53 protein-coding genes (1 of these 53 cut by a window edge) are annotated in these 57,671 nt (G+C 63.1%); 34 read left to right on the top strand and 19 right to left on the bottom strand.

The annotated features are described in order from the left end of the window. The first annotated feature begins 5 nt into the window (after positions 1–5). The 8 genes from DV706_RS16190 (at position 6) to DV706_RS16155 (ending at position 6,293) form a co-directional block, all read left to right on the top strand. Positions 6–341: a 2Fe-2S iron-sulfur cluster-binding protein gene (locus DV706_RS16190; protein ID WP_006067863.1), complete on the top strand. Its 336-nt coding sequence runs from the start codon at positions 6–8 to the stop codon at positions 339–341. A 301-nt stretch (positions 342–642) separates the two neighbouring features. Beyond that, entirely contained in the window at positions 643–1,533 is an 891-nt protein-coding gene (locus DV706_RS16185; RefSeq protein ID WP_006067864.1) for a ferritin family protein, read from the top strand. Between the two features lies 1 nt (position 1,534). After that, a complete protein-coding gene (locus DV706_RS16180; RefSeq protein WP_006067865.1) occupies positions 1,535–2,506 on the top strand; it encodes a quinone oxidoreductase family protein in 972 nt (323 codons plus the stop codon). A 64-nt stretch (positions 2,507–2,570) separates the two neighbouring features. Beyond that, complete coding sequence (locus DV706_RS16175) at positions 2,571–2,816, top strand: acyl carrier protein (RefSeq protein WP_006067866.1); 246 nt, start codon at positions 2,571–2,573, stop codon at positions 2,814–2,816. Continuing rightward, the gene (locus tag DV706_RS16170; protein WP_006067867.1) at positions 2,817–4,031 is read left to right on the top strand and encodes a beta-ketoacyl-[acyl-carrier-protein] synthase family protein; all 1,215 of its coding nucleotides are present in this window, start codon (positions 2,817–2,819) and stop codon (positions 4,029–4,031) included. A gap of 2 nt (positions 4,032–4,033) precedes the next feature. Then, positions 4,034–4,609 (top strand): holo-ACP synthase, encoded by a 576-nt coding sequence (locus tag DV706_RS16165; RefSeq protein WP_006067868.1) that lies wholly within the window; start codon positions 4,034–4,036, stop codon positions 4,607–4,609. After that, positions 4,606–5,550, top strand: coding sequence for an ACP S-malonyltransferase (locus DV706_RS16160; RefSeq protein ID WP_006067869.1), 945 nt, complete (start codon positions 4,606–4,608; stop codon positions 5,548–5,550). The genes DV706_RS16165 and DV706_RS16160 overlap by 4 nt, the downstream gene beginning before the upstream one ends. After that, positions 5,550–6,293: an SDR family NAD(P)-dependent oxidoreductase gene (locus DV706_RS16155; protein ID WP_006067870.1), complete on the top strand. Its 744-nt coding sequence runs from the start codon at positions 5,550–5,552 to the stop codon at positions 6,291–6,293. The genes DV706_RS16160 and DV706_RS16155 overlap by 1 nt, the downstream gene beginning before the upstream one ends. Before the next feature lie 246 nt (positions 6,294–6,539). Here the strand turns inward: DV706_RS16155 and ftsZ are convergent, their stop codons facing one another. Both ftsZ and DV706_RS16145 read right to left on the bottom strand, forming a co-directional pair. Continuing rightward, positions 6,540–7,709: a cell division protein FtsZ gene (ftsZ, locus tag DV706_RS16150; RefSeq protein WP_136350758.1), complete on the bottom strand. Its 1,170-nt coding sequence runs from the start codon at positions 7,707–7,709 to the stop codon at positions 6,540–6,542. Between the two features lie 156 nt (positions 7,710–7,865). Next, a complete protein-coding gene (locus DV706_RS16145) occupies positions 7,866–9,311 on the bottom strand; it encodes a D-aminoacyl-tRNA deacylase (protein ID WP_136350759.1) in 1,446 nt (481 codons plus the stop codon). A 167-nt stretch (positions 9,312–9,478) separates the two neighbouring features. Between DV706_RS16145 and DV706_RS16140 the strand changes: the two genes are divergently transcribed. Next, positions 9,479–11,578 (top strand): bacterio-opsin activator domain-containing protein, encoded by a 2,100-nt coding sequence (locus tag DV706_RS16140; protein WP_006067873.1) that lies wholly within the window; start codon positions 9,479–9,481, stop codon positions 11,576–11,578. Between the two features lie 168 nt (positions 11,579–11,746). Continuing rightward, positions 11,747–13,030 (top strand): DUF7344 domain-containing protein, encoded by a 1,284-nt coding sequence (locus tag DV706_RS16135; protein ID WP_006067874.1) that lies wholly within the window; start codon positions 11,747–11,749, stop codon positions 13,028–13,030. Between the two features lie 40 nt (positions 13,031–13,070). Here DV706_RS16135 and DV706_RS16130 read toward each other — a convergent pair whose 3' ends face one another. Further along, the gene (locus DV706_RS16130) at positions 13,071–14,003 is read right to left on the bottom strand and encodes a calcium/sodium antiporter (RefSeq protein ID WP_006067875.1); all 933 of its coding nucleotides are present in this window, start codon (positions 14,001–14,003) and stop codon (positions 13,071–13,073) included. Positions 14,004–14,069: 66 nt separating this feature from the next. Next, positions 14,070–14,486: a universal stress protein gene (locus DV706_RS16125; RefSeq protein ID WP_006067876.1), complete on the bottom strand. Its 417-nt coding sequence runs from the start codon at positions 14,484–14,486 to the stop codon at positions 14,070–14,072. Between the two features lie 132 nt (positions 14,487–14,618). Between DV706_RS16125 and DV706_RS16120 the strand changes: the two genes are divergently transcribed. The 5 genes from DV706_RS16120 to DV706_RS16100 all read left to right on the top strand — a co-directional run bounded on the left by DV706_RS16120 (position 14,619) and on the right by DV706_RS16100 (position 19,651). Further along, entirely contained in the window at positions 14,619–15,428 is an 810-nt protein-coding gene (locus tag DV706_RS16120; protein ID WP_006067877.1) for a shikimate dehydrogenase, read from the top strand. An 85-nt stretch (positions 15,429–15,513) separates the two neighbouring features. Continuing rightward, positions 15,514–16,242: a helix-hairpin-helix domain-containing protein gene (locus DV706_RS16115; protein WP_006067878.1), complete on the top strand. Its 729-nt coding sequence runs from the start codon at positions 15,514–15,516 to the stop codon at positions 16,240–16,242. Between the two features lie 115 nt (positions 16,243–16,357). Further along, entirely contained in the window at positions 16,358–18,001 is a 1,644-nt protein-coding gene (locus DV706_RS16110) for an anthranilate synthase component I family protein (RefSeq protein ID WP_136350760.1), read from the top strand. A 127-nt stretch (positions 18,002–18,128) separates the two neighbouring features. Beyond that, positions 18,129–18,770: an anthranilate synthase component II gene (locus tag DV706_RS16105; protein ID WP_006067880.1), complete on the top strand. Its 642-nt coding sequence runs from the start codon at positions 18,129–18,131 to the stop codon at positions 18,768–18,770. Further along, the gene (locus DV706_RS16100) at positions 18,767–19,651 is read left to right on the top strand and encodes an aminotransferase class IV (RefSeq protein ID WP_006067881.1); all 885 of its coding nucleotides are present in this window, start codon (positions 18,767–18,769) and stop codon (positions 19,649–19,651) included. The genes DV706_RS16105 and DV706_RS16100 overlap by 4 nt, the downstream gene beginning before the upstream one ends. Before the next feature lie 42 nt (positions 19,652–19,693). Here the strand turns inward: DV706_RS16100 and DV706_RS16095 are convergent, their stop codons facing one another. Both DV706_RS16095 and DV706_RS16090 read right to left on the bottom strand, forming a co-directional pair. Further along, a complete protein-coding gene (locus DV706_RS16095) occupies positions 19,694–19,984 on the bottom strand; it encodes a hypothetical protein (RefSeq protein ID WP_006067882.1) in 291 nt (96 codons plus the stop codon). Between the two features lie 162 nt (positions 19,985–20,146). Then, the gene (locus DV706_RS16090) at positions 20,147–21,265 is read right to left on the bottom strand and encodes a saccharopine dehydrogenase family protein (RefSeq protein ID WP_006067883.1); all 1,119 of its coding nucleotides are present in this window, start codon (positions 21,263–21,265) and stop codon (positions 20,147–20,149) included. Between the two features lie 91 nt (positions 21,266–21,356). Here DV706_RS16090 and DV706_RS16085 point away from each other — a divergent pair, with 91 nt between their 5' ends. Next, the gene (locus DV706_RS16085; RefSeq protein ID WP_049890000.1) at positions 21,357–21,785 is read left to right on the top strand and encodes a Rieske (2Fe-2S) protein; all 429 of its coding nucleotides are present in this window, start codon (positions 21,357–21,359) and stop codon (positions 21,783–21,785) included. Between the two features lie 37 nt (positions 21,786–21,822). Here DV706_RS16085 and DV706_RS16080 read toward each other — a convergent pair whose 3' ends face one another. Next, positions 21,823–22,185, bottom strand: coding sequence for a DUF7344 domain-containing protein (locus DV706_RS16080; RefSeq protein ID WP_006067885.1), 363 nt, complete (start codon positions 22,183–22,185; stop codon positions 21,823–21,825). A 198-nt stretch (positions 22,186–22,383) separates the two neighbouring features. Then, positions 22,384–22,680 (bottom strand): transcriptional regulator, encoded by a 297-nt coding sequence (locus DV706_RS16075; protein WP_006067886.1) that lies wholly within the window; start codon positions 22,678–22,680, stop codon positions 22,384–22,386. 144 nt (positions 22,681–22,824) lie between these two features. Here DV706_RS16075 and DV706_RS16070 point away from each other — a divergent pair, with 144 nt between their 5' ends. Next, positions 22,825–23,793, top strand: coding sequence for a sugar phosphate nucleotidyltransferase (locus DV706_RS16070; protein ID WP_006067887.1), 969 nt, complete (start codon positions 22,825–22,827; stop codon positions 23,791–23,793). 5 nt (positions 23,794–23,798) lie between these two features. Here the strand turns inward: DV706_RS16070 and DV706_RS16065 are convergent, their stop codons facing one another. The 6 genes from DV706_RS16065 to DV706_RS16040 all read right to left on the bottom strand — a co-directional run bounded on the left by DV706_RS16065 (position 23,799) and on the right by DV706_RS16040 (position 30,001). Further along, positions 23,799–24,128 (bottom strand): DUF892 family protein, encoded by a 330-nt coding sequence (locus DV706_RS16065; protein WP_006067888.1) that lies wholly within the window; start codon positions 24,126–24,128, stop codon positions 23,799–23,801. A 38-nt stretch (positions 24,129–24,166) separates the two neighbouring features. Next, complete coding sequence (locus DV706_RS16060) at positions 24,167–24,892, bottom strand: diphthine--ammonia ligase (RefSeq protein WP_006067889.1); 726 nt, start codon at positions 24,890–24,892, stop codon at positions 24,167–24,169. A 52-nt stretch (positions 24,893–24,944) separates the two neighbouring features. After that, positions 24,945–26,195 carry a DUF373 family protein gene (locus DV706_RS16055; protein ID WP_006067890.1) on the bottom strand — a complete coding sequence of 417 codons (1,251 nt, stop codon included), beginning with the start codon at positions 26,193–26,195 and terminating at the stop codon, positions 24,945–24,947. 72 nt (positions 26,196–26,267) lie between these two features. After that, positions 26,268–27,263: a signal peptide peptidase SppA gene (gene sppA, locus DV706_RS16050; RefSeq protein WP_006067891.1), complete on the bottom strand. Its 996-nt coding sequence runs from the start codon at positions 27,261–27,263 to the stop codon at positions 26,268–26,270. 140 nt (positions 27,264–27,403) lie between these two features. After that, the gene (locus DV706_RS16045) at positions 27,404–28,285 is read right to left on the bottom strand and encodes a coiled-coil protein (RefSeq protein WP_006067892.1); all 882 of its coding nucleotides are present in this window, start codon (positions 28,283–28,285) and stop codon (positions 27,404–27,406) included. A gap of 633 nt (positions 28,286–28,918) precedes the next feature. Continuing rightward, positions 28,919–30,001, bottom strand: a complete 1,083-nt coding sequence (locus tag DV706_RS16040; RefSeq protein WP_006067893.1) for a tubulin/FtsZ family protein — start codon at positions 29,999–30,001, stop codon at positions 28,919–28,921. A 128-nt stretch (positions 30,002–30,129) separates the two neighbouring features. Between DV706_RS16040 and DV706_RS16035 the strand changes: the two genes are divergently transcribed. The 3 genes from DV706_RS16035 (at position 30,130) to DV706_RS16025 (ending at position 32,774) form a co-directional block, all read left to right on the top strand. Beyond that, a complete protein-coding gene (locus DV706_RS16035; protein ID WP_136350761.1) occupies positions 30,130–30,555 on the top strand; it encodes a DUF5791 family protein in 426 nt (141 codons plus the stop codon). A 72-nt stretch (positions 30,556–30,627) separates the two neighbouring features. Next, the gene (locus DV706_RS16030) at positions 30,628–31,530 is read left to right on the top strand and encodes an SDR family oxidoreductase (RefSeq protein ID WP_006067895.1); all 903 of its coding nucleotides are present in this window, start codon (positions 30,628–30,630) and stop codon (positions 31,528–31,530) included. A gap of 98 nt (positions 31,531–31,628) precedes the next feature. Then, entirely contained in the window at positions 31,629–32,774 is a 1,146-nt protein-coding gene (locus DV706_RS16025; protein WP_394295358.1) for a DHH family phosphoesterase, read from the top strand. A gap of 19 nt (positions 32,775–32,793) precedes the next feature. Here DV706_RS16025 and glmM read toward each other — a convergent pair whose 3' ends face one another. Further along, entirely contained in the window at positions 32,794–34,116 is a 1,323-nt protein-coding gene (gene glmM / locus DV706_RS16020) for a phosphoglucosamine mutase (RefSeq protein WP_006067897.1), read from the bottom strand. A 269-nt stretch (positions 34,117–34,385) separates the two neighbouring features. Between glmM and DV706_RS16015 the strand changes: the two genes are divergently transcribed. The 4 genes from DV706_RS16015 (at position 34,386) to DV706_RS16000 (ending at position 39,777) form a co-directional block, all read left to right on the top strand. Then, positions 34,386–34,694 carry a transcription factor S gene (locus tag DV706_RS16015; protein WP_006067898.1) on the top strand — a complete coding sequence of 103 codons (309 nt, stop codon included), beginning with the start codon at positions 34,386–34,388 and terminating at the stop codon, positions 34,692–34,694. A 121-nt stretch (positions 34,695–34,815) separates the two neighbouring features. Then, positions 34,816–35,124 carry a DUF7518 family protein gene (locus tag DV706_RS16010; protein ID WP_006067899.1) on the top strand — a complete coding sequence of 103 codons (309 nt, stop codon included), beginning with the start codon at positions 34,816–34,818 and terminating at the stop codon, positions 35,122–35,124. A gap of 80 nt (positions 35,125–35,204) precedes the next feature. Beyond that, a complete protein-coding gene (smc, locus tag DV706_RS16005) occupies positions 35,205–38,789 on the top strand; it encodes a chromosome segregation protein SMC (protein WP_006067900.1) in 3,585 nt (1,194 codons plus the stop codon). Next, the gene (locus DV706_RS16000; RefSeq protein WP_049890001.1) at positions 38,761–39,777 is read left to right on the top strand and encodes a segregation and condensation protein A; all 1,017 of its coding nucleotides are present in this window, start codon (positions 38,761–38,763) and stop codon (positions 39,775–39,777) included. The genes smc and DV706_RS16000 overlap by 29 nt, the downstream gene beginning before the upstream one ends. Positions 39,778–39,833: 56 nt before the next feature. Here the strand turns inward: DV706_RS16000 and DV706_RS15995 are convergent, their stop codons facing one another. Beyond that, positions 39,834–40,448, bottom strand: coding sequence for a DUF7344 domain-containing protein (locus DV706_RS15995; RefSeq protein WP_049890002.1), 615 nt, complete (start codon positions 40,446–40,448; stop codon positions 39,834–39,836). Between the two features lie 315 nt (positions 40,449–40,763). Between DV706_RS15995 and DV706_RS15990 the strand changes: the two genes are divergently transcribed. From DV706_RS15990 to DV706_RS15980, 3 genes are all read left to right on the top strand, one after another. After that, on the top strand, positions 40,764–42,227 hold the full coding sequence (locus DV706_RS15990) for an MATE family efflux transporter (RefSeq protein ID WP_006067903.1): 1,464 nt from the start codon (positions 40,764–40,766) through the stop codon (positions 42,225–42,227). Between the two features lie 338 nt (positions 42,228–42,565). Next, positions 42,566–43,729 carry a glutamate-cysteine ligase family protein gene (locus DV706_RS15985; RefSeq protein ID WP_006067904.1) on the top strand — a complete coding sequence of 388 codons (1,164 nt, stop codon included), beginning with the start codon at positions 42,566–42,568 and terminating at the stop codon, positions 43,727–43,729. A 74-nt stretch (positions 43,730–43,803) separates the two neighbouring features. Next, complete coding sequence (locus tag DV706_RS15980; protein ID WP_006067905.1) at positions 43,804–44,508, top strand: type 1 glutamine amidotransferase; 705 nt, start codon at positions 43,804–43,806, stop codon at positions 44,506–44,508. A gap of 84 nt (positions 44,509–44,592) precedes the next feature. Here DV706_RS15980 and DV706_RS15975 read toward each other — a convergent pair whose 3' ends face one another. Further along, complete coding sequence (locus tag DV706_RS15975; RefSeq protein ID WP_006067906.1) at positions 44,593–45,294, bottom strand: phosphoribosyltransferase; 702 nt, start codon at positions 45,292–45,294, stop codon at positions 44,593–44,595. A gap of 233 nt (positions 45,295–45,527) precedes the next feature. Here DV706_RS15975 and thiC point away from each other — a divergent pair, with 233 nt between their 5' ends. From thiC to DV706_RS15960, 3 genes are all read left to right on the top strand, one after another. Further along, complete coding sequence (thiC, locus tag DV706_RS15970) at positions 45,528–46,973, top strand: phosphomethylpyrimidine synthase ThiC (RefSeq protein ID WP_006067907.1); 1,446 nt, start codon at positions 45,528–45,530, stop codon at positions 46,971–46,973. Positions 46,974–47,184: 211 nt separating this feature from the next. Beyond that, on the top strand, positions 47,185–48,537 hold the full coding sequence (locus DV706_RS15965; RefSeq protein WP_006067908.1) for an alpha/beta hydrolase: 1,353 nt from the start codon (positions 47,185–47,187) through the stop codon (positions 48,535–48,537). Positions 48,538–48,603: 66 nt separating this feature from the next. Beyond that, a complete protein-coding gene (locus DV706_RS15960) occupies positions 48,604–49,503 on the top strand; it encodes a PhzF family phenazine biosynthesis protein (protein WP_006067909.1) in 900 nt (299 codons plus the stop codon). A 280-nt stretch (positions 49,504–49,783) separates the two neighbouring features. On the opposite strand, the gene DV706_RS15955 is transcribed toward DV706_RS15960, so the two are convergent. After that, positions 49,784–50,500, bottom strand: a complete 717-nt coding sequence (locus DV706_RS15955; RefSeq protein WP_006067910.1) for a helix-turn-helix domain-containing protein — start codon at positions 50,498–50,500, stop codon at positions 49,784–49,786. A 247-nt stretch (positions 50,501–50,747) separates the two neighbouring features. Here DV706_RS15955 and DV706_RS15950 point away from each other — a divergent pair, with 247 nt between their 5' ends. From DV706_RS15950 to DV706_RS15935, 4 genes are all read left to right on the top strand, one after another. Continuing rightward, complete coding sequence (locus DV706_RS15950) at positions 50,748–51,605, top strand: SDR family NAD(P)-dependent oxidoreductase (RefSeq protein ID WP_006067911.1); 858 nt, start codon at positions 50,748–50,750, stop codon at positions 51,603–51,605. A gap of 2 nt (positions 51,606–51,607) precedes the next feature. Then, positions 51,608–53,635, top strand: a complete 2,028-nt coding sequence (locus DV706_RS15945; RefSeq protein WP_006067912.1) for an AMP-binding protein — start codon at positions 51,608–51,610, stop codon at positions 53,633–53,635. Between the two features lie 106 nt (positions 53,636–53,741). Continuing rightward, positions 53,742–54,713 (top strand): deoxyhypusine synthase, encoded by a 972-nt coding sequence (locus DV706_RS15940; protein WP_006067913.1) that lies wholly within the window; start codon positions 53,742–53,744, stop codon positions 54,711–54,713. Between the two features lie 203 nt (positions 54,714–54,916). Continuing rightward, entirely contained in the window at positions 54,917–55,405 is a 489-nt protein-coding gene (locus DV706_RS15935; protein WP_006067914.1) for a cupin domain-containing protein, read from the top strand. Between the two features lie 58 nt (positions 55,406–55,463). On the opposite strand, the gene DV706_RS15930 is transcribed toward DV706_RS15935, so the two are convergent. After that, a protein-coding gene (locus DV706_RS15930) for an LUD domain-containing protein (protein WP_006067915.1) crosses the window boundary here: on the bottom strand, positions 55,464–57,671 show its 3' portion. Its footprint extends 21 nt past the window's final position; 2,208 of the gene's 2,229 nt are visible here — the last part of the coding sequence; its start codon lies beyond the right edge, outside the window; its stop codon occupies positions 55,464–55,466.

Raw genomic sequence — 57,671 nt, 5'->3', positions numbered from 1 at the left:
GCGGTATGACCGAGTACACGATCGAGTTCGTCGGGACGGGGGAGACCATTACCTGTTCGGACAAAGAGACGATTCTGAGTCGCTGTCTCGAGGCGGGGATCGCCCAGGAGTACTCCTGCCGTGTTGGGATGTGTCTGGCCTGTTCAGCCGAGATCCTTGAGGGAGAGGTCACCCAGCCCGCAGCGCGCGGTCTGACAGACGAAGAGGCCGAACGCTATGCGCTGACCTGTATGGCACGGCCCCAGTCGGATCTGAAACTCGATCGTGGCACGTACCCACCGAGTATCGAGGGTGACCTCGAGGCCGGCGAGTCGAGCGACGCGGCGCCCGCAGACGACTAACTGCCATCCGTCCCGGAACCAGCCCGGCGACACTCGCTTTTTTCGATGAGATACGCGGCAACGTGGCAAAGCCGTGACGGGTACGGCTTCAGCGTGAGGGTGGCCCGCCCGGTCATCCGTGAGACCGCCGTGTTTCGGTCCGGCCAGACCAGCAACCGACTTCGGAACGGACTGCAGTCGGTCGTTACTGGGCCAAGAACGCGGCCGTCGCTGACTGACGTTTCGACGGTCGGTTTCGGAGCCGGACATTGCACTACTAGAAACGTCTATACGTTGTACGCCAGTAACCCACCGACCACGTATGCAACTCGGCGAAGCCGAAGCGGACGAACGCCCCGACTCGAGGGCGGCGCGGTACTTCCAACACGCGACGAGCGGTCACTGGGATCCATATGCGATCGACATCGAACAGGACCGCGAGACGCTGGTCGACCTCGGCCGACGCCCGTTCACCCAGTTTCGCGCGACGGTCGCAATGTTCGGGGCCGGCGAGGAGGCCGTCGTCGACGATCTGCTCCCGCTTGCGACGGTGCTCGAGGCCGACGACGACCAGCGGTTCGTCGCCAGCCACCTCTACGAAGAGGCCAGACACGCGGCCTTCTTCGATCGCTACTGGACGGACGTAATCAATCCCGTCGAGGAGATCCGCGGCCTCGAGCCGACCGACCCCACCGCCGATCGCTGGTTTCCAGACGCCTACGTGGAGATTTTCGATCGGACGGAGACCGCGATGGGGAGACTCCTCGAGGCCGACACGCCCGAAAACCGCGCGGTGGCGTACGCACACTATCACCTGACGATCGAAGGCGTGTTCGCCCAGGTCGGGTTCCGTGCCATTCGGGAGACGTTCGGCCCCGAAACCGACGGGCCGACGGTACACGGACTCACCGAGGGGTTCGAGCACATCCGGCGTGACGAGGGTCGACACGTCGGCTTCGGCCTCGCGAAACTCGAGGCGCTGCTTGCCTCGGGCGCGGTCGATCGGGAGCGGATCGAAGACGTCGTCTCGACGCTGGCCCCGCTGATCGACGACATCGCCGGACAGATGGGGTGGAAACGACTACCGGGGCCGTCGGGAGAGGAACTCGTGACTGACGCGGCCGAGCAACGAGCGAAGCGACTTGAGCAACTGACGACGGAGACAGCACGGGAGCCTGAAAGTGATTCCGCGGATCGAAATGGGGGACGATAGGATGGACGCTATCGAGATCACCGAGTACGGGGACAGCGACGTGCTCACGCTCACGGAACGGGAGCCACCCGCGGCCAGCGACGGCGAGATCCGCATCGACGTCGGCGCTGCCGGCGTGAACTTCGCCGACATCGAACAGCGTCGTGGGACCTATCCCGACGGGCCGTCTCCGTCGTTCGTCCCCGGCCTCGAGGTCGCCGGAACGGTCGCGGCGGCTCCGGAGGAAGCAGCCGTTGACGTCGGCGACCGTGTCGCGGCACTGGCCTCGAGCGGCGGATACGCCGAGGTGGCGACCGCGCCGGTCGAGCGAACAGTTCCAGTGCCGGACTCGTTGTCGCTCCGCGAGGCGGTCGCGATCCCAGTCCAGGGACTGACCGCGCACAACGCCCTCCACGAGTGGGGCGGGCTGGAGACCGGTGAGTGCGTGCTGATCCACGCCGCCGCGGGCGGGGTCGGCTCGCTCGCCGTCCAGTTGGCCGCCGTCGCGGACGCGGAGGTCTTCGCTACTGCGAGCACCGACGCGAAACGCGACCTCGCGCGAGAGCTCGGCGCCGATCACGCGATCGACTACACCGAAACCGACGTCGCGGCGGCAATCGACGACCGGACCGACGGCGACGGCGTCGATCTCGTCCTCGACGGCGTCGGTGGTGACGCCTTCGCCGCGAGCCTCGAGGCGCTCGCTCCCGCCGGACGGATCGTCTCCTTTGGCATGGCCAGCAGCTCGGTACCGACAGTGGCGACGCCGCGGCTGTTCTTCGAGAACCAGTCGGTCATCGGCTATCACCTCGAGCACGCACTCGAACACGTCCCCGACCGCGTCCACACGGCGCTACCGGAACTGACCGAGCACCTCGCTGCCGGTCGGATCGAGGCCGTCGTCGACGAGACGTTCCCCCTGTCGGCGGCGGCGCGGGCTCACGACGCGCTGGCAGATCGTGAGACCGTCGGGAAGGTCGTGCTCGAGCCGTGACCTCGGCAGGACTGCGGCTCGTAAACGGATCGATTTTTCACGGTTGACGAGAAAGCAAGCGGACATGTCCAACGCGACCGAGATAGCGAACCAACTCGAGGAGATCATCGCCGACAGACTTCGCGTCGACCGGGACGCGTTCGACGAGACGACCGAGTTCGAGGACGAACCGCTCGACGCAGAGTCGCTCGACATGGTCGAACTCGCTGAAGCGATCGAGGCGGAGGTCGGCGTCCACATCCCCGATGACGACCTCGCGGAGATCGAGACGGTCGGCGACCTCCGAACGTACGTCACGGCACGCGTCTGAATGGGACGAGACGTCGTCGTAACCGGCGTGGGGTTGGTGACGCCGCTGGGCGAAACCGCCGACGAAACCTGGAGGGAACTCCGCTCTGGAGTCACTACTGCAGGTCCGATCACGCGATTCGATCCCGACGGGGCGGGGATCCGATCGCGGATCGCGTGTAAAATCGGGGGCGACCCAGTGGCGACGGGAGACGAGTGGATCGACGAGCGAACGATGGGCCGCTACGCCGAACTCGCCGTCGCCGCGGCCGCGGAGGCGATCGAAGACGCTGGCTTCGATCCCGACGACCCCGACTGGCGGCCCGAGCGAGCCGCGACCAGTATCGCGTCGGCCTTCGCCGGCCTGCCGGAGCTCGAGTCGGCAGCCGGCAGCCGTCCGTCGCCGCGGTTTCTCATCACCGCGCTCGCGAATCTGGCGGCCGGTCACGTCAGCATGTCGTTCGATCTGCAAGGCCCGAACCGCTCGCCCGCGACGGCCTGTGCGGCTGGCACGCACGCGATCGCTGACGCGGTCACGGACATCCGAACCGGCCGTGCCGACGTCGCGGTCGCCGGCGGAACCGACGCACCGATCTCCCCGCTCGGCGTCGGGAGCTTCGACGCGATGCGGGCGCTTAGCACCCGCAACGACGAGCCCGAGCGGGCGAGCCGCCCGTTCGACGCCGACCGGGACGGGTTCGTCCTCGCCGAGGGCAGTGGGATTCTCCTCCTCGAGGCCAGAGATCACGCCGCCGAACGCGGGGCGAGGCCGTACGCCGCGGTCACGGGAACCGGGCTGACCGGCGACGCACACCATCCGACACGGCCGGCCGAGGGCGGTCGGGGTCTCCGGCGATGTCTCGAGCGCGCGCTCACCGACGCCGGGTGCGAGCCGGCCGCCGTTGATCACGTCAACGCCCACGGGACGAGCACACCGACGGGTGACGCTCGCGAGGCCGACGCGCTCCGGACGCTCTTCGATACGGTGCCACCGGTCACGAGCACCAAGGGGTCACTCGGCCACACTCTCGGCGGTGCCGGAGCGATAGAGAGTGCGATCCTCGCGCGTTCGATCGCCGAGGGAACGATTCCGCCGACGGCGAACTACGAGACGCCGGATCCGGCGTGTGACATCCCGATCGTGGCCGAGACCCGCGAGACGACTCTCGAGGTCGCTGTGACCACATCGGCGGGTTTTGGCGGGACCAACGGCGCGCTCGTCTTCGAACGCGTGTGACAATGAATGGAACCGACAGCGACGACGAACCGGACGACGAATCCGCCGCGGCTCTCGACGACACCGGTACGTTGGCGGCCGTCGCCGCACTCGAGTCCCACGGTGTCGAAGCCGGTGGTTCCGCTCCCGTCGTCCGACACGGCATCGACATCGTCTCGATCGGCCGCATCGCCGATCTCCTCGCGGAGTTCGGGGCGTCGTTTCGCAGTCGGGCGTTTACCGATGCGGAGCGAGCCTACTGCGAGGGCAAGGGCGAGCCAGCACAACACTACGCCGCCCGGTGGGCGGCCAAGGAGGCCTTCTGTAAGGTCCTCGCCGAGGAATCGCCGGCGATCTCGCTCGATTCGGTCGAAGTCATTCGCGACGTGACCGGTCCGCGACTCGCGCTCGAGTCGCCCGCCGCCGAGACGCTCGCGGCGTCTCTCGAACAGGAGGGGATCGATCCCGGCGCCGTGGCGATCGACGTCTCGCTCAGCCACGACCGGAGCGTCGGCTACGCCGTCGGTTCGGTGACCGTCGTCGGGATCGAGAACGGATTCCGATGCGATCGACCTACTGATGGAACTACTGATATATGACAGAGACGGACGAAACGACGACGCTTACGGACACGGCGTTTGTCTTCCCCGGCCAGGGGAGCCAACGCCCCGGAATGGCACAGCCCTTCTACGACGCGTGGCCGGAGACACGAGCCGCGTTCGACGCCCTCGATTCGGCCCTCGAGATCGATCTCTCCGATCGGTGTTTTCGCGACGGACTCGAGGAACTCACGCGACCGCAAAACGCACAGCCAGCGCTGCTGGCGGCCGGATACGCGACGTCTGTCGGCATCGCTTCTCGGTTCGGCGTCGAGCCGGCGTACGTCGCCGGCCACAGCCTGGGCCAGTTCACGTCGCTTGCGGTCGCGGGCGCGGCGTCGCCGACCGACCTCGTCGACGTCGTTCGCCGGCGCGGCACGTTCATGGAACGGGCCGAACGCGACGCAGGTCCCGGGACGATGATGGCGGTCCTGCTCGTCGACCGAGCGACCGTCGCCGACGTCTGTCGCGACCGCGACGACGTCGGCGTCGCGCTGTACAACAGCCCACGACAGACCGTGATCAGCGGGACGATCGACGGAGTCGACGCCGTTCGGAACGCCCTCGACGACACCGCCGCGCGATTTCGCGAACTTGAGGTCGGCGCGGCGTTTCACTCGCCGGTGATGGTATCGGCAGTCGAGCCCGTCGAAGACGTGATGGCGTCGCTGTCGATGTGCGAGGCGTCGATTCCGATCGTCTCGGACGTCTCGAACGAGGTCTACACCGACCCGGCCGTCGCCCGTCGGGATCTCACGACACAGATCACCGCGCCCGTCGACTGGGTCGGTGTCGTCGAGACGCTGAAACGCCGCGGCGTCGACCGGTACGTCGGGTTCCCGCCGACCGGCGTCCTCTCGAGTCTCGTCGAACGAATCCATCCGGACGCGGAGTGTGACGCACTCGAGACGCCCGCCGACGCGCGAGAGGTGTTCGCCTGATGGCCGCGTTCCGTGACGAGGTGGCCATCGTCACCGGCGGCACCCGTGGGATCGGTCGCGCCGTCGCGGAGCGCTTTGCCGACGGCGGTGGGACGGTGATCGCCACCTACCACGCCGACGACGAGGCGGCCGACCGAACGCGCGACGCGCTGGCGGCGTATCCGACCGAGACCGCGGTCGAACGGTGCGATGTGACCGACTTCGACGCGGTCGCGGCGATGTTCGAGACGGTTACCGAGCGGTACGGGCCGCCGACGATCCTCGTGAACAACGCCGGGGTGATGGACAACGGCCTGCTAGTTCGGATGACCCCCGAGCAGTGGCGACGCGTTCTCGAGACGAACCTCTTCGGGCCGTTCTACTGTACACGCGAGGCGGCGCGGTCGATGCTTCGAAACGGCGGCGGGCGGGTCGTCAACGTCGCGAGTGTCGCGGCACGACGTGGTTGGGCGGGGCAGGCCAACTACGCCGCGAGCAAGGCTGGACTCATCGGACTGACTCGCGCCGCCGCGCGAGAACTCGGTGGGAAAGACATCCGCGTCAACGCCGTCGCGCCGGGGTACACCGACACCGGTTTGCTGGAAGACGTCGCCGACTACGAGACGCTCGTCGAGGACCGAACCGCGAGCGGACGGGTTGGAACCCCAGAAGAAATCGCCGACGCGATTGCGTTCCTGGCCAGCGACGCCGCGTCGTACGTCAACGGCGAGGTGCTCAGAGTCGACGACGGACTGCTCGGCTGAGACGAGTCAGAGTCAAGCGACGCGGCGCAACCACCGGATGCGGACGACTGGCGGAACGAGATCAACACTCGAGAACGATCCCACAGCGACGAGCGTCGAATCACTTCAGCTGACGAGCAACGCGCGGGTTTTCCGCTGTCGATACCCCAGCATTCCGCAACCGCACAATGAAACGAGTCGTGACGAGTTGTGAACTAATGGACTCCCGCTCGAGTTGGATCTCTCGTGTCGTTTTGAGAGTACCGATCAGTCGACGAAGTCGATGTCGTCGCCGCCTGCACCGGCTGGCTGGACGGCCTCGCCGTCGTGCTGGCCGTAGATCTGTGGTGATTCGACGCCCGTGACGACGATCATCGTTCGCATGCTGCCTTCGAGACTTTCGTCGATGGAGGTCCCCCAGATGATCCGCGCGTCGGGATCGATCCGGTCGTAGATCTCTTCGACGACGCCTTCGGCTTCCTCGATGGCCATGTCGTTGCCACCGGTGACGTTGACGAGCGCGGAACTCGCGCCGGAGATGTCGACGTCGAGCAGCGGCGAGCGAAGCGCAGTTTTGACCGAGTCCTGGGCTTTGGCTTCGGAGTCGGACTCGCCGAGGCCGATCATGGCGACACCGCCGCGTTCCATCACCGTTCGAACGTCGGCGAAGTCCAGGTTGACCAGGCCGGGTTTCGTGATGAGTTCCGTGATCCCTTTGACCGAGCGCATCAGCACCTCATCAGAGACTTTGAACGCCTGCCGGACGGGCAGTTTGCCGACCGAATCCAGCAGACGGTCGTTGGGGACGACGATGACGGTGTCGGAGACATCACGCAGCCGCTCTAAGCCAGCTTCAGCGTTCGTTCGGCGGACCTCTCCCTCAGCAGTAAACGGGGTCGTGACGATCGAAATCGTCAGTGCGCCGGCCTCGCGGGCCGCTTTGGCGACGACTGGTGCGGAGCCGGTTCCCGTCCCGCCACCGAGTCCTGCCGTAACGAAGACCATATCGGAGCCGTCGATCGCGTCGTAGATGTCCTGTTGACTCTCGAGAGCGGCTTCCTCGCCGACCTGTGGGAGCGAGCCGGCACCACGGCCGCCGGTTTTCTCTTCGCCCATCAGGATCTTCGTGTCGGCTTCGATCTCCACGAGGTGTTGCACGTCGGTGTTGGCGGCGACAAGCTTCGCACCGTGGATACCCTCTTCTTCCATGCGGTTGACGGTGTTACCACCGGCACCGCCACAGCCGACAACCGTAATGTCTGTCTGGAGGTCCTTGAGGACGTCCTCGAGCTGGTCGTCGGTCATCGTTCCTGTCCGCTGGGTGTTCGATTCGCTTCCGTTCGGCGACTGCCCGTCCTGTACAGTGTTGTCTTCGTGGGCCGTCGCCGACTCCCCGTCTTCGGCCTCGTCGATGGCGTCGTCGATGATGGAGTCCATTCTTGGCCCAATCTAAAAGATGGAGCATAATTACCTTTCCCCTACACGTCAGACGACTGTCTGACGCAGTCCGTCGAGCAACCACACCGAGCAGGTCGGTTCCGGATCCCGCTTCACGGCGGAGTAGACCGTGATTACCGTGTTGTTTGGGAGCCACTAAATCGGAAATCGGTCCGTCTGCTGGCTGCGAACTGTCTCGGGGCTGATCGTTTCGCCATCGACGGCGACGGCGTCACCGTTCGCGAGCGCGCCGAATTTCGGCCCCTCAGGAACGCCGATCTCGCGAGCGAGCGCCGGATCGAAACTCGTCCGTTCAGCGACGACGGCGTCGTCTTCGAGCGTGACCGTTTCGTATTTGTCCTCGAGGACACCCGCCAGTGCCTCGATGATGGCTCCTCTGGCAGTCGTTTCGCTCTCAGCCGCGATGGTCTGCGTAGCTGTCGTGTCTCCCGTGTTCGACGACTCTCCGTTGGAACTGGGAACCGCGACCTGCGAGCCAACCCGGATCCCGCCGTTTTCGGTCGTAAACGCGACGGTGGTCGCCTCGACGACCGTTCGTACCGCCTCCGGGTCGAGTCCCTCCGCAGCGTCGAGCAGTGCTGCCGGGAGTTCGACGACGGCAACCGACTCGGCAGCACAGTCGCCAAAGCGGACGCCGTCGTCGACGGCCCCAAGAGAAGATTCGACGGCATCGACGAGTTCGAGTGGTCGATCACCCACCTCGCGGAGCCAGGTCTCGCTGACGATCCGAACGCCAAGCTCCTCGAGCGTTTCCTCGAGCACCGGCCACTCGCCATCGAGAACGGCCATGTCGGTGTGGCTCGCGTCGAACGCCGCCTCGAGGACGTCACGGTGGGAAGAAGGATGACCCATCGCATCGAGCGCCCAGTCGGCTGCGATGTGGCCCACAGCCCACGGCGTTTCGCGGACGATGCGAGTAAAGCGAGGGGCGTAGTGGTTGCCGCCAAAGCCGACGACCTGTCGACACGGACTTGCGTCGCGACTCTCATGGCTCGAGCGCGAAGCGCTCTCGAGGCGGTCGCAGTGTGGGGAGACAGCTCGAAGCTCGAGAATCGCGCGGGCGACGGCCGCGGCACCGTTGGGGTCGTCCCACTGCTCGTCGCCACTGCCGAGTTCCGCAAACAGCGACGGACAGCCGACGTTGGTGGGGCCGTGGTGGGTACACTCCATCCCGACATCGTACTGCTCAGGGGCGTACTCGTCGAACGCGTCGAGGAGGTGTGCGAGTGCGTTCGGACACGCCTCGGCGACAGCATTGGCCTCGCCGCCGAACTCGGCTGGACCGAAGTTACCCGTGAAATGCCCTGTCAGCAGCGGCCCCGTATCGCCCGAATGGCGCGAGGCAAAGACGAGCACATCGGGGTCGCAGTCGAACGCTTCGACCGGGTGCTCGAGTTCGAGGTGAAAGTCGTCGAACGAGCGTAACTCGGCACCAGCGGTTCGGTAGTACGTGCCACCACCATCGGCTGCGGGCCGTGTGTCGTCGTCGACGACCTCCCAGTCGGCGAGTTCGCGGAGCTGGTCACAGATATGGACCGATGCGCGGTCGGCTCGACTCTCGACGATCGCGAGCGCAGTCATACTCGAGTGGGCGGTCTGGGGCCCAGTAACGCCGTCGGTTCTCGTTGCCGACTCGTCGAGCTGGCCGGAAATATCATACAGGCTATATGAAACCACCGTCGGTTTTTCAGTCGTGCGAATGGTAGCCGGGAGTACGAACAACCAGCGATGAACGTAGTTGACCACCCATGACCGATCCAGCACCGGATACGAGCAACGGCTCGGACGAGACGAGTGCAGCGTCGGCTGCGCTCGACTTTCCATCGGCGTTCAGCCTCGACGTTCAGCAGCTGACCGCGCTCATCAGTGCGTACGCCGTCTCCGTGCTCGATCCCGACGGACGTGTCGTGCGGTGGAACGAGGATGCCGTCCGGCTCACAGGGTATAACGAAGACGAGGTCACAGACACTCACTACCGGCTCTTCTTTCCACCGGAGAAACGCGAGGATGGCCGTCCAGAACGCCTTCTCGAGCAAGCGCGCACCGACGGACAGGCCACAGATGAAGGCTGGCGGCTTCGAAACGACGGAAGCCGGTTCTGGGTTCGTGAGGTGCTGGCACCCATCCGGGAGCGCGAGGGGAGTCTGACCGTTGGAGACGGCGGCGACTCTCAGACCGCCCCCCTTCGGGGGTACGTACGGATCGTCCACGATCGGACCGACGAGTACAGACGCGAACTGGAACTCCGCGAGGAGAAGGCGCTTACAGAGAGCATCTTCGAGGCCCAGCCGGACTTGCTCTATGCGTTCGATACGGACGGCAATCTCGTCCAGTGGAACGAACGGTTCGAGCAGGTCACCGGCTACGACCCCGACAAACTCGAGGGAATGAACGCCCTCGAGTTTGTCGTCCCGGAAGACCACGACCAGATCGGAGCGGCAATCGAGCGGGTGCTGGTCGATGGTGACCGTGTCGCCGCCGAAGCGCGAGTGCTGACAAACGACGGCGACGAGATTCCCGTCGAATTCAACAGCGCTCAGGTCGCCGGCACGGACGGGATCGTCTTCGGATTCACCGGTGTTGGCCGTGACATCAGTGATCGCAAAGCTCGTGAACGAGAACTCGAGCGCCTCGAGCGTCTCAACACCACGATACGGACGATCGACGAGACGATGGTCACGGCAGACACACAAGCGGCGGTCGAAACGGCAGTTGTCGAAGCGTTCGCAGCTGCTACACTCTATCAGTTTGCCGTCATCGGACAGGACGAGCCCGCGACGGGCGGCCAGCAGCCGGGCGAGCCGCGCTCGTGGGCAGGCGTCGACGCGACTGGTGCTGCTGACGTTCTCTCGCGGGTTCTCGACCCACCGGCCGACGGGCCGGAAGCGTCACCGATCGAAACCGAGAGCGTCCAGTGTTATCACTCGCTCCGTGAGAGTGCAGTCGATGCCTGGCGAGCCGATGCTCGAGAACGCGACTACGGCTCACTCGCAGCCGTTCCGATCACCGCAAGTGGCCGGACGTTCGGCGTGCTCGTTGTCGCTGCCACAGACGCGACGGCGTTCACCGACCGGGAACGAGAGGTGCTTCAGGAATTCGGCGCCACGGTCGGTCACGCGTTCAACGCAATGGCGGTTCGTCGCCTCCTCTATCTCGACACCGTCGTCGAACTCGAGTTCGAATCATCCGATCGACAAGATATCTGTATCGACCTCTCCGCCGAACTCGAGAGCGACGTCAGTCTCGATCACGTGCTGCCACTGACTGAGGGGGTGTTCGTCTACTACATCACCGTCACCGGCGTCGAACCGGCGAAGATTCGAGCGTTCGTCGACGATCACCCAAAGTTCGGAGAGCGTCGTCACATCGATACTAGCGGCGACGAGAGCCACTGGGAGTTCGTCGTTTACGGACCGACGATCACCGGCTTGCTGGCGGATTACAGCGCGCGAATACGGACACAGACCGTCGACAACGGTGTGTCGAACGTAGTCGTTCAGGTCAGTCCGGACATTCCCGTTCGCGGACTAGTCGAGGCGGTCACGGAGGCCTACCCCGACACGCAGCTGGTTTCGAAACGCACCGTCGAGCGGCCGATAGAAACGCGTGGTGGCTTTCGACGGCGCGTCCAAGAGAAGCTGACCGATAAACAACAGGCCGCTCTCGAGGCGGCCTACTACGGCGGGTACTTCGAGTGGCCGACGCGAAACAGCAACGCCGGCGAAATCGCTGAGCGGCTCGATATTGCTCGCCAGACGTTCCACCAACATCTCCGGGTTGCACAGGCGAAACTGCTCACGGCCTATTTTGAGGCTGGCGACACCAGTGGCGACGAGCGAGACGATTAAGACGGGCATCTATTTTGACGGACAGCGAAACCGCAAGCCGTCCAGCGACCGTGCCGGAGCTGCTGGACAGGAGTCCGTCTACTTGTCGAGACTCGATGACCGTCTCAACCGGCCATACCAGAGCATGCTGGTACACCCCTTTCCCCCACCCAACGTCTTCATCGATCAATGAGTGCCTGCCTGACTGCCGAGCGAACAACCACTGCGTTCGACATCCTCGTCGACCCTCGCCGGCGATACCTCCTTTCGCTCCTCTACGAACGGGCGGCTGCTGACAGGACACAGCCGACACCACACTCGATCGAGACGCTCGCGACCGACGTCGCCGCCTGTGAACACGGCTGCCCGATCGTCACCAACGAGCAGTGCCGAGAGACACATATCGAACTCGTTCACCACCACGTGCCGCGGCTCAGTGATATCGGACTGGTAACCGATGAGACCCACGGCGACACGCGGACGGTCGCGCTTGCCGACCATCCGATTCTCGACCTCGAGTGGATGACCCATTTCCTCGAGGACCCGAACGGCGGATCGACCATCGACGAAGCGATGCTCAACCGAACGCTCGAAGCACTCCAGCCTGCGCGGTGCCGGCTTAGCTGTGCCATCCTCGCGAGACAGCGCACCGACCTCGCTGTCGACGATCTGGCAGCACTGATCGCAACCCACGAGGACGACACCCGACTCGTCGACCTCGAGACATCGGACTGGCGGCCCATTTCGACGGCGTTGCGACACGACTACCTCCCCTCGCTTGCAGCGGCCGACCTCGTCGACTACGACCGCTCGAGCGAGACCGTTGCACTCGAGCCCGACGCACCGCAGTGGCGGGCCGACTGGCTGGCTGCGAGTCCGATTCGAGAGGTTGTCATGGCACTCGAGACGCGGCCAGCGCAGGCAGGAACTGACTCGAGGGGAGACACGGCCGCCGACAGCAACTCGGCGAGGACGAGTTCGGGCTGGACGATCGAGGGAACAGCACGCGTCATCGCCAGAAGCCACGAGATCGTCGACAGCGCCGATGAGGAGCTGTTCGTGATGGCGCCCGACGAAACGATGGTCCAGCAGCGCTGTCTCGAGCGCTGGCAAGCCGCTGCGAACCGCGGGGTCGATGTCTACGTCGGATCACGCTCACCGCGCGTTCGAGACACCGTTCGGTCTGCAGTCCCTGAAGCGACGGTCTGTGAGCCACAGTTCGACTGGTTGAACTTCCACGTCGAGAGACACCACCACGGCCGCATCGTTTTTGCTGATCGCGAACGGGTACTGCTCGTGACGGTCGACGACGAGGAGACCGATCCCCAGGCGACTGCGATCACAGGAGACAGCCCGGAAGACGCGCTGGTCAGGCTCGTTCGCGAACACGTCGGCCCGCGGCTGGACCGGTTGCAGTCGCGCTGTGCGAACGGTGACGAGGCGACCGAAGCGGCGACGTCACTGCGCCTGTAAACTGCTGGGCTCGGCTGTTGTACCTGGGTCTGACGTTTCCTCAGACCACGAGCAGGGCAAGAAAAGCAACGTACCCACCGACGAGAACAGCACCATCGAGCCGTGTGAGCCGCCCGCCGTACCCCATCATCGCTACCAACACGATCGTAAAGACGACAAGCGCGGGGAATTCGAGCCGCAACGTGCTCGAGGCGATCTCGATCGGCGTGATCAGGGCGACGATACCGAGCACGGCGAGGATATTGTAGATGTTCGAACCGACGACGTTGCCGATGGCGAACTCGGTCTCGCCGCGGACGGAGCCGACGACCGACGCCGCAAGTTCCGGCAACGAGGTGCCGAGTGCGAGCACCGTCAACCCGATTACCAGATCCGAAACGCCGAGTGCCGACAACAGCCCGGTACCGCCAGAAACGAGCCATCTCGAGCCGAGCACGAGCGCCATCAACCCACCGAGGACGAGCACGACAGCCCGCAGCGTGATCCCGTCGCCAGCGCCAGTTTTGTCACCGCCCACTGCCGGGTTGACGTTGGTAGAAGAGACTAGATAGGCGGTAAAGCCACCGAGTGTCAGCAGAAAAATTGCACCCTCGAGTGTGCCGATCGTCCCGTCTGCACCGAGGACAACGAGCAGGACCGTCGCGAACAGCATAAACGGCACGTGCCGCCGCATAGCGATCTGGCTGATCCGTAACGGTTTGATAAGCGCAGACACCCCAAGGACCAGCCCGATGTTCGCGATATTCGAACCGAGAACGGCACCGAGTCCGATATCGGTCGAGACGTCCAGCGCACCGATGGTCGCGACGAACAGCTCGGGTGCGGTCGTCGCAAAGGCGATCACCGTCACCCCAACGGTTGCGGCCCGGAGCCCGATCCCCAGTGCGAGCCGGCCGGCACCGGCGACGAGTAGTTCGGCACCGGCGTAGAGCGCGACGATGCCGGCTGCAAGCAAGCCGAGGGAGAGGAGCATAGCTGCTGTTGGACTGTCAGGCGTAAGTCAATAAGGGGTTTGTCCGGCCGAAAGCGGACATCCCGTTCAGCGAACGATCGTTACCGGAACGGGTGCTCGCCGGACGACGCGTTCGGCAACACTGCCCAGTAGCACTCGTTTCGCGCCAGAACGCCCGCGACTCCCGATTACGATGTGGTCGACGTCGTGGTCGTCTGCGTACGTGACGATCTCTCGAGCGGGATCTCCAACGACGGTGTCCGTGGTGTACGTCCCGTCGTGGTCGGCGACGAGTTCGGCGACGTCCTCGAACAGGTCCGCCGCGTCCTCCTGTCGTGACTCGAGTACGGATTCGTAGGCGTAGATACCGCCGTCACCGTACTTCGAGACGCTCGGATCGATCGCGTGGATCGCCGTGATCGACGCGTCTGGATGCTCGCGAACGGCGTGCTCGAGCGCCGCCCGAGCGGTGTCCGAATCGTCGATCGGGACCAGAATTTCCATACCCTGTTTTCGGCCGCGTCCCCGATAAGTGGGCGGGGAAAGGCCCGGTCGGTAGCAACGGAATCGGCCGAGTGCAAGCGATATCCTGTCGGGCAGTATATATCCCCGCCGCCTCGAGTGTGCCGTATGGCTATGGACGTCTTCGGGTTGCTCGGCAACCCGGTCGGACACTCGCTGTCACCGCCGATGCACGAAGCGGCCTACGACCAGCTCGGACTCGAGGCTCGATACGTGACCTTCGAACCCGAGCCAGCCGACCTCGAGGCCGCGATCGACGGGGCCGACGCGCTCGGGATCACGGGCCTGAACGTGACGATCCCGTTCAAACAGGACGTCCTCGACTGTGTCGAGGCCGACGAGTTAGCGGCTCGGATCGGCGCGGTCAACACGATCGACTTCACGGGCTCGGGGACGCCAACGGGCCACAACACCGACGCAGTCGGCGCGATGCGTGCCCTGCGCGACCACGACGTCACGCTCGAGGGCGCAGACGCCGTCGTCGTCGGTGCTGGCGGGGCCGGCCGGGCGATCGCGTTCGGCCTCGCGGATGCGGGCGCGACGGTCGAGATCGCCAACCGAACCGAGGCGACGGCCCACGACCTCGCCGAAGCGGTTCCGGGGGCGACGGGCCACGGACTCGAGGCCGACATGCTCGCCGACCTGCTCGAAGACGCCGAGATCCTCGTCAACGCCACGAGCGTCGGCATGGAGTCCGACGAGACGCCGGTGCCCGCCGACGCGCTTCACGGGGAGTTGGCGGTCATGGATGCGGTCTATCAACCCCTCGAGACACGGCTGCTGCGGGACGCGGCCGAGGTCGGGGCGACGACAGTCGATGGCGCCTGGATGTTGCTCTATCAGGGCGTCGAGGCGTTCGAACTGTGGACCGGCGATGAGCCACCGGTCGAGACGATGAACGAGGCCCTTCGCTCACAGCTGTAGTAGTCACGGCCGAACGCTCCATTTTTCGTCACGTCCACGTGGGTATCAGGCGAATTTAAGTGATGGTGCCAACTATATCGGCACAATGGCGCTCCTCCAGAAGCTGAAATCGCTCCTTGGACTCGGCAGATCCGAGCCGGAGCGAGGACAGACTCGAGAGGTCGGGGTGACGGTCGAACGGGAAGGGTCACAGGAGGGTGACGACGACGCCGGATCGACCACGACAGGAACTGAACCACCGGCACCGGCGAGTGCGACAGCCGGGACGGAAGCCGACACGACGGCAAACGCCGGTACCGAAACCGAAACCGAAACCGAATCCGAATCCGAGACGAAGCCCGAAACAGCGGCCGACACCGAAGCGACCGCTGACGAGTCGGCGGCTGCCGGATCGACCGCCTCGAGTTCGACGGACTCGATGATGGCACCGACAGACGAGCCCGAAACAGCAGCCGAGCCGGCAGAGGCAGCGGGCCCCACGACGGAAAACGCGGCGCCGACGGCCGAGAAAACGCCCGACATCACGGACGGCGAACTGCCGGTCGAAGAAGCCGAGCCGGAGGCGGAGGTCGACGACACAGAGACGGCTGAAGCGGATACCGACGGTGACGACGCGGAGACGGCCGAACCAATAAACCAGGAACCCGTTGACTCGATCAAGGGGATCGGGCCGGCCTACGCCGACCGTCTCGCTTCGGCAGGCGTCGAGACCGTCGGTGAGCTCGCTGCCGCAGACGCAGCGGAACTCTCCGAGGGGACCGACATCTCCGAAACGCGAATCCAGGGCTGGATCGACCGCGCCGAAGTCAGATAACGAAACTGGCGTCGCTATCGCGCCGAATCAGCCGTCAAAGTCACGCCCGTCCGCTCTTTTAACACACGATCTGGAAATCGCAAAAGGATTAGGCTCCCACCCCCTCTCGAGGAACATGCGCGATCCGCGCGTCGTCACGCCGCTCGCGTCGTTTCGAGCCGCTGCTCGCGAAGCCCTCGAGCAACACGACACAACGGCAGACGCTGAACCGACGACGCGCACCACCGGACTCCGACTCCCAGTCGAGGTCCAGGTCACCGTCGAAGATCCGTTTCTCGCCTACCGTCGAGCGCGGCCGTCCGACAGCCGTGGAACTGTCTTTCTCGAGACGACCGGTGGCCAGCCCGGCTGGGGCTACTTCGGCATCGACCCCGTCGACCGACTCACGATCTCACCCGATGCGGTCATGCGAGCGCGAACGGATGACGGCGCGCCGACACTCGCAGCGCTCGAGGGCCTCCTCGAGCGAGACGATCTGATTCGTGGCGACTGTGACGTCCCCTACCCCTGTGGGGCGATCGGGTGGCTCTCCTACGACATTGCCCGCGAACTCGAGGCGCTCCCCGAGTCGGCCGTCGACGACCGCGGTCTACCCCGACTCGAGGCCGGCGTCTACGACCGGCTTGCTGCCTGGGAGGCGCCCACCGACGGCGACGTGACGCTGCGAGTGACGGCCTGTCCGCGACTCGAACTCGAGGCGGGTGACGACGGCGTTTCCGACGACACGCTCGAGGCTGTTTACGACCGGGGCCGCAAGCGAGCACTCGGGCTCGCACGGGCATCTCTCGAGGGCGATCCAGCCGTCGGCGAGCCACCGGCAGCAACGACTGAAGCGACGTTCGAAAGCGACTGCGGGCGTGTGGCCTTTGCCGAGCGCGTCAGTCAGGCGAAATCGTACATCCGCGACGGCGAGACGTTTCAGGCGAACCTCTCCCAGCGACTGGTCGCCCCGGCAGCGGTTCATCCCGTCGCGGCCTACGACGCTCTCCGGCGGGTCAACCCCGCGCCGTACTCGTGTCTGCTCGAGTTCCCCAGTACCGATCTGGTGAGTGCCAGCCCCGAGTTGCTCCTCGAACGCGAGCCACGTGGCGTCTCGGCGCTGTCGGACACCGCCAATCGTGACCGAGACGGTGACTTCGTCCGGACGGAACCGATCGCGGGGACGCGGCCCCGTGGCGCGACACCAGAAGCAGACGCGACACTCGAGGACGACCTCCGAACCGACGAGAAAGAACGCGCCGAACATGCGATGTTGGTCGACCTCGAGCGAAACGACCTCGGGAAAGTCTGTGAATACGGCTCCGTCGAGGTCGAGGAGTACCGTCGGATCGACCGCTATGCGGAGGTGATGCATCTCGTCTCGAACGTCACGGGCCGGCTTCGGGATGGCGAGACGCTGGCCGACGCGATCGCCGCGGTGTTCCCAGGTGGAACGATCACGGGCGCGCCGAAACCCCGGACGATGTCGATTATCGACGAACTCGAGGCGACCCAGCGAGGCCCCTACACGGGGAGTGTCGGGATCTTCGGCTACGACGGCCGGGCGACGCTCAACATCGTCATTCGAACACTGGTTCGCCACGCCGACGAGTATCACCTCCGCGTGGGAGCGGGGATCGTCCACGACTCCGATCCCGAACGCGAGTACGACGAAACGCTTGATAAGGCCCGTGCGCTGATCACGGCCGTCGACGACGCGCTCGGCGAGCGAGCCGCAATGGCCCTCGAGGCCGAGAGCGGAGATGATCAACGTGAGTGACAAAGATAGCACCCGTGAGCGAGTGGATACGAGCGAGCGGCCCAACGACCGACCGGAGGGAGGGAGGCAGGGTTTTCATCAACGTTTTGCCAGGGAACGAGCGTCAGCGAGTGACCGCAGCAAAAGGTTGCTGGTCATCGACAACTACGACTCCTTTGCGTACAACCTCGTCCAGTACGTCGGCGAGCTCGCTGATGAGGTGATCGTCCGGCGCAACGACGACATCGATCTCGCGGACGTCGATGACATCGATCCAACTGGGATCATCGTCTCACCGGGGCCGGGAACCCCACAGGAGGCCGGCATCTCGATCCCGCTGTTCGCCGAGACCGAGTACCCGATTCTCGGCGTCTGTCTCGGGCATCAGGCGCTGTGTGCAGCCAACGGCGCGCCGGTCGTCCACGCCCCCCACGTCGTCCACGGCAAACCCTCGACGGTCAGCCACGACGGCGAGGGCCTCTTCGATGACCTCCCCTCCACGTTTCAGGTCGGCCGGTATCACTCACTTGCCGTCGAACGCGAGGCACTCCCCGACTCGCTTGCCGAGACCGCACGGACGACCGACGAACGCGGCGTGTTGATGGCGGTTCGCCACCGCGAACGCCCGCATATCGGTGTGCAGTTCCACCCCGAGAGCATTCTCACGCGCCGCCACGAGGACGTCGACGACGGTGATGGAATCTCGCTTGCGGTCGGCAAACAGATGATCGCAAACTTCTGTCGACTCGCCGCGGAAGCCGACGACCAATCCGAGACAGCCCACGAATGAACGACGATCCGATCTATCACGTCGACGGGAAACTGGTCCCCGCATCTGCGGCCACAGTCAGCGTCGACGACCGCGGCTTTCGGTACGGCGACGCTGCGTTCGAGACGATGCGCGTCTACGGCGGCACGATCTTCGCGTGGGATGCCCATATGGCGCGCCTCGAGCGAACCTGTGAGGCCCTGTCGTTGGCTCACGGCATCGCGGCTGACGACCTCCGGACGCGGATCGATGAGACGCTGGCGGCGAACGATCTCGAGGACGCCTACGTCCGGCTCTCGATCACACGCGGCGTCCAGCCAGGAAAACTCACACCCCGGCCCAACGTCGATCCGACGGTCGTCGTGTACGTGAAGCCGTTGCCTCGTGGGGGCGTCGACGGCAGGTCCGTCTGGGACGAGCCGGCGACCGTCCAGACGGTCGACACACGTCGAATACCCTCCGACGCGATTCCGACCGCAGCGAAGACGCACAACTATCTCAACGGAATTCTCGCTCGAGCGGAGCTTCGGGACGACGACGGCCAGCCCACCGCGGACGAGGCGCTCATGTTCGACTGCGAGGATCACGTTGCCGAAGGTGCGACGAGCAATCTCTGGTTCGTCCGCGATGGGGAGCTCTGTACGCCGACGACCGACGGCCCCGTGTTGCCGGGAATTACGCGGGCGATCGTCCTCGAGCTCGCCGCCGAGGCCGGAATTTCGTTCCAGGAGGGTCGATACGATCTCGCGGACGTGCTCGAGGCCGACGAGGCGTTTCTGACGAACCGAACGCGGGAACTGCGCCCGATCGCGACGGTCGACGGCCACGAGATCGGCGGCGGTCCGGTGACGGATCGACTCTCGAGGCTGTACGACGAGCGCGTCGAGCGAGCCTGTTATTGAGCGTAAATCTGGGGTCTCCGGCGTCTGCGATGGGTGTTGGCATTACCGTTTCCAGCGCTCGAGGCCGAGAATCGCACTACCGAGCCCGAACAGTCCAGCGGCGATCGTGACGATCGGCGTATCACACCGATTGACGCCCCCGTCTGGTGAGTACCCGAGCCAGCCCAGGTAGAACTCGTAGTACACGAAGCCACCGGGAGGCTCGTCACCGGTGTACCCGACATCGGTGCACGACGAGAGCGGCAGTTCAGGAAACGAAACCGCGATCAACGCCGCGACGAGGCCAGCGCTCAGGAGCATCCCGGCCCCGACGAGTGTCCAGCGCCTCGACATGGGCAGTTATTCTAACTCGAACAACATATTCGTTGGTGCGAGCTGTGTCAGCCGTTCCAGACAACAAAAAGCCCCCGTCGATGTCACCGGCTGGTGTTCATGTCCGCACGGCATGCGCACTGAGTTGATTACGAACACTCGAGTCGCAGTGAAACCGCCTTATCAGTCGTCCGATCCGACCGCCGACCGATTGAATCCGTCGGTCTCGGCCGTCGTCTCGAGCAGTTCGCGCGTCGTCCCCTCGAGGTCGAGGACGAACTCGCTGCCGAACGCTGTCGACGGCGTCTGGAAGCCAGCCGGGAGACGCGGTTCGGACCGATTTTGGCCGTCGATGACGCGCTCGGCGGCGCTGACAGCGGCGTCAACCGTCAGTGTGTAGGGGTTCGGCGTACGCATTCGAGCGCGGACGCGGTGACCGGTCGAGTCGTCGACGGCTTCCCCCCAGATGACCGCGGTGTCACGAGCCCGTTCTCGTGCACTGGGGCCGTCGACGCGCGCGTCGATCACCCGCTTCAGCAGGGTTTCGACCGGGCGTCGCTCGAGCAGCCAGCCAAGCGAGTCGACGGCGGCCATCGCCCGGGTCGCCCACGGCGGCACCGCTGCGTAGACTTCGATCGAATCGATTCCCGTGCTATGGGCAGCGGTGGTGACGTCTCCCCACGGAACCGTGACGACGTGTTCGGGGCCGGTTCCGAAATCGATCGCTCGCGTCCGAAACGTCGCTGGAACCTTTATCAGCCGTCCGTTCCGGCGGACGACCCCATCGGAACCGAGCTGCTCGACGAACGTCCGGGCGGTCCCACGCGAAAGCGGGCCATTGCCTTTGACGCCGAGTGTGAGTTCGGTCGCTGATGGCAGCTGTTCGTGGAGAAACGCGGCCAGACAGTCCGATGGAACGACTTCGAAGCCGACGCCCGGGAGCAGTGTGACGTCTGCCTCTCGAGCCGCGTCATCTCGCTGGCGCAGCCGTTCGAACACCCGAAACTCGCCCGTGATATCGAGGTAGTCCGTCCCAGTCTCGAGACAGGCGTCGACGAGCGGGTTGACCGTCTTCACGAACGGCCCAGCACAGTTCAATACGGCATCGAACCGGTTGAGCTGGGCAGGAACGTCGTCACTGAGATCGAACGTCCGTCCTTCGACACCGAGTTCGTCGGCCTGCCGTCGTACTGCACCGCGGTCACGGCCGGCGACGACCGGCGACCCTCCTCGAGAGACGGCTTCGCGAGCGATCAGCCGGCCGGTGTAGCCATACGAGCCGTAGATGAGAAGGGAGTCCATAGCCGTCGTTTGCCGCTCAGCGTGTTAAAACTGCGTCAGACATCTGCGAGACCGCAACGTTCACGACGACAGATTACCAACCGAGATGGCGATGGACGCGTCTCAGCGGATCACTGCACTCGATGCGGTGTCAACGGACTCGACGACGCTCTTTCGTGTGACGAACGGTTCGGGTGACGAACAGGAAGCCCTTCTCGTCGCGACGGAATCGACCGACGACGAGCGAACGATTTCGTGCTGGTTGAACTACTGCCAGCATCTCACTCATATCAAAATCGACAAAGGCACGGGGGCACCGATGCGAGACGGCGAACTCGTCTGTGCAAATCACGGCGCATACTTCGACGCCGACTCCGGGGTGTGTACGTACGGACCCTGCGAGGGTGCCTATCTCACCGACCTCGAGGTGACCGTCGCGGATGGCGACGTCTACCTGACCGACGACGAGTTTACGTACGTCGGTGCCGGACCGATCGATGACGACGACGATCTGACGTCGACCTCGAACGTCGAGTTCTAGCCACGAGTGCCGACGGCGAGACTGAGACGTAACGAGCCTACCGGAGTGCAGCCGGTGAGACCATGTCGCGCTCCTGGTTGTACTCGAGAAGCCCGGCGTCAGTCAGCCGTGGCAGATGATCGTGGTACAGCGAAAGATAGACTTCGTGGACACGCTCGGCCGAAATATTTGGCATCTGACGCCCGGTTTCACGGACGGCAACCTCCTCAGCGGCGTCCGGGAGTGTCAGCGATTCTCCATACGTGCGCATCACCTGAAGCAGTAGCCGTCGGCGCTGGTCGGCGAGCAGTCCGAACGCGTTGTCGATCGTTTCGGCCGATGCCTCGCACGTATCGAGGTTCTCGAGCACCGACAGGACGAACTCGACACAGTCGGACTCGGGGTGGGGCGTGGCAGTCATTCGTATTCTCCATGGGCCTCCCGAAACGAACGGAAACCTGTCGAATGGAGACGAAAGACGATGACAGGCATCAGTGAGACATCTCACCGAACGTTCGCTCGAGAGTTCGTACCGATTTCTCGGTACCACAGTAAATATTAGTATCGAATCTGTTTCAGGTTGTCAGGGAACGTTGACAGTTTCAGCGACTGATAGCTCTTACTCGATCGTCAGCGTCGGCTCCGAGACGGACTCGCTCTTACAGTTTGGACACCGCGAAGGGAGATTTAGCAAATCGTCGAAATCATCGAACCCACAGTCTCGACATGTCGGCGGTGCAACAAGCACCTGTTCGTCCGTCTCCGTCCCGGCAACCGAACGGGAGACGTGTTCGGCGTGTCGGAGCACCGACTCGGGAGTTAGATCGAGTTGCACTGCGAGCTCGCTGGGTGTTGCAGGTTCGATACGGAGCGCGTCAGCGAGTCGCTGTCGCGTCGTTTCGTCGGCCTCGCGCATACCTCGACAGACGGGCGTCGGGGTTTTATACTGTTTGACGACGGCCAACCCGCCCGAGTTGGGTCCAGCAGCCGTTGTGCATCTGGCAGCGCCAGGATTGCTGAAAGGACAACTGACTTACCACAGGCTAGTGAACGCCGAATCATGAAAGCCGTCGTCCTTGCCGGCGGGTACGCGACTCGAATGTGGCCGATCACGAAACATCGGCCCAAGATGTTCCTCCCGATCGGCGACTCGACCGTCGTCGACCGCATCTTCGAAGCGCTCGAGGCTGACGATCGGATCGACGAGGTCTACGTCAGCACGAACGAGCGGTTCGCCGCCGACTTCGAGGCCCACCTCGAGGAGAGCACGTTCGAAAAACCGCAGCTCTCGATCGAGGAGACCACCGAGGAAGACGACAAGTTCGGCGTCGTTGGCGCGCTCGCACAGCTGATCGACCGCGAGAACGTCGACGACGACCTGCTGATCATCGCCGGTGATAACCTGATCAGCTTCGATGTCGCGGCGTTTCTGGACTACTTCGAGGAACGGGCTGCCCCGACGCTTGCCGCCTACGACGTTGGCTCCCGTGAGAAGGCCAAATCCTACGGGCTCGTCGAACTCGAGGACGACCGTGTCGTCGACTTCCAGGAGAAACCCGACGAGCCCAACAGCACGCTCGTCTCGATCGCCTGCTATGCGTTTCCCGCCGAGTCGCTGTCGCTGCTGTCGACCTATCTCGAGGACGGCAACAACCCAGACGAGCCCGGCTGGTTCGTTCAGTGGCTCCAGAACCGCGAGCCGACGTACGCCTACACCTTCGAGGGCGCGTGGTTCGACATCGGCACTCCCGAGAGCTACCTCGATGCCGTCGCCTGGCATCTCGACGGCGAATCACTCGTCGCCGAATCGGCGACGGTCGAGAACGCATCGATCGGCGACAACGTCCACGTGATGGATAATGTTACCCTCGAGAACACGACCCTCGATCACGCGGTGATCTTCCCGGAGGCAACGGTGCGCAACGCCGACATTCGCCGGTCGATAATCGACGAAGGGACTCATCTCGATGACCTCGACCTCGCAGGCGCGCTGATCGGCGCCCACACGACGATCAAAAACGGCTCCTGACGGTCTCAGGCCGGAAGCTCCTGAATTCGTTCGATACCGCTCTCTGTTTTAGTCTGCTCGAGCGGAGCGACGACCTCATCGGGCAGATCCATGCGATCGGCAAGCGTCAACAACGTCTCGAGTTTCGTGAGGTCGAGGCGTTCGATCGCACGCCCGAGTTCGGCCTCGACGAGGTCGCCGAGCACCGGATCCTGAAGGTCCGCAACACGATCGTCGCGTTCTGTTCGGAGCCCCGACAGTGGCGCGCTCTCGATTGCTCCGGGTTCGACGCCGAGCCCCGCAAACAGCGGCTCGAGCCGCTCGAGCTGTTCAGCTGTCGCCTCGCTGTGGGCCATATAGTACGACTCGAGGGCCTCGTCAGTCGAATGAAACGTTACTCGAGGTGAGCGTCCGTGATCCGCACCCGTCCGCGGGTGCCGTCCCACTCCGTGTCGTACTCGAGGTTGATGCGACGGTCCATATGTGGGCCGTCTACGACCAGCGTTTCGAACTCGCCACCCTCACCCAAGATGTGGACGCCGTACGCTTCGTTGAGCTGTTCCAGTTCCGCAAGCGCCTCGTGATCGAGGGTTCGGCCGAGCCACGACTCATCCAGCCCGTGGGCGGCGACCTGAATAATCGTAATTTCGAAGCCGGCCTCGAGCATCGCGTCAGCGAGTGCTCGCGGGTCTTCCTGCCACAACGGCGCGAACAACTCACAGCCCAGGCGGTCGCACATCCCCTGAATGCGACTTGTCTGGTACTCACTCTCGACGGCTCCCGCCGTGACCCCCGCGATACCGCCCTCGAGTCGATCGTCGAGGTCGACAAGCGCCGCCTCGAGCGGCTCGAGTTCGTCGTCACCCTGCACACTCGAGTCGGCTGCTTCGGCCGCCTCGAAATCGTCAGGGTTGACATCGACAAGCGGAATGCCGGTGCTTTCTGCGGCCAGTGCAGCGAGATCCGTCGCAGGGACGTGATACATGTAGGAGTCCCCGTCCGGGTGGACGGTAACGAGATGCGAGACCTCGAGGCCCGCTTCGAGAGCCTGGTACAGCGCCCACGCCGAGTCTTTGCCGCCCGAAAAGAGGCTTACCCACGTCCCGTCTGCATCGCTCATAGTCGTCACTGAGCGCACAGGGGTAAATGGATACCGAGTCGGCTGGTGTGGCTTACTCGTCAGCGCCGTCCGAGCCGTCGGCGTCGGCGGTCGACCCCGTCGGCCCACCGTCGGTGAGTTCAGATTGCGGACTCGAGTCAGTGTTCGAGTCCGAGTCGACGTCGGCGTCGACAAGGGCTGTCTCGGGTTCGCTCTCGCTGAAATACGACGCGAGCCGCGCACCGACGAGACTGATCACGATCGCCGTTACGACGAACAGGGCCAGCCGTTCGCCCGCAGTCACCGCGAAGCTCTCGTTCGAGAGGGCACCGAACTCGTAGGCCGGGACCACGAACGGTTCGATGACGCGCTGTTGCTCGAGGAAGTATGCCGAAAAACCGCGGATGACCAGCCCGACCGAGACGACAATAAAGGGCAGACTGAGGTAGGAACGACGGATCGGCTCGTCACTGATCGCCTCGTCAAGCAGCCGACCAGCACTCGCCGTGAGCGCGGCCATCACGAGCCACGGCACGCTGTCGAAGGCAAACTGCATCGCCGGAATCACCACTCCAGGAGGATCGTCCAGACTCGAGACACCGAGTGCGCCCGCAAAGAGCCCGACAAACGTCAGGCCGGCCGCAACGACGTAGGTGACGACCGAGACCTGTCCGGAGTACAGCGACTCACGCGCCTGATGGGCGAGTCCGGTAACGAGTTCGTCGATGTTGAAGCCCTTATACAGGAGAAAGACACCGATAACGGTCGTGATCGCCGCGGCACCCTCAGCAGGGCCAACGACAGTCGCGAGCATCGGGAAGACCAACAGCGTGAGCCCGATCGGAACGAGCACGGTCTGGCGGAGCTCCTCGTCGGCGAGAAACTGCTTGAGCAGGTAGTACGTCGATTCGATATCTCGAGCCTGTCGGACGACGACACGGTCGACCGAGTCGACCTGCATCCGGCTCTCGACGATCGGCACCAGCCGCTCGTCTTCTGCGCTGTCGATGACGACGACAGCTGAGTCGGGATCGTACTCGGCAACGAGTTCGTCGAGCTGATGGGCGACTGCTCGATCGGCCGAGACCATCGACTCTCGGTCCCCCGAGACGACCGCGACGACGACGTCTTCGTTCTCGTCGCGTAAGTCCTGGGCGACGCGTAGTGTCTCGAGCAGCGAATTCACTCCCGAGTCCTCCGGATCCGCCAGTCCGACGTCAGTTACCAGCGCGCGGACTGCTTCCCAGCCGACAACGGGCGACCGAAGGCCGGTCTTGCGCCCCACGTCGTCGGTCCGGTCGAGGCAGACGACCAGCGTTGTCACGGTAGCCGTTCCATGCTGTGTGACGATAAAACCACTTACTCGTTCGACGCGTCGACAGCGTTGGCAGATGGGTTAGATCCGCAGTCGAAACTCTCGATCCTCCGCGATACCGGCGATACCGGCGCCGAAGGCGTAGGCCAGTTGCTGGGTGCCAGTGCCAACGCGAGCCATCAACGGCCGCTCCGGCTCGAACTCTTCGACCGCGACGTCGTCTCTATCGAGCCGATCCGCCAGCTCGGTCTCGAGTTCCCGACGCGTGCCGAGGTGGTCGACCAGCTCCATCTCGTACGCTTCTTCGCCGAGGTAGATCCGAGCCTCGGTGTCACGGACGAACTCGGGTTCGAGGTCACGTCCATCGCTGACTCGCTCGACAAACGTCTCGTAGTAGTCGTCGATCAACCCCTGGAGATACTCGCGTTCGTCGTCCTCGAGTTCCTTCAGGGGCGTGCCGGCGTCTTTGTACTCGCCCGCAGCGAGTCGTTCATACGAGAGGCCGACTTTCTCGGCGAGATCGTTCGCGTTCACGCGCGACCCGATGACGCCGATCGAACCGACGATACTGCCGTCGCGAGCCCAGAGCTCGTCACAGCCGCTTGCAATCCAGTAGCCACCGCTCGCACAGACGTCAGTCGTGTAGGCGATCGTCGGGCCGTCGAACCGCTCGGCAGCGAGTCGAATATCATCGCTCGGCACGATTTCGCCACCCGGCGTGTTCAGCTTCAGCAGTAATGCGTCGACGTTGTCGTCCTCATCAGCCCGGTCGATCTGGTCGACGATGTCGTCGGCCGGCGTCCCCCGTGGACTCGAGGGCAGGCGTCCCCCGCCACCGTCGCGAGTAATCGGCCCCTCGACGGCGACCTCGGCGACGTCGTAGCCCGGAAACAGTGAGCCGGCAACGTTTCCGGCGATCCGGATCCCGGCAACGACAACGACGAGCGCCACGAGGACGCCGGCCAGATCGGCAAGCGACTCCGGATAGACGACGAACAACGAGACCCCAATCGCAGCAAACACCGCGGTCCCAACCGCGACGATCAACAGACGTGCGATCCCACGACCGCTAGCCATCGGCAACACCTCGTGTCATGGCAGCACCTGTGGCTGCCGTCGAGTTAAGCGTACGTGTTCAGACGCAGTCAGCTCGCAGCCATGGCTGGCGCCTACAGCCTCAAAAACATCCGCAGAAAGACACAGGTGGACGAACCGCGTTAGAGCAGCCCCGTCTTCTGGAGCTTCATCAGGTCCTCGGTGTCGAGGGTTTCGCCTTCCTTGAACTTCTGATAGATCTCTTCGGCCTCTTCTTTGGCCGCTTCTTTCTTTTTGTCGCGCTGGGATTTGCGCTGTTCTTCTTCTTTCTTGTCCAGTTCGCGCAGGCGCTTCTGGACGCGGACGAAGTCCTCGTGGTGGCGGTCGGCGGCCTCCTGGGCCTCGACGAAGGACTCGTGCATCTCGTCGGCCTCGTCACGGACGTCGTCGGCTTCGCGGTAGGCCTCGATCATCTGGTTGTGATGTTCCTGGGCCTTGTCCGCAAGCTCCGTGACCTTCTGGTGGTGTTTCGAGGCTTCCGAACGCACTTCTTCGGCTTCCTCGACGAGCTCCTCGAGATCCTCGTTCTGGTCGAGTTTCTGCTTGCGCTCTTCGTACTCCTCGCGCTTGGACTCGATCTTCTCGATGAGCTCTTTCTCGTCTTCACTCGAGAGGACTTCGGTCTGCTGTTTGAACTCGAGTTGCTCGATTTCCTCTTTGAGCTCCTCGAGGTCCTTGCCCTCGTCGAGTTCCATGTCGGACTTGAGCTTCTCGACCTTGTCGAACAGCTTGTTGGCCTCGGCGTTGAGCTCGTTACGGCTGTCCTTGTGTTCCTGGACCTGCTCGTTGAGCTCGTCACGCTTTTCGCGGTGTTCCTGGGCTTTGTCGACCTTTTCGCGCGTCTTGGCGTTCAGGTCGTCGCGCTTGGATGCGCGCTCGGAGGCCATCTGATTCAGATCGTTTCGCCGATCTCGGAGCTGCCCGGCCATCTTGATAAGCTGGCCTTTCGATTTGTTTTCTAGGTCGTCCTCTGTAAGTTCGATGTTCTGTGATTCGTCTACCATGTGTTAGTCAAACCTCTGTGCCATACCCGCACCGGGGGCGATCGGCGTCTCGAACGGAGCCGACACCCGTCGCTCGGGGGTCAGTCCAGCAGTGGGAGACGCGACTGTGTGCAGCGTTCGCTCACAATCTGCGAAACCTCGGTGAATAAGATTTCCTGTCATCGATCGTCGAGCGATACGCGCCCCGGTGGCGTTCTGGTATCAGATTCTACTGTCGCCTTCAATTTAAATGTACCGGTCGTAAAACCCCTGAAAACAGTTGACACGGCCGTCCTCGGCTGTGTTGGGCCGTGACACGGGTGTTGCGACAGTATATAAACGGTCGCGGTCGATCACCCCGCTCGATGGAACTCTATCCGGGATGCCCTCCGGTGGTTCACTCGACTCAGTTCGTCCCTCAAGCAGGCATCGCGCTCACCGGTCGTGTCTGCCGGGCTGCCGTCGCTATGGTAACACCTGAACCGATGTCCACACAGATCGCATAGCCGTCAGGCGATCTGGTGTGCAGTGACGTCCAGTGGCTGCGATAGTGGCACCGCACGCCTGACCTGCAGGGTCGAATCGATCTGTACCGCCAGGTTCGACCCTGCAGTCGACGCTTGGGAGGGGACTAGTTCAGAGACCGCGGGTTCGTCAGAACAGATTCTCGAGTCGGTCGTCGGTGAACTGGTCGGCGTGATCCGCCTGTTCTGTCTCCTGTTTTCGCTTTGCCTCGCGTGCGCGCTCCATGAACTCCTGAATCCGGTCGGAGCGTTCCACACCGCCGAGTAAGACGAGCGCGCCGAGCCGGTCGCTCTCGAGCGGGAAGTCGCCGCCGCGAACCTGCATGCTGCCAGTTTCGTCCTCGAGCCAGCGCCGCGCTCGCTCGACGCCTTTCCGAGGGATCCGGTCGGGGTCGCCGGCGATAACCAGCAGGGCCGAGTCGGCTGTCGTCGCCTCCGGCAGACTCGTCCCCGTCAGCAGCGCCTGTCGCGAGACGCTCATCGCGGTTCGAATGTTCTCGGCGCTGTCCTCGCTTGCGATTTCGGTCGCATATCCGAGGGCGGCGATCCCGCCCGCCCGCAGCGTGTTGATAACCTCGCTCGAGTCGACGACGCTTTCGCCGACGCCCTCGACGGCCTCGCCGGAGGCAAACAGCAGGCCAACGCGCTTGGCGATCCGTTCGTTGATCGTTTCGAACGCCCCTTCGACGCTTTCGCCCTGTGCGTGCCAGGCGTCGTTGTCGACGAGCAGCGTCGAGTCGGCCTCCCGGATAATCGTCTTCAGCGAGCGGCCAGCGTTGGCCTGGTACAACGCCCCCTCGTTTCGTCCCGGCAGGATGCCAAGCGCATAGACGGGGACGTCGTGGACCTGCTGGAGGTGATGGACGAGCACTGGTGCGCCGCCGCTGCCGGTGCCACCACCGAGGCCGGCGACGACGAAGATCGCCTCAGCACTCGAGGTAACACGACCGTCGAGCGCGCCCAGTACCTGTTGGATGTCCGACTGCATGACTTCCGTGCCGAGTTCGTTGTCACCGCCGACGCCATGTCCGTTGACGCGGTCTGCGCCGATCAACTGGGTGTCGACGTACTCGAGCGACTGGAGGTCGGCTTTCGCGGAGTTGACGGCCAGCGCGCCTTGAACGGCTCCAAAACCCATGTTCGCATCGAATCGGGCGAGTCGTTCAGTGACTTTACCGCCGGCCTGCCCAACACCGATCAGGGCAACTTTCATGTCACGTGTATGCAACGGTGTCCTGTTGAACGTTCCGGTAAAACTGTTAGTCAGCTTAAAAAGACGGTCGCTGGCTGGAAGCTGCCTGTATAGCAATGCCTTTCTGCCCGATACCCGTTCGTTCTGCCATGTTCTACGAACAGCGGATGACCGTTCCCGACTCGCCCGCTGCTCTCCGCACAGCGTACGAGGCCGATCTCAGATCGGTTATCGACCAGTACGGCCCCGACGAAATCGCCAACCGGACCGAGATCGACGCCGAAACCGCCAGCGCGCTTCTCGAGGGAGAGTCACCCGAACTCACACTCGAGGCGGTGGCCCAGATTCAGGCACTCGAAGACGGCGAACCCGACGCAGACGAGCTAGTGATGATCGCCTGTGAGCATCTCCTGTTGGGGATGTCGACGGCTGTCCTCGATGTCGACGCCATCGAAACCGAACTCGAACTCGATCTCGATGCCAAAGAGATCCAACAGAAGATCGAACGGCGCGCGCCGATGTCTTTCGAGGAGTTCGTCCACATCCAGTACGTGATCGCCGACGGCGCGCCCTGAGCCTCGAGGGTCAGTGGCAGCCAGTATCGCTGCGAGCAGGGGGGTTATGGTGGTTCATACCCGACTGTGGACATGGACGTTGCAATTTTAGGCTGTGGCCACGTCGGCCTCGAGCTGGGCCGACAGCTCACCGACCGCGGTCACGATGCGATCGGAGTGCGTCGATCCGACGAGGGTATCGAGGCGATCACCGAGGCCGGCTTCGAGGCCGTACAAGCGGATCTAACCGACCGGGAGGCCCTCGAGGCCGTGCCGGACGTCGACGCGATCGTCTTCGCCGCCAGCAGCGGTGGGCGTGGTGCAGACACAGCCCGCGAGGTGTACGTCGGAGGACTCCGAACGGCAATCGAAGCGTTCGGCGAACGTGACGCGAGCCCCGAACGGCTGGTGTACACCTCTTCGACGGGTGTCCTTGGCGACCACGACGGCGACTGGGTCGACGAGGAGACGCCGCTCGAGCCGACGACCGAGAAAACCGAGGTGCTCGCCGAGGCCGAGCGAGTCGCCCGCGAGTTGCCACCCGAGTATGGGTTCGATGGCACGGTCGCCCGCTACGCCGGCCTCTACGGTCCCGGCCGCTATCGTCTCGAGCGCTATCTCGAGGGGCCGGTCACTGAAGGCTACCTGAACATGGTTCATCGCGACGATGCTGCAGGAGCCGTCCGGTATCTGCTCGAGGAGGATCTCGCTCGCGGGGAGGTCGTCCAGGTCGTCGACGACGAACCCGTCGACAAATGGACGTTCGCCGACTGGCTCGCTGCGGCCTGTGACGTCGCCCAGCCACCGAAACGGACGAAAGCCGACCGACTCGAGGAGACGGACCTTTCAGAGGCCGCTCGGCGACGAATTCTGACGAGCAAACGCTGTTCCAACGAGAAACTGCGAGAGTTGGGCTATGCGTTCGCCTATCCCACGTATCGAGAGGGGTATCGCGACGCGATCGACGGCTACCTGAAAGAAACACACGACAACTGACGAGCAGCCGTCAGTCGCGGGGGAAAATTCTTGAGGATTCGATATAATTGTGTGATATGCTAAACCAGTCCATCTCGAGACGCAGTGCGTTCCTCGAGATGGACGTGTTGGTTCTCGAGCCGATCGTCGACACGGCACGATCTCTCGAGCCGCTGGTACTCTCGTTGCTCGTGGTGGCGACCGTTGGAGTCGTCCTCAGTGGCTGGTGGGTCGTTCGCTGGTTCCGGCGGCCGCCCGGTGTCCATCTCCAGCGACTGCTGGCCAACTACGACGACATTGCCGTGTTGATGCACCCGAACCCGGATCCAGACGCGATGTCGTGTGCAATGGCTATCGACGAGATCGCGGCGTCTGTCGGCACCGACGCGACATTACAGTACACTGGCGAAATCCGCCATCAGGAAAACCGAGCGTTTCGAACCGTCCTCGATGTCGACCTCGAGGCGATCGAATCGAGTTCACAGCTCGCTGCTGACGCCGTCGTCCTCGTCGATCACAACACACCACGTGGCTTTGCGGGTTCACAGACCGTCGAGCCGATCGCAGTTATCGATCACCATCCCGGAAATGGGACCGGAACAGAGTTTACCGACGTCCGCACGGAGTACGGCGCTGCGTCGACGATTCTCGTCGAGTATCTCGACGAACTCGATGCGTCGATCGGTCCCAGAGACACGGGTCGATTCGACGTCACTGAAGCGCTCGTTACCGGGTTGCTCTACGGGATTTTGTCCGATACGAACCACCTGACGAACGGCTGCTCGCGAGCGGAGTTCGACGCTTGTGGCGTGCTCTTTCCGAGCATCGACGAGGATCTCCTGGATCGGATCGCCAACCCACAGGTCAGCGACGACGTGTTGCAGGTCAAGGCGACGGCGATCACCGAAAAACGCGTCGAAGGGCCGTTTGCCGTCTGTGATGTCGGCGAACTCTCGAACGTCGACGCGATTCCCCAGGCCGCAGACGAACTCATGCAGCTCGAGGGTGTCACGGCGGTCATCGTCTACGGCGAAAACGACGGTACAATCCACCTTTCGGGGCGCTCTCGAGATGACCGGGTTCATATGGGAGAGACACTTCGCCACGCAACCAGCGATGTGCCGATGGCCAATGCGGGTGGCCACGCACGGATGGGAGGTGGGCAGGTATCCGTCGATCACATGGAGGGGATCGGTCCTTCCGATGGGATCACCAGGGCTGAGTTCGAAGACCGGCTCTTTTCAGCGCTGGCCGGGGAGCGATAGCGTGGTCGACGTCCACGTCCTATTCGGCGTCGGCTGCGTCGGCAACGAGCGCGCGGGTATCCTCGAACAGCGCGTCCGCTCGCTCTGGATCACGCGCTTCGGCAGTCACACGGATCACGGGTTCAGTCCCACTCGGACGGACGAGCGTCCAGCCGTCGCCGTGGTCGATCCGGATACCATCTAACGCATCGATCGCTAACTCGCGCTCGCGGACTGTCGCTTCGATGCGATCCATGACGGCTGTTTTATTCTCGACCTCGAGCGACGTTCGCCGGATCGGATACGTCTCGAGGTCGTCGACCGCGTCGCCGAGCGGGCCGTCTCGAGCGACCATCGCTGCGAGTGTACAGGCCGCCAGTGGCCCGTCTGGACAGAGCGTTTCGTCGGGCCAGATCCAGGCACCGCTGGGTTCGCCACCGAAGACGACCCCAGGCTCGGTCGCCCGTTCTGCGACGTAGACATCACCGACGGCTGTCCGCGTCACGCTGGCTCCGACAGCCGCAAGCGCGTCGTCGACGGCGAGACTCGTATCCACCGGAGCAGCGACTCGGTCCCCATCACTCGCTGCTTCGCGGGCGAACAGCGCGAGGAGGAGATCCTTCGGGACGAACTCGCCACGCTCGTCGACGGCCATCATCCGGTCGCCGTCACCGTCGTGGGCAACGCCGAGATCGGCGTCCGTCGCGCCGACCAACTGTTGGAGATCCGTTAGCGTCTCCGCATTGGGTTCGCTGGGCCGACCCGGGAATCGCCCGTCCTGCTGGGCGTTGAGCGTCCGAACCTCACAGCCCAGTTCGAGCAGCGCATCCGCCGTCACGCTGCCGGCACCATTGCCGACGTCGACGACCACCTCGAGGCCGTCGACCTCGCCAACACTGTCGACAACCGTCTCGACGTGGCGCTCGAGCACACCGTCGTGGTGGCTCCGGTCGCCGAGACCGGTCCAGTCCTCGAGGTCGTAGCGCTCGTTCTCGACGCGATCCGTAATTGCCGCCCGGCGCTCAGTGTCGAACGCTTGCCCGCTTGGCGACCAGAGTTTGATCCCGTTGTCTTTAGCCGGGTTGTGTGAGGCCGTAACGACGACGCCCGCATCGGCCTCGAGCCAGTCGACAGCGCGGGCGACGGTTGGCGTTGGCGCGACACCGACCTCGATGACGTCGCCGCCACACTCTCGGACGCCGGCAGTGAGTGCGTCGACCAGTATCGTTCCGCTCTCGCGGATATCACGGCCAACGACGACGCGTTCATACCCCTCTGAGGGCAGCGCACGACCGACGGCAAGCGCCAGTTCGGCCGTGACTTCGTCGCCGACCTCGCCGCGAATACCGCTCGTTCCAAACATGCTCGAGGGATAGCACGAGCGGGTACATAAACATCCAAACTCCGTCCGGCATTCTGAGAGGAAACCGGTTCGAACGGAGGCCGTCCTGAGTGGTGCGCCGCTCGCACAGCAGACGGTGAACGCAAGACCGCGTTGTGTGGCTCGATGCCCCGGAAACGAGCGGTCGTGTTCGACCAGCCCATCTGTGGTGCTTGCGGACACGAACTGAATCGTCGCGCCCGTGGTAAACGCGCCGCTTAAGTTACTTGGCCGATGTAGCCCGGATAACGATGGAATTCTGTGACGAATGCGGTTCGATGATGAAAGCCAACGACGGCATCTGGGAATGCGGGAGCTGTGGCTATACGAAACCGAAAGGCGACGCGTCCAAATACACCGTCACGGACGATCAGGAAGCAAGCGAGGTTATCGAATCCTCTGGGGAGACGTCGCTGCCGGAGACCGACGCCCACTGTCCCGAGTGTGGGAACGACCGCGCCCACTGGTATATGCAACAGATCCGGTCGGCTGACGAATCCGAGACGCGCTTTTTCATCTGTACCGAGTGCGAATACAAGTGGCGCGAAGACGATAACTGAGCGACTGACGGCGCCAGACGTGCAGTTTCGGGCGGGTGAGCCGATCGCGGCTGCGAAAAATACCAGAACAGTTAGTTATGTCTGACGTACGTTTATGTTGCCGGACGGACCGCTAGGAGATATGTCGAAAAATCGCGTCGAGCAACTCGAAGCGACAGTTGCAGAACTCGAGTCGACGGTCGAGGGCCTGACGGACGAACTCGTCGAATCGAAAGAACGAATCCGGGTTCTCGAGGCCGAACTGGACACCGAGACGCCGACCCGCGTACCCGAGCGACGTGTCCGTACGGAAGAGACGGCAAGCGAAGACGACACCCAGGAGGCTGCACCCGACGACGTGGCCGAAGCCACGGCTGATGCAGACGTCGAAGACGAGACGACGACCGACGAAGCGGAAGACTCAGGTAGCGACGACATTATTGTCGCATAACTGCGTGGCGGCGTCGCGACCCACACTCGACTCGCGACCGTCCGGCCATGATTCCCTGCTGTGACGAAGTTGGCTAAAGTATGTATATCAAGGCACTCGTTCTGGACAATTTCAAGAGCTTCGGCCGCAAGACGAAGATTCCGTTTTACGAGGATTTCACTGTCGTCACTGGACCGAACGGCTCCGGCAAATCGAACATCATCGACGCCGTCCTCTTCGCGCTCGGACTGGCTCGAACCCGCGGTATTCGCGCCGAAAAGCTGACCGATCTGATCTACAACCCCGGTCACGAAGACGGCGACCGGTCGGCCGGCCCCCGTGAGGCGACCGTCGAAGTCGTGTTGGACAACAGCGACGAGACGTTGACTCGCTCGCAGGTCGTCAACGCCGCCGGCAGCGACGACGTCGGCGACGTCGACGAGATTCGCATCCGCCGGCGAGTCAAAGAGACCGAGGACAACTACTACTCCTACTACTATCTGAACGACCGCTCGGTCAACCTCTCCGATATTCAGGACCTGCTCGCACAGGCTGGTGTCACACCCGAGGGCTACAACGTCGTCATGCAGGGCGACGTCACCGAGATTATCAACATGACGCCGCATGCTCGTCGAGAGATCATTGACGAGATCGCCGGTGTCGCGGAGTTCGACGCGAAAAAGGAAGACGCGTTCGAGGAACTCGAGATCGTCGAAGAGCGGGTCGACGAAGCTCAACTTCGTATCGAGGAGAAACGCGACCGACTCGCCCAACTCGAAGACGAGCGACAGGAAGCCCTGCGATACCGACGGTTGCGGCGTGAACAAGAAGAGTACGAGGGCTACAAGAAGGCCAGCGAACTCGAGGAGAAACGCGACGAACTCGCGAGCGCCGAAAACCGTGTCGATGATCTCGAGGAGGAGTTGACGGACCTCCAGCGTGAACTCGACGAACGGCAGGGGAAAGTCGTCCGCTTACAAGAAGACCTCGAGGACTTAAACGCCGAAATCGAGCGCAAAGGCGAGGACGAACAGCTCCGGATCAAAAGCGACATCGAGGAGATCAAAGGCGAGATCTCCCGACTCGAGGACAAGATCGAGACCAGCGAGGGCGCGATCGAAGACGCCGAATCGAAGCGCCGCGAGGCGTTTGTCAAGATCGACCGCAAACAGGAACAGATCGAAGAGCTCGACGGCGAGATCCGCGAGCACAAACTCGAGAAAGCACAGGTCAAAAGCGAGATTCAGGACCGGGAGGCCGAACGCGAGTCACTCGAAGCAGAGATCGACGCCGTCGACACCGAGTTCGACGAGCTGAAAGCCGACCTCGCCGAGCGCAAAGACGAACTGGAGACGGTCAAAACCGAGAAAAACGACCTCCAGCGCGAACAGGACCGCCTGTTAGACGAAGCCCGACGGCGTTCGAACGAGATCAGCGAGAAAGAGTCGACGATCGAGCAACGCCGCGAGGAAATCCCTGAGATCGAGAGCAGACGGGCCGACCTCGAGCGCGAACTCGAGAAGGCCGAGACGAACCGCGAGAACATCGCGGGCGTCGTCGACGACCTCAAACGCGAAAAGCGACGGCTCCAGTCGGACGTCGACGACATCGACGATAAAATCCAGGCGAAACAACAGGAGTACGCCGAACTCGAGGCCAACGCGGGCAAAAGCGGCGACTCCTCGTTCGGTCGCGCGGTGACGACGATTCTGAACGCAGGGATCAACGGCGTCCACGGCGCGGTCGCCCAGCTTGGGACCGTCCCCGGCGAGTACGCCGTCGCCTGTGAGACGGCCGCAGGCGGGCGACTCGCGAACGTGGTCGTCGACGACGACGTCATCGGCCAACAGTGTATCGACCACCTCAAATCGCGCAACGCAGGCCGGGCGACGTTCCTCCCGATGACGGACATGCACAAGCGCCGGCTCCCCAACGCCCCGAGCGATCCCGGCGTGGTCGACTTCGCGTACAACCTCGTCGAGTTCGACGGCCAGTACGCCGACGTCTTCTCGTACGTCCTCGGCGACACGCTGGTCGTTGAAGACCTCGAGACCGCCCGCTCGTATATGGGCGACTATCGGATGGTCACACTCGACGGCGACCTCGTCGAGAAAAGCGGCGCGATGACCGGCGGCTCCGGCGGCGGCTCACGCTACTCCTTTACCGGGGGCGGCGAGGGCCAACTCGAGCGCGTCGCCACACAGATCACCGACCTCCAGGACCAGCGTGAGTCCCTTCGCGAGGAGCTTCGTGGCGTCGAAGAGCGCCTCGACGATGCCCGCGACCGCAAGACCGATGCCGCAGACGAAGTGCGCTCGATCGAAACCGAACTCGAGAGTCTCGCGGACAAACGCAAATCGATCGAAGCCGAGATCGACACCCTCCAGAACGACCTCGCCGACCTCGAGGGCGAACGGGAGTCCGTCGACGAACGGATGACCGAACTCTCAGGCGAGATCGAGACGAAGACAGCGGAAGTCGAGGAGATCGAAGCCGAGATCGACGACCTCGAGACCGAACTCGCAGACTCGAAGATTCCCGAACTGACCGCGGAAATAGAGGCCCTCGAGGACGAAATCGATGAGCGCGAAGACCGCATCGCGGATCTCGACAGCACACTCAACGAACTGAGCTTAGAGAAGGAGTACGGCGAGGACGCGATCGAAGACCTCCACGACGACATCGAGACGGCTCAGAATCGGAAAGCCGAACAGGAAGCTCGAATCAACGACTGTGAGGACGCTATCGCCGAAAAGCGCGAGACACTCGAGGACAAACGGGAGGCCGTTGCCGAACTCGAGGACGAACTCACCGACCTCAAAGCGGAGCGCAGTGACCTCAAAGAGGAACTGTCCACGGCCCGAACCAAACGCGACCAGCAACAGGATCGGGTCAACGCCGTCGAGAGCAAACTCGAGGATGCACGCAGTCGGCTGAGCGACCTCGAGTGGGAAATCGAGAGTCTCGAGGCCGAGGTCGGCGAGTACGACCCCGAGGACGTGCCCGACCACGAGACGGTTCTCGAGATGATCGAGGTGTTGCAGGCGGATATGGAGGCGATGGAGCCGGTGAACATGCTTGCGATCGACGAGTACGACGACGTGCGGGAGGATCTCGAGGAACTCGAGGACGCGAAAGCGACGCTGGTCGAGGAAGCCGAGGGGATCCGCGATCGGATCGAACAGTACGAGACGCTGAAGAAACAGACGTTTATCGACTCCTACGACGAGATCGCCGAGCAGTTCACGGAGATTTTCGAGAAGCTTTCGGAGGGGACCGGGACGCTGCATCTGGAGAACGAGGCCGATCCGTTCGACGGTGGGTTGACGATGAAAGCCCAGCCCGGCGACAAGCCGATTCAGCGACTCGATGCGATGTCCGGTGGCGAGAAGTCGCTGACGGCGCTGGCGTTTATTTTCGCGATCCAGCGCCACAACCCGGCCCCGTTCTACGCGTTAGACGAGGTCGACGCCTTCCTCGATGCCGTCAACGCCGAGCGGATCGGCCAGATGGTCGATGAACTCTCCGAGAAAGCGCAGTTCGTCGTCGTCTCGCATCGCTCTGCGATGCTCGATCGATCCGAGCGAGCCATCGGGGTGACGATGCAACAGGACAACGTGAGTGCGGTGACCGGAATCGATCTCAGCAGCGACGGCGATGGAGAGGAGGTGCCGGCAAGTGACTGAGGAGAACGACGATATTCCGCTGCAGATCGCCGGCCACGAAGACCGCGAGCGACCGGGACAATCTGACTCGGACACAGCTCTCGTCACCGATGCTGGCTCGAGTGACGAGGCTCGAGCATCCCCTTCAACGGTCCTCGAGTTTTCCGAAGATGACGAAAACGAAACGGGAACCGATAGCGACGACGTCGAGCCCGTCGAACTGCTGGTCCAACTCGCCAAAGACGGCGAGATCGATCCCTGGGATATCGATATCGTCGCAGTGACCGACAAGTTCCTCGAGGCACTCGACGAGGCCGACCTGCGGACCTCCGGTCGCGCGCTGTTTTACGCGAGCGTGCTTTTGCGGATGAAAAGCGACGAGCTGTTCACGCCGGACGAACCCGAGGAAGCGGAGCTACCGCCGTGGGAGGCGCCCTTTGCAGACGACGGACCGATGGACAGCGGTGATGGCGACGGCGGGCCGGCTCCCGGCTTCGACCCTATCGAGAGCCTCGAGGCGGAGATGGAACGTCGCCTCGATCGCAAACACGCCCGTGGAAAGCCGGAGACGCTCGACGAACTGGTTCGGGAGCTCCGAAGCGCCGAACGGGAGACGCGATGGAAGGAGTCTCGAAGTTACGACACGAGCGACTCGCCGCGTGGGTACGACCGCGGGATGCAGGAGCTGAACTACCACTCGGGCGATGATTTCCGCGTCGACGACGAGCCCACAAGCGACGACGTGACGCATACGACCCACGAAGAAGACATCGAAACGGTCATCGATAACGTCGAAGGAGAACTCGCTGGCCAGTACGACCAGGGCCGCGAGGAAGTGTTGTTCGCCGAAATCGAAGGCGTCGGCGGCTCACGCGTGATGACGTATCTGGCGTTGCTCTTTCTGTCTCACCGCGGTCGAGTCCGTCTCGAGCAAGACGAGCTGTTCGGCGACCTCTGGGTGCAAGACGCGACAGTGGCGACGGACTCGAGCGAATCGATCGCCGACTGATCGCACAGTAGAACCCGATTTCGCACGATCCTCCCCGCTTGAGCGACGACAAGCGGTTACTCAGCGGTTCCAGCTCCCAGAAGCGAGTCGCCGTGGTTCGTCCCGATCGTTGCGAGCACGAAGAGAATGGTGATGATGGTGCCGAGCATCACGCCGGGAAGCGCGAGCACACCAAGCAGGGAGGCGACCAGCAGACTCGTACTCGCAGCGATCGCCGTCGCGTAGTAGTCGCTGACGAAATACCCGATGATCGACCGTTCGGCGTCGTCGTCGGGTGCATCATCCCGATACGGCTCGAGATGCGGGCGAAAGATCTCTATGCGATCCGTCGCTCGAACGATACCGCGGGACTTGTTGTACTCGATGACGCCTTTTTTGTCGAGTTTCGGAAGGTGTGACTGGTACAGCGGAATGTAGACACGCTGGCGTTGGGTGGACGTCAACTCCGCAACTGTCGTCTCGTGCTCGAGGGCGGCGACGTGTTCGGCGATGTCGCGCATTTTGACGGACTCCGCATCCATATCGAGCAGGTAGCGAATGGTGTCTCGCCTGCGGTTCGTCTGTAAGAGATGAAAGATTTCGTCCTGAGAGAGTTCCGGGGACTCCTCGAGTGAGGGCGAACCAGCAGCACTGTTTGAACTGCGGGGAGGGAGGACTGATTGGGGACTCATACGCTTCACTCTGAGCAGGATTTCATGACAACGCAAACCTTTCTATATTCAGAGATTCCTTTGTACTTTTATCCTATTTCAGAAATATATCCAATCTTGAGAAGAAATATACACAATCAGTACTGTTTTCCAAAACGGACGGTCGGCCGGAGACACGACAAACACCTCCGTGCTGACGGTCTGGACAGCGGACGATCCGGTCCGTCAGTAACGTGTTGACGTAGCTGAACGAACGCCACTGCGTGACGAGTCGGTGGTGAGTGCAGATATCATATCTCACGAGTCGTGAAGTACGATGAGCCGTACTGTTGAGATATGTCCTCCGGCGAGGTGTCGGACGAGAGTAGCCTCACGGAGGGGAGTCTCGTTCGGCCGATGTTCAAGCTGGCCTGGCCGCTCGTGGTCATCCAGCTGTTGCAGGTCGCCTACAACGTCGGCGACACGTTCTGGCTCGGGGCGCTTTCGCCCGACGCCGTCGGTGCGGTGAGTCTCGCCTTTCCGCTGCTCTTTTTAGTGATCGCGGTCGGGGCCGGTTTCACGACCGCCGGCTCGATTTTGCTCGCCCAGCACACAGGGGCTGAAAGTGGCAAAGGTGGTCTCATCGCCGGGCAGACGATCTCGTTTATTTCGCTGATCGCGATCGTCCTCGGTATCGTCGGGTACTTTGCGACAGATCCGATGCTCGAACTCCTCCCTGCCGACAGCGACACGCAGACTGCGATCCTCCCACTAGCTGGCGACTATCTGCGGATCTTCTTCCTCGGGGTTCCCTTCGTGTTCGGTTTTTTCGTCTTCGCTGCGCTCATGCGGGGGTACGGCAACACCCGTGCACCGATGCGGGTGATGGTCATCAGCGTCGTCGTCAATCTCGTGCTCGATCCACTGCTGATTTTCGGTGTCGGGCCGCTGCCTCGCCTCGAGATCGAAGGTGCTGCCGTCGCGACCGTCGTCTCCCGAGGCCTCGCCACGGTGATCGGCTTCTATCTGCTGTACTACACGACGACTGGCCCCACCATCGAACTGCATCATCTCCGCCCGCGACTCGAGTACGTCACCGAGATTACCAGACTCGGCGTCCCGACAGCGCTCGAGCAGTCGATGACAGCGCTGGCGCTGGTCGCAATGACAGCGATGGTCGTCACGTTCCCGCCGGCGGTCGTCGCAGCCTACGGGCTGGGTAACCGGCTGATCTCGCTTGCTTTCCTGCCCGCGATGGGGATGGGGCAAGCGACGGACTCGATCGTCGGCCAGAACTTAGGCGCTGGGCGGGCTGACCGGGCAGCGAAGGCGACGTGGCTCGCTTCGGGCGTCATTGGGGGGATCATGGCCGTCGCCGGCGCACTCGCCATTCTCTTTCCGGAGCCGTTCGTCGCGGTGTTTCTCACGGCCGAGGAAGCCGGCCGAGCCGAAACGCTCGCCTACGGCGTCACATACCTCCAGTTTGCCGCGTTCGCCTTCGTCTTCATGGGCATCATGCAGGTCATGCTCGGGGCGTTTCGGGGGGCTGGTAACACGAAGACGGCGCTCGTCTTTTCCGTGCTGGGGCTGTGGATCGTCCGCGTTCCAGTTACCTACTATCTGATCTTCGTCGCCGGCTGGGGTACCACGGGCATCTGGACGGGCGTCGTCGTGGGCGACGTCGTCGGCGCACTCGCTGCTGTCGCGTGGTTTACGCGTGGCACCTGGAAGGAGTCGCTAGTGAATGAGGCGGACGAGGACTCGAAGACAGCGCAACTGGAGGCGACAGAGTCGGACGATACCGAATCGGTCGCGGAGTGACGCGTTCGAGACTCGGTCGATCGAAATCCTGCACACCGTAAACATCGGCACATCCGCCCGTATACCCGACTCTGTGAACAGTATTGCTGCATATAAGGACACCCCATTGAATATATACACAGAACTTATTATGACCATCCATTTCACACACAGACATGTGTGAGTAATACGCATGATTCGAGGACGAGATTCAACGACCGCGTCGACCTCTTGTACGGCTACTGGAGAGGGTCTCCCATGACCACCCCAGACGGGGTTACAGTCGAGCCCACAACGGTGGGAGAGAGGATCACATAGGCGAACACGCCGAGACTACCGCTACAATACCGTTCCAAGCCATGTCCGAACCACCCGATATCCATCGTTCGTCGAATCGGACGGGAACTACCACCTCACAGCACACCCTCGAGCCGATGCGACGCAGCATCGAAGTCGAGTACTGGGTAATCGATGAGCAGGGGCGACTGACCGATCCAGGAGACCTCGTCGAGGCATCGCCGGGGGTCGAACGGGAGTTCGTCGCCCCGCTACTCGAGATCAAAACGACACCGTGTGAGACGACGGCTGAACTCCGCGACGAACTGTTCGATCGGCTCGATCGGGTTCTCCGACGGGCCGAGGAACGGGACAAGCGGCTGGTCCCACTCGCAACGCCAGTCCAGCAGGCACCGATCGAAGATCGCCCGGGTGAGCGCACGCGGATCCAGGATCGCGTCATCGGTGAGGACTTCGAGTACGTGCGACACTGCGCCGGCACGCACATTCACGTCGAACAACAGCCCGGCCGCGAGATCGACCAGTTGAACACACTCATCGCACTCGATCCCGCGCTGGCGCTGGTCAACTCCTCGCCGTACTTCGAGGGCACACGCCTGACGACCGGCGCACGATCCCAGCTCTATCGCTGGATGGCGTATGAATCCCTGCCACACCAGGGGCAGCTGTGGCCATATGTCGAAGACAGAGCGGAGTGGGCGAGACGACTCGAGCGTCGGTACAGCGAGTTCGTGACGGCGGCTATCGTCGCCGGCTGCGACCGAGACACGGTCGAGTCGTGTTTCGGGCCGGAAAGTGCGGCTTGGACGCCGGTCAAACTCCGTGAGCGGTTCTCGACCGTCGAATGGCGCTCGCCCGACACAGCCCTCCCGAGCCAGATCGTGCGGTTGGCCGATGAGATCGTCGGGGTTATCGAACACCTCGACGACGTCGAGGTACGCATCGAGGGCGAAACGGGTCGCATAACGGACGAAGCGGTCGTTCTGCCGGAGTTCGACACAGTACAGGAGTACGTCGAAGCCGGGATCCGGGACGGCCTGTCGTCGGCCGCAGTACGGTCGTATCTCGAGCGAATGGGATTCGACGTCGAGGCGTACGAGCCGCTTTCCCACGAGATCGACACCGGCGAGGAGCTGACAGCGACCGAAGCGCGACAGCTTCGACTCGAGTACGCCGAGCGCCTCGAACAGGACCTGTCGCAGGCACGATCGATGACAGCTGACTGATCGACGATGAACACGTCGCAAACACCAATGAAACAAGACGATTCATCCACACCAACAGTTCGTATTAATAACAGATGGGACAGCTGAGTCTCGCGCTGTTGAACGCGGCTCACGAGGCTGTGGATACCCGACGGAACTTTCATCGGGAACTCGATGCTGACCTCGAGGAGTTCCACTGTCCGTCCGGCGAGTTCCCCGACGACTTTCGCTACGACGGCTTCGTCGTGACCGGCTCGAGTGCGTCGGTCTACTGGGATCGCGAGTGGATCGGACGGCTGAAAACCTGGGTCGGCGATGCGGTCCAGGCCGGGGTACCCGCGCTCGGTGTCTGTTACGGTCACCAGCTCCTCGCGGACGTTCTGGGTGGGCGCGTCGAGGGGATGGGCGAGTACGAAATCGGCTATCGAACCGTCGAACAGGACGGCGAGAACCGCCTCCTCGACGGGATCGACGAGACGATGACAGTCTTTACGACACACTCGGATCACGTCATCGAAGCGCCGCCGGGAGCGACGGTGTTTGCGAAAAACGGGTACGGTATTCACGGGTTTCGGAAAGACCACGTGTTCGCCGTTCAGTTCCACCCGGAGTACGATATGCGGACTGCCAAAGCGGTCACAAAACGGAAGTCGGAACAGCTCTCGACACAGCGCATCGAAGCGGTTCTCGAGGGAATCCACGCGGAGAACTACGAGGCCGCCTGCGAGGCAAAACAGTTGTTCGACAACTTTCTTGCCTACACGGAAGCGGTTCGGGCAGAACGGGTCGGTGTGAACTGACTGCCGGTCGCGTTCGGCGGTTCGTCGTCGAACGCATCGACTTCCGCCCGCGCCTGAAGGAGATGGGCTTTCGCTCGATCCGTGTTACGCGGTCTCCGCCAGTTGCCACTTGCCGGGGCCAGCCGACTCGAGGACGTCGCGGCGTTCCATCTCGGTCAATACTTCAGGAATCCGGTCAGGCTGGGCGATCTCCATCTCGATACGGTCGACGCCGTGGAACGTGGCGAGATAGTGGCGAATCTCCTCCTGGGTGAACGTTTCCTGGTCGGCCTGGCCCATCACGCTCGAGATCAGATCGATCATGTCCTCGATGAAGTTCCACGGGTAGACGACCCACGTCCACTCCTCGAGATGTTCGCCAACGTAGTCGGGTTCGTACTCGCTGGTACCGAGCAGTTGGAGGGTTGCGGTCCGAACCTCGCCGGCGTCACGGTCGGTGACGTACTCGTAGGCGCGCTCGATCGAGCCGCCGGTGTCGGCGATGTCGTCGATGATGAGGACGTCCTTGCCTGCGACGCTGCCCTCCGGCATGGGGTAGCGAACGGTCGGCTCGTCGCTTTTCTCTGCGGCCCCGACGTAGTGTTCCATCTTCAAACTCGTCAGATCGTCGAGTCCGAGGAAGTCACAGAGACAGCGGCCCGCAAACCAGCCCCCGCGGGCGAGTGCGACGACGACGTCGGGTTCGAACGCGTCGTCGCGAACCTCGTCGCCGACGTCGCGACACAGGCCGTAAATATACTCCCAGTTGGTGATCGTGCAGTCGAAGTCGTCCGGTAGATCGGACATGGTGCTATCTACTCGAGTGAGGGGACGCGACCCTCATAAGTGGGCTGATACGGTCTGCTGTACCGTTTTACCGCCGATCGCCAGCGGCGGAGTCAGTGATCGGCGGGACGTGACGACAGCAGTCCGTATGAAACCGCGCTCAGCAACCGATCCCGTTGCTCGAGGCGACGGTGTGCCGACGTGAGACGCGCAACACAAGCACTATATGATCCAGTAATACAACCTAGTTGTTAATGGTGCAAACCCAGCTCGAAGCCGCCCGTGAGGGAACGATCACCGAGGCAATGGCACGCGTCGCCGACCGTGAGAACCGCGATCCGGAGTTTGTCCGGGAGCAGGTCGCCGACGGACAAGCCGTAATTCCAGCGAATACCCATCACGAGGCGCTTGATCCGATGATCATCGGCCGCGAGTTCGCGACGAAAGTCAACGCGAACATCGGTAACAGCGAGACGACCAGCAACCTCGAGGAAGAACTCGAGAAACTTCACACGGCGGTCCACTACGGTGCGGATACGGTGATGGATCTCGGCACCGGCAGCGATCTCGACGACATTCGCGAGACCCACATCGAACACTCGCCGGTGCCGATCGGAACGGTGCCGCTGTACGAGGCCGTCAAGCAGGCGGGGAGTCCCGAGGATATCACGACTGATCTGTTGCTCGAGATCATCGAAAAGCAAGCCGAGCAGGGCGTCGACTACATGACCATCCACGCGGGGATTCTGGCGGAACACCTGCCGTTGACCGACGGTCGGAAGACGGGCATCGTCTCCCGTGGCGGTTCGATCATGGCGACGTGGATGGAAGCCCACGGCGAGCAGAATCCGCTGTTCCAGGTCTACGACGAGCTCTGCAGGATATTCGCCGCCCACGACGTCACGTTCAGTCTCGGCGACAGCCTGCGGCCGGGCTCGTTGGCCGACGCCTGCGACGAGGCCCAGCACGCCGAACTCGACACGCTCGGCGAGTTGACCCGGCGCGCCTGGGCCCACGACGTGCAGGTGATGGTCGAAGGACCGGGCCACGTCCCGATGGACAAGGTCGCCGAGACCGTCGAACGCCAGCAGGAGGTCTGTGACGGCGCGCCCTTCTATGTACTCGGCCCGCTGGTGACCGATATTGCGCCCGGCTACGACCACATCACGAGCGCCATCGGTGCCGCAATGGCGGCCCAGGCTGGCGCGGCGATGCTGTGTTATGTCACCCCGAAAGAACATCTCGGCCTCCCTGACGAGGACGACGTCCGCGACGGACTCGTCGCCTACCGGATCGCCGCCCACGCAGGCGACGTGGGGAGCGGTCGTCCCGGCGCTCGAGACTGGGACGACGCCCTCTCCGAGGCCCGCTATGCGTTCGACTGGCGCGAGCAGTTCCGACTCGCGCTCGATCCCGACCGCGCCCGCGAGTATCACGACCAGACGCTGCCCGAAGACAACTACAAAGACGCCCGTTTCTGCTCAATGTGTGGCGTCGAGTTCTGCTCGATGCGGATCGACCAGGACGCTCGCGACCGCGCGGACGGCGAGATGGACCGACTCGAGTCGACGACCAACCTCGAGGCCTCGCCCGCTGCGGCGGTCAACCTCCCGCCGGTCGGAACCCACGACACCGGCGATCGGCCGTCGCTCGAGGACGACGGTCGCGAGCAGGTGACTGAGACGACGGGTGACGACTGAGACAGTCTGCTGTACCGAGGTACACACCGATCGCACAGAGCTGTTGGGCGATCAGGTGTGCAGTGGCGTTCAGCGGCTATTGTGCCGTTTGGGGTGGTGAGCTATCGGCGAACGCGTGGTTCGGACCACGTCCATCGGGCCGTGTTCTCTATCAGTTCGTGTGAACGCAGTCCCGGATTCTTATAGGATATCGTGATAGTCACCACCATCTATGGCTCCTCTTCGACGACGCACCGCACTGACGGCGATCTCGACGACGACAGCGGCGGCACTGGCTGGCTGCACTGACCTACTCTCCAGCGACACCGACGAGGAGGGCGAGGACGTCGACACGGACAAACTCGAGGACGCGGCGGCCACGTTCGTCGACGACCTCGCGAACGGCCGCTTCGAGGACATTCGCGAGCAGTTCGTCCCCGAGATGAAATCGCAGTACGCCTCGCTCGGTCAACTCGAGCAGACCTGGATGGGATATACGGCCATTGGCAGCGAGTTCGAGGAGATCGTCGACACGTCGGTGACGGAACGAGAGGGGACGTACACGGCCCGCGTCTCGATGGCGTTCGAACGCGGCGACCACGACCTCCTCCTCGCGATGAACGAGGAGTACCAGTACGGGGAGTACATACCCGGCGACGAGTATGAACGGCCAGCGTACGTCGATCCAGACGCCGTCTCCGAGACGGAGGTAACGCTCGAGACCGAGATGGACGGCTGCTCACTGTCGGGGCTCGTTACGACGCCGGCCGACGCCGAGGGCGAGGTTCCGGGCGTCGTCCTCGTCCACGACGCCGGTCGGGTCACGATGGACAGCGAGACGAGAGCGACGCAGCTGTTCAGAGACCTCGCGGAGGGCCTTGCGACGCGGGATATCGCGACCGTTCGGTACAATAAACGGACCCTCGAGTGTGAGCTTGAGGACGACGAGTACGGCATCGACAACGTCGCCGTCGACGACGCGCTCGCCGCGGCCGACGAACTCCGGGACGTCGACGGCGTCGACGCGGATCGGCTCGTCGTCGTCGGCCACGGTCTCGGTGGATTGGCAGCGCCCAGAATCGCAGACCGAGACGGCGGCCTCGCCGGCGTCATCGGCTTGGCCGCGCCGGCACGGTCGTTCGCCGAGGTCGTCCTCGAGCAGGCCGAACACCAGGCGACGGTCGGCGACTACGAGTGGGAGACGCGAGCGGAGCGCGTCGACGAGTGGAGCGACCAGATCGACCGGATCACCGAGGGCGAGTACGACGCCGACGACCTCCTCGTCGGCTACTACGGCTCGCTGTGGAACAGCCTCGCAGAGTACGATCAGGTCGCGGTCGCCAGTAGCCTCGAGGTTCCCACGTACTTCTTACAGGGCGACCGCGACACGCGAGCCACCGTCGAAGACGACCTCGAGCGCTGGGCGTCCGAACTCGAGGGGGACTCGAGCGTCGAGGTCTACGACGGCCTCAACCACGCGTTCATGCCTGGCGAGGGGCCGGTGGTCCCCTTCGAGTACGACCTTCAGAACAACGCCGACGAGCGCGTCGTCGACGATATCGTGGCGTGGATTGACGAGCTGTGAGCCGCCTGTCGGTTCGAGGGAGTCGACGACCGAGGATTGATACGTCACTCGGCCGACCGATGGCGTATGAAGACGACTCGAGTCTTGCAGGTCGACGCGTTCACCGACGAACCGCTAACCGGAAACCCGGCGGGTGTCGTCCCCAACGCAGACGGCCTCTCGGAGTCACAGATGCAGTCGATCGCCGCCGAGATGGGCGTTAGCGAAACGGCGTTCGTGCGCTCGAGCGAGCGCGCCGACCGGCGGATTCGCTACTTCACACCGACCCAGGAGGTCGATCTCTGTGGACACGCGACCATCGGTTCGTTTGCACATCTCCACGACGAGGGGCTCGAACCGGGCAGTTCGACGCTCGAGACGAACGTCGGCGACCTCGAGATCGACCTCGAGGACGACGGCACGGTCTGGATGACACAGGATCGCCCGCAGGTGCGCGAGGTCGACGTCGGCTACGACCGCGTTGCCGATGCGCTTGGTGTCGATCAGGCTGCGCTCGAAGGCGCAAGCGACGATATTCCGCTGGCAGTGGCTTCGACCGGACTCCCGTTTCTAATCGCCCCGATCACGTATCTCTCCGATGTCGGGACTGCCGACCCGGAGGTGACGGCAGTCGAAGCGCTGACCGACGCGCTCGACGTGACCGGCATCTATCTGTTCACGTTCGACGCCCTCGAGCGAGAGTCGACGCTACACGGGCGGATGTTCGCACCCGGAGCCGGCGTACCCGAAGATCCAGTTACCGGAACCGCAAGCGGTGCCGTCGGTGCGTATCTCGATCACTTCGGCGCGTTCGACGACGATTTCCCAGACGAACTCCGTCTCGAGCAGGGCCACTACGTCGACCGACCGGGACTGGTTCGCGTTCGCGTCGACGGTGATGTCCAGATCGGCGGTCGAGGTGTGACCGTTCTCGACGGCTCGCTCGTCGTTCCCGCAGACGACGAGGAGGAGATTATCGAGGCCTGATACGGACTGCTGTCCGTCAGTGCCGGCGCAGTCGCGAACCCGCGTTCGGTCGCGCCGGGACACAGGGACAGCAGACCGTCTGAGCCGGAGTCGGATCGATTTCACAGGCGCTCGAGGCGAATGCCCCGGGGCTTAATACCGAGGCGATTCACTCGAGTAAGTCAGTGTCGGTCCCGTCGACAGTAGACTCGCCGCCAGCGGGAGAGTCAGTACTGTCGCTGTGTTATCGACGGTTCGGCGAACGGATAGACTGCGCAGAACGGATCCGACGTCACCACTGTCAGAGCTGTTGTGTTCCGTCCATCTCCTCGAGCGCGGTCAGTGCCGCTTTCAGGACCTTCCGTTCACTCCGCCGTAAGTTCATGGAGACGGCCGTCTTCGAAATATCGAAGTGAGTCGCCAGTTCGTCGAGTGTTGTCTCGCGTGGGGTCTCATAGTAGCCGTTCCGGGACGCAGCTTCGAACGTCTCGCGTTCGGTCTCGGTGAGTGACCGACAGCCCTCGAGCAGCCGAAGCGCGCTGTCGGAGTTTTCGAGCAGGTCAAACAGCGCCGTCGGGCCGACCTGGTCGCGATCTTCGACAGTGAACTCGTTGTGGCGCTCGAGTTCGGCGAGTGCGTGATCTTCGTCGCGGTCATCATCGAAGCCGACGTGCCAGTGTTCCCGGCCGTCCTCGATCCGGAACGGGCCGGTGATGTAGCCACCGTTTTGCTGGATCGTCCGCATCGCGTTCGTCTCTTCGATCGTCGTTCCGATTTCGGCGACGTTGTCACGCTTCGAGAGGATGTAACACTCTCGCATGTTCGGGTGGTCGCGAAGTTCGTGGAGCCCTGCTTCAAGCGTGCCTGTCGACGAGCCTTTCGCGATCAGCCGTGTCTCGAGTCGCTTATCATCGGTATCGAGTTGCCACTGGACGGCCGAGAAGGCGATATCGACGTCGTCGGTCGTATCGATAAACGGACAGTCGTACTGCCGCATGTCGATATCGAGATCGATCATACTAGCTATCAAGACACATACAAGGTATTAATACTTGCTACTAATTATGGCGTTATCGGCTGAGAGACACTATCGGAAACGTTGATTCGGAAATTTGTGAGCGATGGAATTTTAAATCAGCTAAAAGGAGTGTCCCCGACTGGAGACGCATCCGAGGACCGATTCTGCCCCATCCTCGGGGCTCCGTTTGATATGTTAACGGCTGTGTTTTAGCATGGTTCGGGAGAACGTACAGCCAGTACACGACATGTCTGAAACAGCAGTTGCACCACCAACAGTGACGCGCGAGGACATTCAGTCGATTGACGACGACTCGTTTACCGATCGAAACGTCTGTCTCGTAACGGGGGCTGGCTCGGGAATCGGCCGGGCGACCGCACTCGCCGCCGCCGGCAACGGACTCACCGTCGCGGCGACCGATATCGACGCCGAGGGCCTCGAGGGGACGATCGACCGCGGCGAAGAACTCGACCTCGAGGGGTCGATTACGTCGATCGTCGGCGATCTGACCAGCGATGACGATCTCGAGCGGATCGTCGAGGAGGCAGCGCAGTTGGGCGATCTCAAGTATCTTGCAAACATCGCCGGGATGCAACACATCGACTCGATCGAAGCGTTCCCGATGGACACCTACGATCGTATGCACCAGATCATGCTTCGGGCGCCGCTGTATCTCTCGAAGCTCTGTATTCCACACTTTCGGGAGACTGCGGACGGACAGGGCTGCGTGGGGAACATGGGCTCGATCCACGGCCACTACGTGACCAGCGACAAGGTTGGCTACAACGTCTCGAAGTTCGGACTGCGGGGGCTCACCCAGTCGATCGCGGCCGAAGGCGAGGGCGAGATCCGCGCGTACTCGGTCAGTACCGGCTACGTGAAGACGCCGCTGGTGATGAACCAGCTCGAGGACACCGCCGAACAGCGTGGCATCTCCGTCGACGAGGTGATCGAAGACGTCATGCTTGGTCAATCCCGCGTCACGGAGATGATGGAGCCGATCGACGTCGCCAATCTCTTCCTGTTCGGCTTTTCTGATCTCGGCCGACATCTCGACGGCGGGGACCTGTTGTTTGATGGGGGCATGACTCTAACCTACGAGTGACAATGACTGAGAACACAACCGATCCAAGTCTCGAGGATGTCGACGAGATCGTTCACGAACCCAGCGAGGCGTTCGTCGAATCGACCAACGTCGCCGCGTTCATGGAGACGTATGGGATCGACAGCTACGACCAACTCATCGAACGCACGACGACCGATCTCGAGGGCGTCGAGGACTCAGGCATCGACTGGTTCTGGGACGAACTCGTCGACTATCTCGGTATCGAGTTCTACGAGGAGTACGACACGGTGCGAGACGACAGCGAGGGGCCCCAGTTCACCGACTGGTATCCTGGCGGCGAACTCAACGTCGCCCACAACGTCGTCGATCGCCACGCCGCCCTTGACAACGAGCGACGAAACAAGGTCGCCACCATCTGGGAGGGCGAAAACGGCGAGATCCGAGAGATAACCTACCACGAACTCCACCGCCAGTCGAATCAGGTCGCAAACGCCCTCGAGGAACGCGGCATCGAGACGGGCGATACGGTCGGCCTCTACATGCCGATGGTGCCCGAGGTCGTCTCGATTCTCTACGGCTGTTTCAAAGTCGGCGCGATCGCCGTGCCCATCTTCTCGGGCTTCGGCGTCGACGCGGCCGCGACCCGGATCTCGGATTCGGAGTGTTCGGTGCTCTTTACGGGCGACGGCTTTTATCGCCGCGGCAGCCCGGTCTATCTCAAGGGCGCTGCTGACGAGGCGATCGAGGAAGCCGGCTACGTCGAGGAGACGATCGTTTTCGACAGGCTTGGCGCGAGCGACGCTAGCTCGGGACACGACGTTCCGTGGGACGACGACCGCGACAAGTGGTGGGCCGACGCCGTCGAATCCCAGGACGACGACTACGAGAGCAAATCGCTCGACTCGAGTCAGGAGTCGATGCTGCTGTACTCGTCGGGCACCACGGGCAAACCCAAAGGCATCGTCCACACCCATGCAGGCGTGCAGATGCAGTGTGCTAAAGAGCTGCATTTCGGCTTCGATCTCAAGCCGTCGGATCGGTTCTTCTGGGTCTCCGACATCGGCTGGATGATGGGGCCGTGGACGCTCATCGGCACGCACAGCTTCGGCGGCACGGTCTTCATGTACGAGGGCGCACCCGACCACCCCGAGCCGGATCGATTCTGGGAGATCATCGACCGCCACAAGCTCACTCAGTTCGGCATCTCGCCGACCGCGATTCGAGCGCTGCGAAAACACGGCGACGACTGGCTCGAGGGACACGACCTCTCCTCGCTGCGTCTACTCGGCTCGACAGGCGAGCCGTGGGACCCCGAATCGTGGCAGTGGTTCTACGAGAACGTCGGTGGCAGCGAGGCACCGATCATCAACATCTCCGGCGGCACTGAGATCTGTGGCTGTTTCCTGATGCCGATGCCGACCGAGCCGCTGAAACCCTGTACGCTCGGCGGCCCCGGTCTCGGCATGGACATCGACATCGTCGACGCGACGGGCGAATCCGTCAGAGAAGACCACGAACGCGGCTACCTCGTCGCACGCGACTCCTGTCCCTCGATGACCAAGTCGCTGTGGTCGGGCGACGAGCGTTACCTCGATGAGTACTGGTCGCGGTTCGAGGACATGTGGAATCACGGTGACTGGGCCCAAAAGGACGACGACGGCTTCTGGTTCCTCCACGGTCGGGCCGACGACGCGCTGAACGTGGCAGGCCGGAAAGTCGGCCCGGCGGAGGTCGAAGGCGCACTCATCGACCACGAGTCGGTCAATCAGGCCGCCGCGATCGGGGCTCCCGACGACACCACCGGCACTGCTGTCGTCACCTACGTCGTCCTCGAGGACGGCGTCGAGGAAACGGACGACCTCCGTGGGGAACTGCGCGCACAGGTCGGCGAGGAACTCGGAAAGCCGTTCCGGCCGCGTGAAGTGCTGTTCGTCGACGAGTTCCCCAAAACCCAGTCGGGCAAGATTATCCGCCGAGCCATCGAGGCCACGTATACGGGCGAGGACCTCGGCGACATGAGCAGTATCGAGAACCCCGACGCCCTCGAGAACCTCGAGGACGCGAGGTAGGCGACTCGAAGTGCGATTGTGGTACTCGGCCCCTGATAGCTGGTACCTGGCCACACGCCGCGATCGATCCCGAGCAATTCAAAGCCCTGCTCGGGTAGCTAGGGATATGACCGACGACGAGTCCCACGACCACGTCGTCCCGGGCAGCGACGAGGCGCTGTCGACGGACGACGTTCGTGGCTACGACTTCCGCGGTGAGTTCGATTTCGGCGAGTTACTCGAGTCCTACGCGACGACTGGCTTTCAGGCCACACAGCTCGCGGAGGCGATCGATATCGCCGAGCGAATGCAAGACGAGGACGCGACGATCTACCTGACGTGCACCTCGAACATCATCTCCTCGGGGCTGCGCGAGGTCGTCGCCGCGCTCATCCGGAAGGGGTACGTCGACGTGTTGATCACCACCTCCGGCTCGCTGACCGAGGACGTCATCAAAACGGAAAAACCGTTCAAGATGGGCGAGTGGGATGCAGACGAGGCCGAACTCCGCGAACGCGGCATCAACCGCCTCGGGAACATCTTCGTCCCCTCCGACCGGTACGTCTGGCTCGAGGAGTACCTCTATGACTTCTTCGACGACTTCTTCGCGGAGGAGAAGGTCCGAACGCCGACGGCGTTCGCCCGCGAACTCGGCGAGACCCTCGACGACGAGGATTCGGTCCTGAAACAGGCCGCAGACAACGACGTGCCGGTGTACTGTCCGGCGCTGACCGACGCCGAAGTCGGGAACTTCCTCTACTACTACCGACAGGGGTACGACTCGGAGGTCGGCATCGAGATCTTAGACGACTACGACTCGCTGATCGAGGACGGCCTGCTCTCCGATACGACCGGCCTCATCGCCGTCGGCGGCGGCGTCCCGAAACATCACGCAATCATGACGAACCTCTTCCGTGGCGGCGCGGACTACGTCGTCTACATTTCGACGGGGATGGAAGGCGACGGCTCGCTGTCGGGTGCCCCGCCGAACGAGGCCGTCTCGTGGGGCAAGATCAAGGAAGCCGAGACGAACTACACCCAGATCGAAGCGGAGGCGACGCTGGTCTTCCCGCTGCTTGTGGCCGCTGCGTTTAACTGACGCCGCTTGAGCCACTCGAAGACGCGATAGGCGGCGAGAAGCGACCAGGTCGGCGTCCTGTCGCCGAATCGGTCTCTCCCATCGGCGTGAAAAATCGTTATGTTCTAAGCACGCGTTTGCGTACTTGATTCAGGCCGCCTCGCATCGAGTTGGCACTTTTCATGCCGCCGCGTGACGACCCGAAATCACCACGGTGAGAGCACATGGCAACAACAGCACGGAAACAACCGGAAGCAGCTCGAGCCATCGACCTCGACCAGTTCGAAGGGGCCGATGTGAATCAAGAAGGCGACGAACGCGCCGAGCTACGCGCATACTTCCCGCTGACGCCCGGGATGCCAAACGGGACCGACGCCGGCGCGGAAGAATCGATGCTCGTCTGTATCGAACTCGAACCTGGCAACCATCTCCCCAGCCACCGGGATAGCCACGAGGAACTCCTCGTGGCGACGGCCGGAGAACTCGAGGCGACGATCGGCGACGAGACGATCTCTCTCGAGGCGGGCCAGTGTGCGGTCGTCCCCGAGATGGAACCGCACGGACTCGCGAACGTCGGCGAGGAAACGGCTCATGTCATCGGGTTCTTCCCGAACACAGCACTGACTGCAACGTTCGAGGAGCCACTCGAGCCGTTCGGAACGGCGGAGATGACAATCGAACCCGCTGCGGCCGACGAACCACGAGACGAGTAGCGAGTGGGCCGTTCACCCGCCGACCGATCCCGTTTTTATTCGACGCTATCGACGACCGTCAGCGAAGCCGCGAGCGCGGATCGAGCACTTCGACCGGATGGGACGCGTCGCGCTCGAGCAAGTCCTCGAGTTGGTCCTCACACGAGGTGCCGCTGGCGACGACCAGTCGGTTCTTCGCCTCGGGTGCGCTGAACTGCTCGGCGAGTCGGTCGCCGACGTCCATGCTCAGCTCGTAGTACTCCTGTTTATATCCGAACGAGCCGGCCATCCCACAGCACTCGACATCGCTCTCGAGAACGTCGTAGTTGAGGGCTTCGAAGACGGCCCGCGTGTAGCGATCGACGCCCATCGTCCGCTGCTGGCAGTGGGAGTGGTAGGCGATCGCCGGCCCGCCGTCGCCGGTTCGCAGTCGGGCCCCGTTGGCTCCGTTCTCGAGGCAGCCGTAGACGTACTCGATGACCTCGTAGCTGCCCGCACGGAGGCGCTCGAACGAGGCCTCGGGGAGGAGCTTCTCGTACTCGCGGTGGAACATCGCCAGATCGCTCGGCTCGATGACGACGATATCGCGGCCGGCATCGAGGTGTTCGGCCAGCGCGGCGTAGACGCGACTTGCCTTCGCGTCGGCGGTCGCGATCATCCCCTGTGAGAGCGGTGCGCGGCCGCTTTCGCTGACCGCTGGAATCCGGACGTGGACGTCCATGGCCTCGAGGACGCGGACGGCGGCCTTCCCGCGGTCGACGTCGATGTAGTTCGTGTAGGTGTCGGGGTAGAGGACGGCTTCGCGTTCGGCGTCGGCGGCGGACACGCGCGGGCCGCGCGCCTCGAACCAGTCGACGAGCGTCTCGCGTTCGAACGCGGGTAGCGCGCGACGACGGTCGATGCCGGCGGTTCGCTCGAGGAGGGATCTGACGGGCTCAAGGCCGGCGGTCCAGTTCGAAAGCGGCGCGGTCGCCGAGCCCAGTTTCGCCAGCGTCTCGTAGTTGCCAAAGAGCCGTTTCTGGAGGTCAATGGTTCCCGTCGCTTCTTCGTCGGGAACCAGTTCGTCGTAGACGAACTCGAAGCGACCATCGTCGCCCTCGCGGTTGATGCGGTCCCTGACGACGGTGTTGATCCACGGGATATCGATCTCGACTGGACAGGCCTCGACACACCGCGAACAGCCCGTACAGAGGTCGTTGAACTCGGCAGCGCTCTCCTGGCTGTGGACGCCGGCTTCCCAGCCGGTCGCGATCCCACCCGTATAGGTCTCGCCGCCGAAGGCGTGGCCGCCGACGGACTGGAAGTTTCCACAGGTGTTCGCACACGCCGAACACCGGATGCAGTACAGCGTCTCCTTGAGTTGGTCGTCCTCGCGCATCGCCATGCGGCCGTTGTCGATCAACACGAGGTGAAAGTCGCGGTCATCGTCACGGTCGGCGAAGGCGACGTCGGGGTCGTCGGGATCGACGACCGGCGAGTCGACCGGCGGCGTCAGCAACGAAATGTAGGAGGTGATGTCCTGGCCCGTTCCCGAGCGGCCGATCAGTTCGATAAACGGCGAGAGGTCTTCGACGGATGGGACGATCTTCTCGACGCCCGCGACCGCGACGTGCGTATCGGGGACGACAGCCGACTTTCGAGCGTTACCCTCGCTCGTCACGAGCATGAGCGAGCCCGAGTCGGCCGTGATGAAGTTCGCGCCGGTCATGCCGATGTCGGCGTCGGCGATCAGTTCGCCGAGCCGGTCGCGAGCGAACATCGTCAGCTCTTCGGCAGTCTCGAGTGGTTCCTCGGGGTCGAACTGCTCGTTGAACAGCCGAGCGATCTCGTCTTTGGATTTGTGAATCGCCGGCGCGACGATATGGGAGGGCGCTTCGTCTGCGACCTGCAGGACCCACTCACCGAGGTCGGTCTCGACGACGTCGACGCCGTCGGCCTCGAGGGCCTCGTTGACCTCGAGTTCCTCGCTGGTCATCGACTTCGATTTGACGAGTCGCTCGGCCTCTTTCTCGCTGGCGACCTCGCGGATGTATCGGTTGGCGTCGGCGGCGTCGTCGGCGAGATACACCGTGCCGCCGTTTGCTTCGACAGTCTCGGTCAGCTCGTCGATCAGCGCCGGCAGTCGCTCGATGGCGTCTTCTTTGATCGCACGGGCCTCGCTTTTCAACCCCTCGTAATCCTCGAGGTCGGCGACCGACTCGTAGCGACCGTCGTTGAACCCGAGCGTGTTCGCCTCGACGGCGTCGCCTTCCGTCTCGAGGAGATGACGGATGTGGTCGGCCTTCTG

Origin of the sequence: Natronorubrum bangense (genome assembly GCF_004799645.1) — an archaeon.
Lineage (GTDB): Archaea > Halobacteriota > Halobacteria > Halobacteriales > Natrialbaceae > Natronorubrum > Natronorubrum bangense.
This window is presented reverse-complemented; position numbering and strand designations above follow the sequence as displayed.

Bases quoted from the DNA above. Each gene is read 5' to 3' on its own strand.
- DV706_RS16060 (WP_006067889.1), bottom strand. From the start codon at position 24,892: ATGAGCGATGCAGACGGGACGTGGGTAAGCCTCTTTTCGGGCGGCAAA.
- DV706_RS16000 (WP_049890001.1), top strand. From the start codon at position 38,761: ATGGAGAGGAGGTGCCGGCAAGTGACTGAGGAGAACGACGATATTCCG.
- DV706_RS16110 (WP_136350760.1), top strand. From the start codon at position 16,358: ATGCGCGATCCGCGCGTCGTCACGCCGCTCGCGTCGTTTCGAGCCGCT.
- DV706_RS15990 (WP_006067903.1), top strand. From the start codon at position 40,764: ATGTCCTCCGGCGAGGTGTCGGACGAGAGTAGCCTCACGGAGGGGAGT.
- DV706_RS16040 (WP_006067893.1), bottom strand. From the start codon at position 30,001: ATGAAAGTTGCCCTGATCGGTGTTGGGCAGGCCGGCGGTAAAGTCACT.
- DV706_RS16045 (WP_006067892.1), bottom strand. From the start codon at position 28,285: ATGGTAGACGAATCACAGAACATCGAACTTACAGAGGACGACCTAGAA.
- DV706_RS16010 (WP_006067899.1), top strand. From the start codon at position 34,816: ATGTCGAAAAATCGCGTCGAGCAACTCGAAGCGACAGTTGCAGAACTC.
- DV706_RS16135 (WP_006067874.1), top strand. From the start codon at position 11,747: ATGAGTGCCTGCCTGACTGCCGAGCGAACAACCACTGCGTTCGACATC.
- DV706_RS16065 (WP_006067888.1), bottom strand. From the start codon at position 24,128: ATGGCCCACAGCGAGGCGACAGCTGAACAGCTCGAGCGGCTCGAGCCG.
- glmM (WP_006067897.1), bottom strand. From the start codon at position 34,116: ATGTTTGGAACGAGCGGTATTCGCGGCGAGGTCGGCGACGAAGTCACG.
- DV706_RS15960 (WP_006067909.1), top strand. From the start codon at position 48,604: ATGAAGACGACTCGAGTCTTGCAGGTCGACGCGTTCACCGACGAACCG.
- DV706_RS15945 (WP_006067912.1), top strand. From the start codon at position 51,608: ATGACTGAGAACACAACCGATCCAAGTCTCGAGGATGTCGACGAGATC.
- DV706_RS15965 (WP_006067908.1), top strand. From the start codon at position 47,185: ATGGCTCCTCTTCGACGACGCACCGCACTGACGGCGATCTCGACGACG.
- DV706_RS16190 (WP_006067863.1), top strand. From the start codon at position 6: ATGACCGAGTACACGATCGAGTTCGTCGGGACGGGGGAGACCATTACC.
- smc (WP_006067900.1), top strand. From the start codon at position 35,205: ATGTATATCAAGGCACTCGTTCTGGACAATTTCAAGAGCTTCGGCCGC.
- DV706_RS16095 (WP_006067882.1), bottom strand. From the start codon at position 19,984: ATGTCGAGGCGCTGGACACTCGTCGGGGCCGGGATGCTCCTGAGCGCT.
- DV706_RS15985 (WP_006067904.1), top strand. From the start codon at position 42,566: ATGTCCGAACCACCCGATATCCATCGTTCGTCGAATCGGACGGGAACT.
- ftsZ (WP_136350758.1), bottom strand. From the start codon at position 7,709: ATGGACTCCATCATCGACGACGCCATCGACGAGGCCGAAGACGGGGAG.
- DV706_RS16075 (WP_006067886.1), bottom strand. From the start codon at position 22,680: ATGCGCGAGGCCGACGAAACGACGCGACAGCGACTCGCTGACGCGCTC.
- DV706_RS16160 (WP_006067869.1), top strand. From the start codon at position 4,606: ATGACAGAGACGGACGAAACGACGACGCTTACGGACACGGCGTTTGTC.
- DV706_RS16120 (WP_006067877.1), top strand. From the start codon at position 14,619: ATGGACGTCTTCGGGTTGCTCGGCAACCCGGTCGGACACTCGCTGTCA.
- DV706_RS16140 (WP_006067873.1), top strand. From the start codon at position 9,479: ATGACCGATCCAGCACCGGATACGAGCAACGGCTCGGACGAGACGAGT.
- DV706_RS16175 (WP_006067866.1), top strand. From the start codon at position 2,571: ATGTCCAACGCGACCGAGATAGCGAACCAACTCGAGGAGATCATCGCC.
- DV706_RS16165 (WP_006067868.1), top strand. From the start codon at position 4,034: ATGAATGGAACCGACAGCGACGACGAACCGGACGACGAATCCGCCGCG.
- DV706_RS15980 (WP_006067905.1), top strand. From the start codon at position 43,804: ATGGGACAGCTGAGTCTCGCGCTGTTGAACGCGGCTCACGAGGCTGTG.
- DV706_RS16035 (WP_136350761.1), top strand. From the start codon at position 30,130: ATGTTCTACGAACAGCGGATGACCGTTCCCGACTCGCCCGCTGCTCTC.
- DV706_RS15995 (WP_049890002.1), bottom strand. From the start codon at position 40,448: ATGAGTCCCCAATCAGTCCTCCCTCCCCGCAGTTCAAACAGTGCTGCT.
- DV706_RS16125 (WP_006067876.1), bottom strand. From the start codon at position 14,486: ATGGAAATTCTGGTCCCGATCGACGATTCGGACACCGCTCGGGCGGCG.
- thiC (WP_006067907.1), top strand. From the start codon at position 45,528: ATGGTGCAAACCCAGCTCGAAGCCGCCCGTGAGGGAACGATCACCGAG.
- DV706_RS16155 (WP_006067870.1), top strand. From the start codon at position 5,550: ATGGCCGCGTTCCGTGACGAGGTGGCCATCGTCACCGGCGGCACCCGT.
- DV706_RS16080 (WP_006067885.1), bottom strand. From the start codon at position 22,185: ATGACTGCCACGCCCCACCCCGAGTCCGACTGTGTCGAGTTCGTCCTG.
- DV706_RS16170 (WP_006067867.1), top strand. From the start codon at position 2,817: ATGGGACGAGACGTCGTCGTAACCGGCGTGGGGTTGGTGACGCCGCTG.
- DV706_RS16070 (WP_006067887.1), top strand. From the start codon at position 22,825: ATGAAAGCCGTCGTCCTTGCCGGCGGGTACGCGACTCGAATGTGGCCG.
- DV706_RS15955 (WP_006067910.1), bottom strand. From the start codon at position 50,500: ATGATCGATCTCGATATCGACATGCGGCAGTACGACTGTCCGTTTATC.
- DV706_RS16185 (WP_006067864.1), top strand. From the start codon at position 643: ATGCAACTCGGCGAAGCCGAAGCGGACGAACGCCCCGACTCGAGGGCG.
- sppA (WP_006067891.1), bottom strand. From the start codon at position 27,263: ATGGCTAGCGGTCGTGGGATCGCACGTCTGTTGATCGTCGCGGTTGGG.
- DV706_RS16180 (WP_006067865.1), top strand. From the start codon at position 1,535: ATGGACGCTATCGAGATCACCGAGTACGGGGACAGCGACGTGCTCACG.
- DV706_RS15940 (WP_006067913.1), top strand. From the start codon at position 53,742: ATGACCGACGACGAGTCCCACGACCACGTCGTCCCGGGCAGCGACGAG.
- DV706_RS16085 (WP_049890000.1), top strand. From the start codon at position 21,357: ATGGACGCGTCTCAGCGGATCACTGCACTCGATGCGGTGTCAACGGAC.
- DV706_RS16025 (WP_394295358.1), top strand. From the start codon at position 31,629: ATGGACGTGTTGGTTCTCGAGCCGATCGTCGACACGGCACGATCTCTC.
- DV706_RS16090 (WP_006067883.1), bottom strand. From the start codon at position 21,265: ATGGACTCCCTTCTCATCTACGGCTCGTATGGCTACACCGGCCGGCTG.
- DV706_RS16015 (WP_006067898.1), top strand. From the start codon at position 34,386: ATGGAATTCTGTGACGAATGCGGTTCGATGATGAAAGCCAACGACGGC.
- DV706_RS16115 (WP_006067878.1), top strand. From the start codon at position 15,514: ATGGCGCTCCTCCAGAAGCTGAAATCGCTCCTTGGACTCGGCAGATCC.
- DV706_RS16030 (WP_006067895.1), top strand. From the start codon at position 30,628: ATGGACGTTGCAATTTTAGGCTGTGGCCACGTCGGCCTCGAGCTGGGC.
- DV706_RS16130 (WP_006067875.1), bottom strand. From the start codon at position 14,003: ATGCTCCTCTCCCTCGGCTTGCTTGCAGCCGGCATCGTCGCGCTCTAC.
- DV706_RS15935 (WP_006067914.1), top strand. From the start codon at position 54,917: ATGGCAACAACAGCACGGAAACAACCGGAAGCAGCTCGAGCCATCGAC.
- DV706_RS16145 (WP_136350759.1), bottom strand. From the start codon at position 9,311: ATGACTGCGCTCGCGATCGTCGAGAGTCGAGCCGACCGCGCATCGGTC.
- DV706_RS15950 (WP_006067911.1), top strand. From the start codon at position 50,748: ATGTCTGAAACAGCAGTTGCACCACCAACAGTGACGCGCGAGGACATT.
- DV706_RS15975 (WP_006067906.1), bottom strand. From the start codon at position 45,294: ATGTCCGATCTACCGGACGACTTCGACTGCACGATCACCAACTGGGAG.
- DV706_RS16100 (WP_006067881.1), top strand. From the start codon at position 18,767: ATGAACGACGATCCGATCTATCACGTCGACGGGAAACTGGTCCCCGCA.